Below are 57,671 nucleotides of genomic sequence, written 5' to 3'. Positions count from 1 at the left end.
GTGTATATGCTTCTTATCAAATCAACACGAAATGGCATGCCGTTGTAGAAGCCGGATTCGAAAAAAATAAATTCGATGAAATACATTGGAATGTAGATGTAGATGGAATTTTTGCAAAAGCCGGAGCAAATTGGTTTATCACACAAGATGTAGAAAATCAATCCAACGGAATTTATATTGGAGGGCGTGTTGCTTATTCAAAGTATTCGCAAACAGTCAATAGTTATCCTATCCGTGATTTGCAATCAAACGAAATTATCAACAAAGGAAGTCTACCAAAAGCAAATGTAAGCAGTTATTGGATAGAGGCTGTTATTGGTGGTCGCGTAGAGATTTTCAAGAATTTTTATGGAGAATTAGCTCTACACCCAGCGGCGTACATTGGTGGTAAAAAAGACCAGGGAATTGAACCTTTAATCGTTCCAGGTTACGGTAAATACAGTGGTCCATTCAATATGCCTGTTTTTTGGGGAATTGCTTATAAGATTAAATAAGTAAAAACTAATTAACATACCTTACAATAGAAAGTCTATTTTCTTAAAATAGAGAATTAAACAAACTAAAAATACCACTTCTACGAGAATTCATAGTCGGAAAATAAACCTTCCGACTTTTTTATTCAAACAAAAAAATAGTGATCAGAAATTATTCTGATCACTATTTTTATATTATTCATTGATAAAATATTAATTTACAATGATTTTATTTGATTGTGTTTTTGTTTTCACAATATACACTCCTTTTGGTAATTTATTCAATCTAACTTTCGAATTATTATTCACATGTTGAATAGTTTGTACTAATTCTCCATTAATATTGAATATTTGAATTGTTTCATTCGCTTCGATTCCATTGATAAAAAATTCGTGATTCTTTACTGGATTTGGATAAATAACCAATTTATTATTTTGTTTTGTCAAATCATCCGTCCCTAATTTTTCATAGCATGTCCAAGATAAATTATCAAAAGAAACTCTGTTATTCGAAGTCTCGTCAATCAATTCAATCACCACATCTCCTTCAACATTAATATTTTCAATTGTTGTTGTCTTTGCAGTTTTCGAATAAGGAATCTGTCCTTTTACAACTCCATTTATTTTTAAGGTATACACTCCTTCAGAATCAGCAAATGGTAAATATGTTTTCACAGATAAAGAACCTATTCCGCCTGATATAGTCGAAGAAGTTAATGTACCTTTTCTTATACAAATTGCTTTATTATTATCCCCATCAATATAAATCTGTCTATCTGTTCTTGCATTTGTTGCAGTCCAAACTATTCCTCTATTCGTCCAAGTTCTATCTGTATAAGATGAGGCTGGAGGTGTACTACCTGTAGAAGGAATATTTTCAAAATCTTCTGTACCACAGCTTGTTCCTTCTCCTGTACCTCCTCCGGTATTAGAATCTTTAGTTGTTACTTGAATAACTTCGCTATTATCCGATTTATTTCCGGCATTATCTTTTGCAACAACATAAAAAGAATATGAAGTAGAAGACGTTAATCCTGATACAGTTCCATTATTAGAAGAAACTGAAGAATTATAAACATTATTTACATAAATATCATATCCATTTACTCCTACATTATCTGTTGACGCTGTCCATGTTAAAGCTACACTAGAAGTTGTAACATTTGTTGAAGTTAAATTTGTTGGTGTAGAAGGTTTTTCTGTATCCGTCTCACTTCCTCCGTTTCCATCAAACGACTCAGGCCATGTATTTTGAGCTTTAGGCCCTCCCCAAATCACTGTTGCCAGATAAGGATTATCAATAAATGGATTTCGATTCCCTTGGGTATTCGATACTATATCATTTCTTTGTTTTTCGAATACAGAGACAGGATCTTCCACGTTCCATTTTAAAAGAATATCAGGAAAATCTGAAGAATATGTACTTGGTCCATACGTAATATTAAGAGGTAAAGCTCTCGAATTGTATCTTACATACATATACATTAAAATTCTTGCAACATCTCCTTTCCATTCTTCTCCCGGGTACCATCCTCCACGGCTGGTTTTTGTTGCCATTACCCCTACACCGTCATCAAAAAGTAGACTTCCTCTTGTACTGTTTAACGTGATATCTGCAGGACGCAGGTGATGTCCGTCAGCTCCCGGACCGGAAGTTCCTAAATTTGGTGTTCCTTTCGATTTTGCGTAGACATGTTCTCTATTCCATGAACCATTTTTAGATCGACTTCTTTGATGTGTTCCGGAAGCTTGAGAACCATAAATTAAAAGTAAATTTGATGAGTTATCAGGATCAATATCACTGCGCTCTAATAATGTTTTTAATTCACTATAAGAAATAGTTTTTTTATGAGTATCAGTAATCAATTTAGCGACATCACTTTTTAACTCATTTTTTGTTTTAGTAAAATTAATGCTTGAGTAATACGCCGGAGCCTTTTGAGCTTGTGCGAATAATCCTAAAGCAAATGATAAAAATGTAAATTTCAATTTCATTTTAATAACAATTATTTATTTAATATTAAAACATTCTTATTTTCATAAGAAAGTCCCATCGTGTAATTTTTAATAATCAACGGAATTTGTTCTTTAAATTCCAAAAAATAGTTTTTCCCAAATCGAAAAAATATAGCATTCATTTTATACTCTAATTGAGACGAAGTCACTTCTACTTCAATCATATTCTTCAAAATAGGCTCGTCTACCCAGTTTATATTTCTTTCGGTGAAGTATAAAACATTTGTAAAAAGTCCCGGGTGATTTTTTCCTTGTCCAACAAAAAGTCTATTTTCCAACTCATCCATCCCTATAACATACACAGGAAATTCTTTCCCGCTTACATTTATCCCCTTACGTTGTCCAATTTCAAAATTTTCAATTCCTTGGTGCTCTCCCACAATAAACCCATCAAACAAAGAATAATTCCGTTGTTCAATTTTCCAAAAAAGTTCTTCTTCTTTGGATTGAAAAGACGGTAATTCCTTTAAATAAATAGGAGATTCTCTTGGTATTTCTACAATTTGTCCAATCTTCACTTTTCTATTTTTATGGGTGATTTTATTTCAGGTTTCAAAAAAAGTAAGGATGGCAAAGATAGAATGTTAATATTAATTAAACGTTAAGTAATAAACATTTATTAATTAAATAAATATTTGAAATAAAGTAAAAAAGACATCTCATTGAGATGTCTTTTTTACTTTATTGAATACTAATGTTGATGATTCGAATGCTCTTCTTCTTTTTTCTGAGATGTTTCTGTGACATGCTCTCCTTCGGCTTCATCTCGTTCATATAAACAGCACGAATGTAAATTTTCATATACTTTATCATCTGCCCGTTTTGCATTTGTGTCATGCCCTACTGCTACAATCGCATTTTCCACTGCATCTAAATTATTTTTTGTTTCGTTCAAAACAATATGCAAATTATGCGTATCAACATCCCAAGTTGCTACTTTTACTCCTTTTACACCATAAGCTGCTTTCTCAATACGTTCTTTACATTGTTCACAATTTCCTTTCACATGTAAATCATGTTTTGCGTTTTTATTTTGTGCTTGTGCGTTAATTCCTAACGTCGCTACCAAAGCAAAGGTTAATAATTTTTTCATCTTATATAATTTTTTATGATTTTCTATTTTAAGCTAAATCTTAATCCTGCATAATACATCTGTCCAAAAATTGGCGCATACACAATCGAACTATCGAAATTAGAACCAAATGGATTATCTGCTCCTAAAATTACACGATGCTGTTGATAATTCGTTATATTTTCACCTCCTACATACACTTCAAAACGTTTCGAGAAAACACGGGTAATTTGAAAATTAACTGTTCCGAAAGGGTTCGAATATTCATTCAGTTGATTTTCCGGTAAATTATCAGCCGTATTTGGTAAGCGTTGTTTACCTATCCAATTATAAGTGACATCAAAGCGCCAGTTTTTTCCATTTCTTTCACGTGTTTCATACTCTAAATTTGTAAAGAAACGATGTTTCGCCTGCAATGGGCGTTCCAATTTTCCTTTCTCATAATCAGTTGCTATATCATAATATTTGTAAGAGGCTCTAATTTTGAAATTCGTAAATGGATTGTAATTAAAATCAAACTGAAATGAATTCGCATACGAATCGCCTTCTAAATTATAAAATCGAACTTGACGAGCCGAATAATCAATATCGGTTACAATTTGATTTTCGAAATCTGTTCGGTAAAAATCTGCTGTAATATCTGCATTTTTTCCAAATAATTTGAATTCCTGCGTTACACTAAATCCATAATTCCATGCAATTTCCGGATCTAAACCATAGATGTCTCCTCCATTTCCAATCACATTAAATTGCCTTGAAGAAGCAAATAAATTCTGATTCTCAGCAAATATATTATTGATACGTTTTCCTCTTCCGACTGAAGCTTTTATCGTCGTTCCTTTTACAGGAGTATAACGCGTATGTAAACGTGGTGTCAAGAAAAACCCCATTCTGTTATGATAATCTCCGCGAAGCCCTGCAATCATATTAAAGTTCTTCATATTATCAAATGTATATTCGAAGAACGCCCCTACCGAATTATCGATTCGATCATAATTTGCATCTGTTGGTAACGCTACAAATTCTTTAAATTTATCGTACGTAAAACTTGCTCCTGTAGAGAATTTATTTTTTGTATTGCTGATAATTGAACTAAAAATATAATTAGCATAAAAGCTCTGTTGTTCGATATCATATTGATTCAATCCGAAATAAGAATCTTGCTTATGATAACTAAATGCAGTTTGTAATCCCATACTTTGATAAGGCATTTCCGGAAAAACATACCCTATTTTAGAAGATAAATCAACACGATTTGTATTCATTTCCGATCCCCAAGAATTTGTTGTCAACTTATCCCGATTTTTATCAAATTCAACCTGACCACCTTGTTTTCTATCGTTCAAATACCTTGCAGAGAAAAATCCTACCCAACCTTTTTCTAAATTTTGGTATTGCCAACGATTCATTACATTTACCTGATGACCAAGTGGATTATCTAAAAAGCCATCATCGTTCATATCATTTTCTGCAACGCGTGCATTTCCGTGTAAGAAAAGTGAAGTGCTCCATTTATCATTCAACTTTTTGTTCAGGTGTACATTTCCTTCGAAACGAGCATCTGTAGAGCCATATAAATTGACAAACAACGGAATATCATCTGCAGGTTTAATTAATTCCGTATTAATTTGTCCCGAAATGCTTTCGTAACCATTAATTACCGTACCTGCTCCTTTTGTCACCTGAATACTCTCTACCCAAGTTCCAGGTGTAAAACTAAGCCCAAAAGCCTGCGAAGCACCACGGACGTTTGGAATATTTTCTTCTGCAATTAAAATATAAGGAGACGTTAATCCCAACATTTTGATTTGCTTATTCCCTGTAACAGCATCAGAAAAATTAACATCAATAGAAGGATTAGTCTCAAATGATTCGGCTAAATTACAACAAGCTGCTTTCAACAATTCTTTTCCTGTCATTGTGGTCATGTTGGTTGCAAACTTCGATTTTTTAAGAGAACTACTCGTATCTTTCAATACAACTTCACCTAAGGTTGTATCTCCAAAATGATCTTTTACATTGATGGTTAAATGTTGAAACTCCTCTTTCAATTCTTTAAAAGTCGTCGTTTGATTGTCATAAAAAACACCTAGAACTGCTGTTGGTTGATAATTCTCAATCTCAAAACTTCCTTTTTCATCTGTAATAGCAGAGATATCTGTATTTTGCCAGAATACTTCGGCTCCGGCAATTGGTTGTTGATTTTGATCTTTAATTTGACCTTTTAAAGTAGATTGTGCGTAAGTTAACGCAGCACTTAGTATAAATACTGAAGTGAATATTTTTTTCATTTTTACGATTTAAGGCATAATGCCTATTATTATTGTGTACTTGTTGAGTATAATTTCATCAAATACTTTAATATTCAAATAATAGCGTATTGATTTCTGATTGATTGAATCAAAAAAAATAGTTATTATCCTTCGTAAAATGTTAATTGAGAATTCAGTATATAATTTGGAGGTGCATTAGAGGCAACATAAAAAACGAGATAACTCGACTGATTGTTTACCTCATCGTTTATTAAAATATTTTGAATTTGAAGTACCTCAGTTGCAATAAAATAAATTGGTACAAGCTTTTGTATTTTTACTGTTTGTTTTTCTACAAACTTATCTGAATACGAGACATCTTTGCAACAATCGTCTTTTTGCTTCTTTGTATCTTCCGGAATTTCACAATGATTTGTTCTCTTCTGTTTTGGAGAACAACAAGACATTTGCATCTCTTTTTTATTCAAAACATTATCCAAGTGATTCAATTTTACATGCTCCACTTCATCTTGACAAAAATGCATAGAAAATGCATAACTGAGATTTGAAAAAATCAAAACCAGAGACAAAACATATTTTATGTACTGTTGCATTTTCATATAAAGACAAAAATAAACAAAAAATCGAAACAAAGATCATGGAAGATTTATATCATTTTCCTGAAAGTTTATAGAATTATCTATCTTACCGTTTTTACCGTTTCGCCTGTTTAATCTTTGGTATATTTATGATTCCGGAACCGTCTACCAAAGATTGATTATTTTCAGTCACCACTTTCAAAACAACTTCAAACTCTTGCCAATCTACTCCTTGCAATGTTACAAATCCCGATGATTGATCGATTTTTTTAATCGTAAACTGATTTGGAAAATCTTGCCCGTCAACAATTGGATCAAAACCCAATCCTAATTCAGGTTCTACTTTGTAGGCAGAATCCATTACTGTTTCATACCTTTTCTTAAAATTTTCCGTTAACAAATCATTCATCATTACAAATTCATTATCCGAAGTTTTTTTCACATAAGCATTCATAAAATCAACCGCTACCTTATAATCTACTTCTGCTTTTATTGTCTTTTCTATGGGTTGTATAGAAGAAGTCTTAGAATCACAACTTGTATAAAAACTTAAAATCAAAACGGAAAGAATTAACTTTTTCATGAGGTTTTATTTTTTAACTGTTTAAAATTAATATTTTTCAAAGAAAACGAAGCTTTAAAACAATCAAGAAAAATCAGAGCTCGACAAAGAACAAGAGAAACGAAATATTTCTGCTAATATATTTTTCAAAAACTATCTTAACAACATACAGCCTCATGATTTTATTAAATTATACCACTTTAATCATCAAAATTCACTAAAATTGCACTTTAAATAAGAACACACAATTAATTATGTCAGAAGATATTTTCAAGAAAGTAGTTTCTCATGCGAAAGAATATGGTTTCATTTTTCAATCGAGTGAGATTTATGATGGATTATCAGCCGTTTACGATTATGGTCAAAACGGAGCTGAATTAAAAAATAACATCAAACAATATTGGTGGAAAGCAATGGTACAAATGCACGAAAATATTGTCGGCATTGATTCTGCTATTTTTATGCACCCTACTACTTGGAAAGCTTCAGGCCACGTTGATGCTTTTAACGATCCTTTAATCGATAACAAAGATTCTAAAAAACGTTACCGTGCTGATGTCTTGATTGAAGATCATTGTGCTAAAATCGAAGGCAAAATCGAAAAAGAAGTAACTAAAGCTGCAAAACGTTTCGGAGAAACTTTTGATAAAGAGCAATTTGTTACTACAAATCCTCGTGTTTTAGAGTATCAAAAACAAATTGATACCATTTTACAACGTATGGGAAAATCTTTAGAAAATGAAGATTTAGACGATGTAAAAGCTTTAATCGAAGAATTAGAAATTGCTGACCCTGTAACAGGTTCTAAAAACTGGACAGAAGTTCGTCAATTCAACTTGATGTTTGGAACAAAATTAGGTGCAACTGCAGATCAAGCAATGGATTTATATTTACGTCCTGAAACGGCTCAAGGTATTTTCTTGAATTACTTGAATGTCCAAAAATCCGGACGTATGAAGCTGCCTTTCGGAATTGCTCAAATTGGGAAAGCTTTTCGTAATGAAATTGTTGCTCGTCAGTTTATTTTCCGTCAACGTGAATTTGAACAAATGGAAATGCAGTTTTTCGTAAAACCTGGAACTGAATTGGAATGGTACGAAAAATGGAAAGAAACACGCTTACGTTGGCACCAAACTTTAGGTTTAGGAAATGATAATTACCGTTTCCATGACCACGAAAAATTAGCACATTATGCAAATGCTGCTGCTGATATCGAGTTTAAATTCCCATTCGGATTCAAAGAATTAGAAGGTATTCACTCGCGTACAGATTTCGATTTGAAAGCACATGAACAACATTCAGGTAAAAAAATACAATATTTCGACAACGAAACAAACGAATCGTACACACCTTATGTTGTAGAAACTTCTGTAGGTTTGGACCGTATGTTCTTAGCTGTTTTCTCTAATTCGTTAAAAGAAGAAGTTTTAGAAGATGGTTCTGAGCGTGTTGTTTTAGCTTTACCTGCTGCATTAGCTCCAATTAAAGCCGCTATTTTACCTTTAGTTAAGAAAGATGGTTTACCGGAATTTGCAGAACAAATTGTAAAAAAACTACGTTTAGATTACAATGTCATGTACGAAGAAAAAGATTCAATCGGAAAACGTTACCGCCGTATGGATGCAATCGGAACGCCTTTCTGTATTACAGTCGACCACGATTCGCTAAATGATAATTCTGTTACATTGCGCTACCGTGATACAATGGAACAAAAACGCGTTCATATCGATGAATTACATGCAATTATCGATAAAGAAGTGAATATGAAATATCTTTTTGAACAATTATAAGAAAAAAAACATACAACAACCCTAAAGCTCAGATAGTTCTGAGCTTTTTTATTTTTTTATTAAAAAATTTAACAATTTGGCAAAGCTTTTGTATTTTATCAGAAATATTAATCTAAAAAAACACAAATTATGGGCTTTATTATTAACCTTTTGGTTTCAGCATTAGTCGTTTTTGGACTAGCAAATGTTTTACCTGGAGTTTCTGTTAAAGGATACGGTTCTGCAATTATCGTAGCACTTGTTATAGGTCTTTTAAATGCGGTTGTAAAACCAGTATTGAATTTTATTAGTTTACCTGTAACAATTTTAACATTGGGACTATTTTCATTTGTTATCACAGCAATTATCATTTTATTAGCAAGTGCGATAATGGGAGATAGCTTTCATGTTGACGGATTCTGGTACGCATTATTATTCGGTGTTGTTTTAGCAATCGTCAATTCTTTAGTTGGAGGAATGATGGGAGACTAATTTTACAAACTATCACATATAAAAAAAGCTGTCTTAAATGACAGCTTTTTTTATTTTTTAATCATCTCTTTTTTTAGACGCTACAGTCTCATTCAAAAAAGAATCATCTTTTATATTGATTCAATGCCTTATCTAACCTTGTTTTAATTCTTTTTTTCAATAGCCTTGGGGCAAGAATTTCCATTTCTTCTCCAAAACCTAAAAGTTCTCGTTCCAATTCAAAATTATGTATAACTTCTATCGAAAATAAAGTTCCTTCATCAGTGACTTCCAATACTTTTTGTGTCGCATGAATCGGTTTTGTCACAACATAAGGAGCCAATTTTTTTTTCACCCGAAAAACAACACGCTGCTCCCGTTCCTTTACACTTTTTGTCACTCCAATCACATTATTGTAATACGTATTAAAATCTATATCTTGCTCATCGACAAATGGTTCATTTGCTAACTCATAGAATTCAACCATTCTATCCAAAGCGAGTGTATACAAATTTTTATCTTTTCTCGACTTCGCCAATAAAAACCAACGATTACGGTACTCTTTCAGTAAATAAGGATAATAAACTTGTTGTTTTGGCTCTTGATTTTTTGATTTGAATGATTGATACGAAATCAACAAAGGTTGCTTCTTCACAATTGCTTGATACAACCGATTCAAATGCTCCAAACCTTTTAACAATGGATTTTCTTCAAACTGAATATAATTTGGCTGTTGATGTATTTGTTTGGATAAATTATTTTCTAGACGTGTGATAATCTCATTCATGTCGTCAAAATAGTTGAATCCGTTCAATTGCTTCATTACCGAAATCACTTCTTTCATTTTATCTAAATCAGCAGAAGAAACCGGTGAATTATGAATCGAATAGTTATGATCCTCATATTCATAAAACTTTTTTTCTCGTACAACAATTGGCGCATTATACCCCAATTTATCACTTCGCATCACCTGAATATCGCCTTGAATTGTCCGTTTCGAAACTCCTGAAGTTATTCCTTCATATTCGTATAAGGTTTCCGAAACTTTTTCAATCAAATCTTCCAACGTCCATTTTCTGAAATGATTTTGAAGACATTTATCGATGGTTTGATAACGAATTAATGCAATTTTATTGGTTGCCATGGTTGATTTATTTATTCAATACTACAAATTTCAACTTAAAGTACGCAATCTATTTGCGTAGAAATTTTTATTTTAAATTTTATTCAAAATATTTTTCATCAAAAACCCTCTATTCATCATGTTTTACAAATTATTTTGAAAAAATATTTTATTGCGCAATTCATTCGCACACTTCTATTCCAACTTTGTCAAAGGTTTAACAACCAAACGATTTTAATTGTTCCTTGACAAATGTTTCAGTATAGCATTGTAGTAGAAAATGGTTCATCACTTCTATTCTGAACAATTAAAACAAACGCGCAGAAGGTTCGACTCCTTCACTTATTTAATAAATGAGTATTGGTTTAACGCACTAGAATTCGGCTCTAGTAACAGACTTTTAATCTGTTTTTTCGCCTTCGGGTACTATTAAAAACAAAAAGCTAGAACGTTTCTTTTCGAATGGAAAATTTATTTCATAGAAATGAATTTGAAATAAGATCAAAAACTGGCTTAAAACCTGAATTTGAAACTTTAGTTGATGATTGATTTCAAAATTTTAAGACTAAAAATCAAATTGATTTGAAAAAAAAGTTATCAAAACAAGAAATCAAAATAAGCTTCTTAAACTTCAAATTCCGTTTTAAAAAAGGAAAAGGTTTTAGCTTTTTAATTAGAAAAAAGACAAGATTCTTCGACAAGCTTAGAATGACAATTAAATCATGTCATTTCGACTCAGAAGAAATCTAAAATTTAATAAAACTGAAAAAAAATCAGGTAAAAAGGTAATAACCTATAAAAAAATAATAACATGAAAAAATTAGCAATTAACAGCCAAGAAATTGGAATCTATATCAAGAATAATGAAATCGAAAAAGTTTACTCAAAAGGAAACTATTGGATTTTATTCAGTAAAAACATTGAAAAATTTAATACCAACGAGTTAGTCGATGAAAAATTTCATTCAATAATTTTAGAAAATAACGAAGTAAATCAATTGGTTGATTATATCGAAGTCTTGCATAATGAAGTATTGATTATTTACAAAAACAACCAATTTTATCAATCATATGTTAATCGAAATGTAATGATTTGGAAAAATTCAACACAACTAACAACTGTTAAATATGATTTGAATAATTCTGACGAAATAAAAAATCATACAAAACGAGAAATCGAAATTCTAAAGAAAGTTTCGGCTATCAGAACAATTTCTATTCAACCATATTTTGAAGGAATTTTGTTTAAAGACAATGAATTTGATTCGGTTTTAAAAGCTGGTGAATACCTATTTTATAACAATGAAACGAAGATTTCAATGGTGTCTTTTGATATGCGCCCATTGACAATTGAAATTTTGGGTCAAGAAATTTTGACAAAGGACAAAGCGCAATTGCGTATCAATTTCATGGTGCAATATCAAATTACTGATTTATTAAATGCTTATCAATCAAACAAAGATTTTGAAAAAATAATTTATCAAGCCATTCAATTAGGTTTGAGAGAATTTATTGGAAACATGAATTTTGATGATTTGATGTCAGATAAAAATTCGGTAACGAATTATATCATTCAAAAATATCAAACTCAATTCCAAGAAATTGGTCTAAAATTGATCGATGCAGGCATGAAAGACATTATTCTTCCAGGAGAAATAAGAGAAATTATGAACCGCGTTTTAATTGCCGAAAAAACGGCTCAAGCCAATTCGATTACGCGTCGTGAAGAAACAGCTTCGACAAGAAGTTTGTTGAACACTGCAAAATTGATGGAAGAAAACGAAACGTTATGGAAGTTGAAAGAAATGGAATACATCGAAAAAATTGCCGATAAAGTGGGAGAAATCTCAATTTCCGGTGGATCGAATGTGTTAAATGAACTAAAAACAATGTTTACGAAATGAAACCAATCATTATAAATAAATTAAAAGAAATAGAAGATAAATATAACATCAAAATTCTTTTTGCTGTAGAATCTGGGAGCCGCGCTTGGGGCTTCCCTTCTACTGACAGCGATTACGATGTTCGATTTATTTACAAACGAAAAATTGAAGATTATCTAAAAATTGATTCAATTGACGATTTTATTGAGTTGGAAATTGTGGATGAATTAGATTTTAAAGGATGGGATATTCAAAAGGTTTTGCGCCTAATGCTAAAATCAAATTCGAGTATCAACGAATATTTACAATCTCCGATTCATTATATTTCTGATGAAATTTTCGAAAAAGAATTGTTTGATTTAACCGCTTCTCAATTCAATCCACAAAAAGTGGCCAGGCATTATTTAGGAATAACAACAAAGCGAATGATTGAAATAGAACATCAAGATGAAATTAAACTCAAAAGTTTATTTTATGCGTTACGCTCTGTTCTTTCAGCGAAATGGATAGTAGAAAATAAAACAATTCCTCCAATGGAATTTGAAAAATTAAAATATTTAATCGAAGATAAAGCAATTGAAAATCGAGTGGATGAATATCTTGAAATGAAAGCAAATGTTGATGAAAGTTTTAAAATCCCGAAGAATGATCAACTTTTCAATTGGCTATTTAATTTGAAAACTGAATTAAAAACTGAAGCAGAAAAATTGCCAAAAATTGAATTTGATAAAAACGAAATCAATGCATTTTTCTTAAAAACCATAACAAAATGAAACTAACGATAGAAAATCTAAAAAGTCAAAAATTGATTCTATTTGAATGTATCAGTGGAAGCAAAGCCTATAATTTGGCAACTAAAAATTCGGATACCGATATTCGTGGCGTTTTTTATTTACCAAAAAATGAATTTTATGGTTTCGAATATCAAGCACAAATCAGCAACGAAACCCATGATATTGTGTATTACGAAATTTGTCGATTTATTGAATTATTATTAAAAAATAATCCAAGTTGTTTAGAACTCTTAGCAACTCCGGAAGAATTTATTTTGTATAAATCGCCTTTGTTAGATGAGTTGAATTACAAAGATTTTATCACTTCCGATGTTGAGAAAACATTTGTTGGATATGCCTTGAGTCAAATCAAAAAAGCAAAAGGTTTAAATAAAAAGTTTCTAAATCCGATTGACAAAACCCGAAAAAAAGTTCTTGATTTTTGTTCTATTATTATAGAAAACAAGACCATTTCGTTCACTGATTGGATCATTTCAAATTCTTACAAACAAGAGTTTTGCGGATTGAGTAAAATCAACCATTCAAAAGATTTGTTTGCGCTTTATTACAATAAAAATTTGAGTTACAAAGGAATTATAAAAGATGAAAAGAATGATGATATTCGTTTAAGTGAAATTCCGAAGAATGAAAAACTAATTGCTTACTTTATTTTCCAAAAAGATGAATATTCCACTTATTGCAAACAATACAAAGAATATTGGGACTGGATGGAATTACGAAATGAAGAGCGTTACACAACAAATACCGAACATGGTAAAAATTATGACAGTAAGAATATGATGCACACAGTTCGTTTACTAAAAGTTGCGAAAGAATTAGTAGAAACAGGAAATCTAAATGTAAAAAGAACTGAAGATCGTGACGAATTATTAGCCATCAAAAGTGGAAAATTTTCTTATGAAGAAGTCGTATTAAAAACTAAAATTTTACAACAAGAAATTGAAGAATATTCGAAACTAAAAATTCTTCCATCAAAAATAAACCAATCTAAAATCGAAGAATTTTTAATCAACCTTAGAACTAAATTATATGAAAACAACTGAACAACAAAATAAACCGATCAATGGAAATGATTTGATTGCCTTAGGTTATCCTGAAAACGAAATTTTAGGAATCGCTCTTAAAATTAACCGAAAAAGAAATGGTTATACAAAAGTAGAAATGCTGGATAAATATGCGCAAGTCTTGTCTTCTCCACAAGATTTTTTAGAAGATAAAATTTTTAAAACTTTGGCAAAAGGTTTTGTTGATGGTATTCATCTTCCTCAACAAAATGAAAATTTGATTGAATTGAATGAAGAACCGAATGAATTCAAAATCTATGGAGTTGAAAAAATCGAAGATGGTGCTTTAGAGCAAATGAAAGTGGCCATGAAACTTCCGGTTACAGTTACCGGAGCAATTATGCCAGATGCGCATCAAGGTTATGGTTTACCGATTGGCGGAGTTTTAGCAACTAAAAACACCATTATTCCTTATGGTGTTGGTGTGGATATTGGATGTAGAATGGCTTTATCGATTTATGATCTACCCGCTTCATATTATGTTGAACATCATGATTCATTAAAAGCAACCTTGATGAAGAATACGAAGTTTGGAGCAGGACATGGTTTTCATGGTCAATACAGGGCTGAACATCAAGTTTTGGATGATGCAAAATTCGAAACAAATTCATTTATTCAGCAGTTAAAAGATAAAGCATGGTCGCAATTGGGTTCTTCCGGAGGAGGAAATCATTTTGTTGAATTTGGTTTAATTGATTTTAAAGAAGATGATGAGAAACTAAACATCAAAAAAGGTTCGTATTTAGCTTTATTGACACATTCAGGTTCACGTGGATTTGGTGCTATAGTTGCCGGACATTATACAAAAATTGCAAAAGAAATCTGTAAACTTCCTTATAAAGCGCAAAATTTAGCTTATTTAGATTTAAATTCTGCGGAAGGTCAGGAATATTGGATTGCGATGAATTTAGCCGGTGAATATGCTTCGGCTTGTCACGAAATTATTCATCAAAAAATAGCACATTCAATTGGTGCTGAAGTTTTAGCAAAAGTTGAAAATCATCATAATTTTGCTTGGAAAGAAATTTACAATGGCGAAGAGGTGATTGTTCATCGAAAAGGCGCAACACCGGCTTCTAAGGATGTAATGGGAATTATTCCGGGTTCTATGACCGCTCCTGGATTTCTGGTTCGAGGAAAAGGAGATGAAAATTCTATTAATTCTGCTTCTCATGGTGCCGGTCGACAAATGAGCAGAACCCAAGCAATTAAATCATTGTCACAAAATAAGATTAATGATTATTTGAATGATTTTGGTATTACGTTAATTGGAGGAGGAAAAGATGAAGCTCCAATGGCGTATAAGGATATTCACGAAGTAATGGCTGCACAACAAGATTTAGTTGATGTTGTAGCAACTTTTACACCCAAAATGGTTCGAATGGCTGATGATGGATCAAGAGAAGATTAAAAAAATGCCTGAACAAATTGTTTAGGCATTTTACATTTATCGTTCAAATCCAATCTTTTGAATGTTTAAAACATTACTAATTTATTCTTCCAAACCTTCTTCTCTTTGATAATTATAGTGCCATTAAACATGTTTTTCTGCAATATAAGAATATAAGCTTCCAAAAATTAACTTCTAACAAATGCATATTGAAATGGAACTTTTATAGTGGTTTCTAAAAATTTTCCTTCATCATTCTTTGCTGGAATAATTTTATATTTACTTCCTCTAATTCTTTCATTTAATCTAAATAAAGACTTCTCAAGAATATCTTTTGTATCTTTACTCCCTTCAAAATCGGAAATTGAAATTATACCATTCTCATCAAAAACAAAATTAAATTTAGCTTTAAGAAAGTAATTAGTAATTAAGTTTCTTGATCTTAATTCCATACTTACCATTTTATAAAAATCTTTTCTAAAATTTTGCTTAAAACATTTATTTAATTCCTCATTTCCTTTCTGTTCTACTTTTTTACAACTTAGATATATTAAAGGAATTTTTATAGATTCTTGCGAAAACAACAATACACTATTAAAAATTAAAAACACTAGTAAATATTTCTTCATATTGTTAAAATTAATTCATATTATTCAAAATAAATATCATTAATAACTATCAATAATGAATTTTTAATATATTTTACTTATTAAATAATATTTTATTAAAATTCCAAATACAAAATTTAAACAAATAATATTCAGCATATTAAATAATTCAATTTGTTTAAATTAATTTAATTTATATCAAACCAATACTTCACTAAAAAAGTTATCAACAATATTATTCACAAGAAAAATCTTTCCTTACATTTGCATTAGAAATTTTATAAAACAAAATATAAATGTCACAAAACGGAATTCCATCAGTTAATTTAGCAGACTTTTTATCTGATGATCCAGCAAGAAAACAAAAATTTGTCAATGAAATTGGAAAAGCATACGAAGAAATTGGATTCGTCGCTTTGAAAGGACATTTTTTATCTGACGAATTAGTTGAAAATTTATATAAAAACGTTCGAGCGTTTTACGCTTTGCCTACTGAAACAAAACAAAATTATATTGTTGAAGGTATTGGAGGTCAACGTGGTTATACAGCATTTGGAAACGAACATGCAAAAGGTAGAACTGTTGGTGATTTGAAAGAATTTTGGCATTTTGGGCAGTATTTGTCTGAAGATGAAAAATCAAAATACAACTATCCGGAAAATGTAAATGTGAACGAAGTTCCTGAGTTCAATGCATACGGAGAAGAGACATACAAACAATTGGAAAAAACCGGTGTTTATGTTTTACGCGCTTTAGCTTTATTCTTAGGTTTAGATGAGTTTTATTTTGATGATAAAGTAAAAAATGGTAACTCTATTTTGAGAGCTATTCACTATCCTCCTATTACAGAAGAACCTAAAGATGCTGTTCGTGCTGGTGCTCATGGTGATATTAACTTGATTACTTTATTAATGGGAGCACAAGGTCGCGGATTACAAGTACAACGCCACGATGGAACTTGGGTAGATGCCATTGCAGCTGACGACGAATTGGTCATTAATGTTGGAGACATGTTATCTCGTCATACCAACAACAGATTAAAATCGACAATTCATCAAGTTGTGAATCCTGAAAAAGAATTATGGGGAACTTCTCGTTTTTCTATCCCTTTCTTTATGCACCCTGTTTCTGAAATGGACTTATCTGTTTTAGACAACTGTGTAACAGAAGATAATCCAAAACAATTTGAAGACATTACAGCTGGAGATTTTTTAACTCAGCGTTTAAGAGAAATTGGGTTAATAAAATAAAGCCCTATTTAATCTATTATTTTATAAAAAGAGAGTTGACAAAATCAACTCTCTTTTCTTTTACATACCTTTTACGTACATATTGTAATTAAATATATCCAAACACAATAAAGTGTATTTATAATCACTTTTATTGATATTCACTTCCAGAACAGGATCCGAATTATAGAATCTTATTTTCAAATTATCATTTCGGTCTAACAAAAGATAAATCGACGATATGGTCGGGCGAATTTCATTCATCCATTTTTTTAAGGATTCTGCAGAATCTTTAATCAATTCAAATTTTTGAAAATAATCTTGAAATAAATTCTCTAACCGCTGCACCTGTGTTAACCGATCTAATTCGCGATACAAATCAATAAAAGCACATAATTTTTCTCTTTTAGGGCAAACACATGGATAAGGATGTTCATCATTATAAAACCATTTTTGCCATTTTTTACAATTCGTTTCATTAATCGCTTTCTCAAACTCATCTTCATATTTTAAAAGCCACCAATTCATACGACAAATTCTCAAATTGCCTTTGGATAGCTGTAGAAGCTCGTCTATATAAGCAGTAACGTTTAACATCGAATTAAATAATTTTAACCCAACTAATTTACGATTTTTCTATTTGAAATTTAAGGTTTTAAGAATAATTTTTCAAACTTTAAAATCTTAAATCGTTCATCTAGCAAAAAGTTATAAAAGAACATTTGTTCTTTCATCATTCTATTTTTCATTTGAACATTTCGAACCGGAATCAGAACATTAAACTGAAACGTTTTATCTTTCTCAAAATGGTTAACAGCTGCATAATAAATCAAATTATACCATGAATCTATCGGTGCATAAATTCCATAAAAATCCGGATACAATGCTTCTTCCTCATTTTTATAAACATTAGTAATGGTATAGGTATCTATCTCAAATTTTGACACACATTTATAGCCGGATATTTTAGAACAAAAAGATAGATCCTGTACATATTTTACGGAATCTAATTTTATTCCAAATTCGTTCATTTTAAAATCATCAAACTTATTTATAGACGGATCTATAACAATGTTCTTATTCGGAAAAGCGAAGCTTTGTTTGTTGATATCCTGAAAAATTGTATCATAAATTTTAGTACGGATTAAATTAGGGTTAACATTTTGCGCATCAAGAGATAACATTAAATTAAAGGACAAAACCAAGAAAAATAGTCTCATTATAGTACTTTTGGTTTAAAATTTGATTACTTTTAAAAGTGTTTAAATATAAGAATCAAATTTAGTTTAAAGATTTTGAAGTTCAATTGTTTCTTTACGATTAAATCAACAAATTGTTAAAACAACGTTAAACTACACACTTATTTTATTTACTTTTTAGAATTATTGCATCTCTTTAACAACATGAATGTGAATTACATATCCATTTTATATTGTTTTCGATAATTTTTATCTATACTACTTATAGATAAAATCTTTTACTATTCCTCAGAATAAGACATAAAAGTTGGACATTTGCAGTGTCAAATAATTTATTCATAGATAGTAAGACAAAGAGTATCAACGAGTATAACGAAATGGAATTAATGAAGTTTGAAATTACTCGCACTCTTTTTACTTTTTAGAGTTTTTTATAGTAGTTTAGGTTGGTTAGTAATCCGTTCTCTCAGAACGGATTATTTTTTTTTATAATTTCTCTATAAAATCTCTCAATAAATTATACACTTTCTCTGAATAACTTAAATCTAAATTCTCAACTGTATCATTGGGATCATGATAGAACCCCTTTCCTCCTAATGTGTAAATAAAAAAAGAAGGAACTCCATTCAAAAAAAATGGACAATGATCCGAATTACAAGACTCTCCTCTAATTTTAACCTCTCTAAGGTAATCATTTTTTGAATTGATTTCAATTAATTTTTCAAATTCTTTTGTAAAAATCTTTCCATTGACCACTTGAATCCCCTTATCTCCAGCTCCCATAATATCTAAATTCACCAAAAATTTTATTTTTGATAAAGGAAACAGCGGATGATTGACATAATAATCTGCTCCTAAAATTCCTGCTTCTTCTGCTGCGAAAGCCATAAAAACAGTTTTATATTTTGGTTGATATTGAGAAAAATAGTTCATCAATGTCATCATCATCGCAGTTCCGCTAGCATTGTCACTTGCGCCAGGAAAAATAGTCTGACCAACTTTTCCTAAATGGTCATAATGCGCAGAAATCACAACGATACTATCATTGTTTTTCCCCTCAATATACCCTATAATATTTTTAGCTTCAAAATCTGAATGAAACTCCGACTCAACCGAAAAAGAATTTATTCTCAATTTTTTGGTGTAATATTTATCCGAAATGATAAATTCTGAAACAGGCGATTGACGCTGACTTAAACTTGCGATCAACTTATCTGATGTAAATCTGAAAATCGCTCTACTCGTATTATCATCTTTCTCATAAATATTTGCCCATTGTTTGTAATATTTTTGAATTGAATCTACAACAGTTGGCAAAGGAGGCAATATGATATTTTTTCTTTTTTGCAATTCAGCGTCTTTTACAATAAAAGCTCTCGTCTTTTCTTTGGATTGAAATGATTCTATATAATGCTGTGTATCGACTATATAAAAAGGTAATTTAGATTCAGAAACTGATTGTGAACTTGGCTTCACAATAAAATCAATGCCGTATTTTAACTCGCTTCCGTTTATTTTTAACTTCGATTCTTTGATGACATTGATTGGAAAAGTGAACGTTTGTTCATAATTCTCAGAAAAAGCTTTCACTCCATTTTTTTGAAACTCGTTCTGCAAATACATTCCCGCATTCATCATTCCATCTTCTACATAGCCTCTTCCTGCAAATGAATCTGATGTCAGCGAATCTAAAATAGTTTTAAAATATTTTTTATCAAACGATTGTGCATTTCCAACCAATATTCCAAGCCAGAAAATTAATCCGAAAAATCGTATTTTTAACGTCAACATTTTTCTCATTTTTTCTTCCAAAAAATAGTTATTCTGAGATAATTATCATTTTAATAAAAAAAACTAATTATCCATATTAATTCTTTAACAAATTTAAAAATTCTTTAAGAAGTAATTCGTATTAAGACTACTATAAATTTTATATCTTGCATTATTAAGTATCATAAGTAAAAAACAACAAATCACAATTAAATGAAAGAAGTCGTAATAGTTTCAGCTGTTCGTACAGCAATGGGATCTTTTTTAGGAAGTTTATCAAATGTTCCTGCAACAGATTTAGGAGCTACAGCTATTAAAGGAGCTTTAGATAAAATCAACTTAGATGGTTCTATGGTTGATGAAGTATACATGGGTAATGTTTTGCAAGCTGGAGAGGGACAAGCACCTGCAAAGCAAGCCATGATAAAAGCAGGTTTACCAAATACAATCCCTGCAACAACAGTGAACAAAGTATGTGCTTCAGGAATGAAAGCTGTAATGTTTGCAACACAAGCTATTCGTCTGGGAGATGCTGATATTGTAGTAGCCGGAGGTATGGAAAACATGTCAATGGTTCCTTTTTATTCTCCAAATACAAGAACCGGAAATAAATACGGAAACACAGTATTGTTAGATGGGATTGTAAACGATGGTTTACAAGATTATTATAGCAAAGAAATGATGGGAGCTTTTGGAGACACGTGTGCAACTGAATACAATATTTCTCGTGAAGAACAAGATGAATTTGCGATTAATTCTTACAAAAAGTCCGCTGCTGCATGGGCTGCCGGTAAATTTGACAACGAAGTTGTGCCAGTAGAAATTCCTCAACGCAAAGGTGAACCAGTTATTTTTAAAGAAGATGAAGAATACAAAAATGTAAACTTCGACAAAGTTCCGGGTTTACGTGCTGTTTTCTCAAAAGATGGAACTGTAACTGCGGCAAATGCATCGACAATCAACGATGGAGCCTCTGCCTTAGTTTTAATGTCTTTAGATAAAGCAAACGAATTAGGTTTAAAACCATTGGCTAAAGTTATCGCTTATGCTGATGCTTCTCAAGAACCTTCTAAATTTACTACAGCTCCGGCTAAAGCTGTTGAGAAACTACTAAAAAAAGCCAATATGACAACATCAGATGTTGATTTTTGGGAGTTTAACGAAGCCTTTTCAGTTGTAGGAATTGCAAATACAAAAATTTTAAATTTAGATGCCTCTAAAGTCAATGTAAATGGAGGAGCTGTTTCTATAGGCCATCCACTAGGGAATTCCGGTTCTAGAATTTTAGTCACATTACTAAATGTTTTAGAACAAAATGGTGGAAAAATCGGTGGAGCTGCTATCTGCAATGGTGGTGGTGGTGCTTCAGCAATGATTATTGAGAAAATGTAAAATTCAATAGATTAGAGTAAAAGCGTCTACGGGAATAGTAGACGCTTTTATCTTTTGAAATTGAATGAATTGAAAAAAAATATCAAAAACATTCGACATTTATTTATAATTGGCTAAAAAACCTTTTCTATATTTGTTGGATTGAACAAACACTTTTGTATGGAATATTTAGAATTTGAACAACCTATCAAAGATTTAGAGGAACAGTTAAAAAGCTGCCAAATCGTCGGAGAAGGAAGCGGTGTTAACATCAAACAAGCTTGTGTTGAAATTGAAATTGCAATTGAAAATAAAAAGAAGGAAATCTATGGTAATTTAACACCATGGCAACGTGTACAGTTATCTCGCCACCCTTCTCGTCCTTATACTTTAGACTATGCCTACGCAATTACAGATAATACGTTTATCGAAATTCACGGAGACAGAACTTTTGCTGACGATAAAGCAATGGTTGGTGGTATGGGAAAAATCAATGGTCAAACTTTCATGATTATTGGTCAACAAAAAGGTAAAAACACAAAAGAAAGACAATATCGTCGTTTCGGAATGTCAAATCCTGATGGTTACCGCAAAGCATTGCGTTTAATGAAATTAGCAGAAAAATTTAATATTCCTGTTATTACTTTGGTAGACACTCCTGGTGCATACCCGGGGTTAGAAGCTGAAGAGCGCGGACAAGGTGAAGCGATTGCGAAAAACATTTACGAAATGTTGAAATTAACCGTTCCTATTATCACTATAGTGATTGGTGAAGGGGCTTCTGGTGGAGCTTTAGGAATTGGTGTAGGAAACAAAGTTTTTATGTTAGAAAATACGTGGTATTCTGTCATTTCACCAGAAAACTGTTCAACAATTTTATGGAGAAGTTGGGATTACAAAGAACAAGCAGCTTCGCAAATGAAATTAACTGGTCCTGATATGTTAGAATTGGGATTAATTGAAGATATCATTCAAGAGCCTCTTGGCGGAGCTCATTACAAGCCAGAAACAGCGTACGTAAACTTGAAAAATAAAGTTTGGGAAACTTACAATGAATTGAAAAAATTATCTCCAAAAGAATTACAAACACAACGTCAAGAACGTTTTATCAAATTCGGAGAATTTTCAGGATAATACAATTTTACAACATTGCTTATTGTAGAATATACAAATTTAAAACGAGATATAAAATTAGTTATATCTCGTTTTTTTCTTTAATTTTGAACCTCTTATGGAACAAGCAAATTATAATCCCGAAATACCAGCTAATAAGCACAATGTCATCGGTTTAGAGAAAGGTAAACTTCCTCCGCAAGCCGTTGATTTAGAGCAAGCTGTACTTGGTGCGATGATGATTGATAAAAAAGGGTTGGATGAAGTCATTGACATTCTGACACCACAAGTTTTTTATCGTCCAGAGCATCAGGCGATTTATGCTGTCATTCAAAAATTATTTAATGATTCGGAACCTATTGATCTATTGACAGTTTCCAATGAATTAAAAAAAGAAGGCAAATTAGATCGTGTTGGTGGTGATTATTATTTGATTCAATTGACACAAAAAGTGTCTTCATCTGCTCACGTCGAATATTATGCTCGCGTGATTCAGGAAAAATACATTCTACGTCGATTAATTGAAATTTCGAGTCAAGTTATCGAAAAGTCATACGACGATACAGCTGATGTCTTCGATTTATTAGATTATTCTGAAAGTAAATTATTCGAAATTACGGAAGGAGGAATCAAACGTAGTTATTCTGAAGCAAAAGATTTAGTGACCGAAGCAATTGATAAAATTAAGGCACAATCTACTAAAGAAGGAATGTCCGGTTTATCTTCCGGTTTTACTGAAATTGATAAAATTACTTCTGGTTGGCAAGAATCTGATTTGATTATTTTAGCTGCACGTCCCGGTATGGGAAAAACAGCTTTTATCCTTTCAATGGCTAAAAATATGACAGTGGACCGTAATATTCCTGTTGCGGTATTTTCTTTAGAGATGTCATCTGTTCAGCTGATTACACGTATGATTTCCGGTGAAACAGGAATTTCTGGTGAAAAATTACGTAAAGCAAAACTAGCTGATCACGAATGGAAGCAATTGTTTACAAAAGTAAAAGGTCTTGAAAATGCGCCTCTTTACATTGATGACACCCCAGCTTTGTCCATCTTCGATTTGAGAGCAAAAGCTCGTCGCTTAGTTTCTCAGCATGGGGTAAAAATGATTCTGATTGATTATTTGCAGCTGATGACTGCAGGAGGAAAAGCAAATGGAAATCGTGAGCAAGAAATTTCGATGATTTCCCGTTCATTAAAAGCGATTGCAAAAGAATTAAGCATCCCTGTTATTGCACTTTCTCAGCTATCTCGTTCAGTTGAAACACGTGGTGGTAGTAAACGTCCGTTACTTTCAGATTTACGTGAATCCGGTGCAATTGAACAAGATGCCGACATCGTTTCGTTTATCTATCGTCCCGAATATTATAAATTAGAATATTGGGATGACGAAAGTGAACCATGTGCCGGCCAAGCCGAATTTATTATCGCTAAACACCGTAACGGTGCATTAGAAAATGTTCGTTTACGCTTCATTAATGAGCAAGCCAAGTTTACCGATTTAGAGACAAGTTACGGGAGTGATTTCGAAATTCAAAGTTCAATGAACGATGGAACACAAGAAATGGGAAGTTCTATGAATTTAGGAACAATTGATCCTTCTGATGCTTTTGGTGATTTCGGAAGTGAATTTACAAGTTCAATGAACAACGACGACGATAATTTGCCATTTTAAAAATAGTTTTATTAAAAGTTTTAAAATTTCTTGTTTACTTTAAAAGTAACATATTGTCAAGCTGAATCTATTTCTGCTTCTCATCTATTGTATCTCCTCTATCCAACGAAAAAAAATAGATATTCATTGAAATTATTTTCTAACTCCTATCATCAACTCCATTCATAATTATTCTCTTTACTATCAGTTTTATTTATCTTAAAAGCTTTGTTAGAATCGAGAATTACTCCAACTTTGTATTCTTAAATAAAGAGTGAAATGGCAAGTTCAATCAGAACATTAAATCCTGCTACAGGTAAAATCGAAAAAGAATTTCAAGCCTACACAAGCGAAGAAATCAACCACTATATAGACGACGCAAACGAGTTATATCAAACATGGCGATTCGAATCTTTTGAAGAACGAAAAGCTGTCATGAAACGTGTCGCAAATGAAATGCGTAAACAAAAAACTCGTTTAGCGAAACTAATCACAACTGAAATGGGAAAACCATTGCATGAAAGTGAAATCGAAATTGACTACAGCGCCAATATCATTGATTATTATGCGGATAATGCCGAAGGTTTTTTGGCAAATGCTCCATTAGAAACAGAAAAAGGAACTGCTTATGTAGTTTCTGAACCAATCGGTGTTTTATTAGGAGTTATGCCTTGGAATTTTCCTTTTTCTCAAATCGCTCGTTTTGCCGGGCCTCACATTATGGCTGGTAATACCGTAGTTTTGAAAACTGCTTCTAATATTCCGCAGTGTGGAATTGCTTTTGAAGAAATGTTTACAGCTTCCGGTGCACCGAAAGGATTATACAAAAATTTGTTAATGCCAGGAAAGGATACAGATACGATTATCAATCACCCGAAAATTGTAGGTGTCTCTTTAACGGGTTCTGAAGCCGCTGGTGCTGAAGTAGCAAGTATTGCAGGTAAAAATGTAAAACCATCCGTTTTAGAGCTTGGTGGATCTGATCCGATGATTGTATTAGATGATGCTGATATCGAAAAAGTAATGAACGGTACAATAAACGGACGTTTGCGTAATGCCGGACAAGCTTGTACTTCTTCAAAACGTATTATCGTACAAGAAGGAATTTACGATGAATATTTAAAACGAATTACAGCTCATGTAAATGGAATGAAAGTGGGTGATCCAACACAAGCTGATACCAATATGGGACCGGTTAGCTCAGAAAATGCTTTAGAGAAATTGTTAGAACAAATCAATGATTCAGCTGATAAAGGTGCCACTATTGTTTCAGGAGGAAAACGTATCGAACGAGAAGGATTCTTTTTACAACCAACAATTTTAACTGATTTAAAACCCGGAATGAAAGCTTATGACGAAGAAGTTTTCGGGCCTGTGGTTTGTATCTGGAAAGTGAAAGATGTTGATGAAGCGATTAAAATTGCAAATGATACACCTTATGGTTTAGGCGCATCTATTTATACAGAAAATGTTCCAAATGCAGAGAAAATTGCACGTAGAATAGACTCAGGAATGGTTTATGTCAACAAACAAGTTTCTTCTAGCCCGGAGTTGCCTTTTGGAGGTGTAAAACATTCCGGGTACGGACGAGAACTTTCGAAAGCAGGAATTTTAGAATTTATCAATAAAAAGTTAATTATGATTGCAAAATAATTTTGCTTCTGTTTATAATTCAATAAAAAATGCAACTTCATGAAGTTGCATTTTTTATTGAATAAATCCCTGTTTTTGTTCCATTTGGTCAATTTTGAAAAGAATTAAATCACGCATAATTTTTGCTCTATTCTTTGCTTCATTTGCGATCTCTCCTTCAAATTTTTCATCAATTATTCCATACCATAATTCAATCCAACGCTCAAAATGGTGTGGTTTCAATTTTTCTTTCTGACTCAAAACCAAATGTGTTCGCATTGGCCAACCTTCGAAAGTAGCTTTTCCTAACAAAACCGTTTCCCAAAACTGAATCATATGAGGTAAATGTTCGTCCCAATTTACCTTTGCAACTTCCGAAAAAAAGTAACCAATGACATCATCTTTTTGTACTTTATCGTAAAACGTATTTACCAGTAAAGCAACATCTTCTGAAGTTTCGATATCTTTTTTCATTGAAACAAATTTACGAAGAACTTAATTCAATTCATCAATGTTTTTAATCACAAAAAAATGCAGTAATTTTACAGACTTATAAAAACAATTAAAATTGGATAGCAATAGACAACAAAAAGTAAGTAAATTATTTCAAGAAGAATTAGCAGAAGCTTTTAGAAAATGGGCTGTAAAAGAATTCCCAGGAAATTTGATTAGTGTTACAGAGGTTAAAGTAACACCGGATTTAAGCGTTTCTAAAGTGTATGTGAGCATTTTTCCTAACACTCAGAAAGATGAAATTTTCAAGGAAATTAAAACAAATACACCTTTATTTAGAGGAATTTTATCAAAAAGTGCTTCTAAACAAATGCGTATTACACCTGAATTAATTTTCATTTTAGACAATTCATTAGATGAAATTGATAAAATAGACAAAGCTTTAAAAGGAGAAGGAAATAACCCTATCTTATAATGAGAAATATTTCACTTTACATTGCGAAGCGCTACATTTTTTCAAAAACAAATACAAACGCTGTAAACATTATTACATCTATTGCCGTTGGTGCTATTTTGGTTGCAACAGCTGCATTATTTATTATTTTGTCTGTATTCTCGGGATTAGAAAAAATGAATTTAAAGTATTACAGCAATGTAAATCCTGAAATCAAGATTTCTCCATCAAAAGGAAAAGTTTTAGATAGTTTGACTTTTGTTGTTGATCAATTGAAACAACAAAAAGACGTTAAAGCTTTTTCTAAAATTATAGAAGAAAAAGTATACATCGATTACAAAGGGAAACAAGATATTGCCTATTTAAAGGGAGTTGATGAAAACTTTACCAAAGTTACACGTTTAGATACTGTCATTTACGGTGGCCAGTATTTGGATTTTAATCGAGATGATAATTTTATTGTTTCGAACGGAATTGCCGAACGTCTGCAACTTTACATCGATCCAATAACTCCTGCCGACCTGATGATGCCAAAAGCAGGTTCAGGTTTAATCAAACAGGAAAGTGATGCCTTCACACGTAAAGATGCCTATAGTGTTGGAGTTTTTATGCTGAATGAACAATACGATAAACATATTTTCACCACTTTAAGTTTAGCACAAAAGCTTTTATTATTGAACAATGACCAATGCTATTCGATAGAAGTAAAAACAACCGATAAAAAATCGTTTAATGAGGTTAAAAATCAACTTCAAAAAGCACTGGGATCAAATTATAAAATTGAAACCAGACAAGATTTAGATTCTGCTTTTTTAAAGGTCATGAACATGGAAAACTTGATTAGTTATTTGATTTTCACCTTAGTTATTATCATTGCATGTTTTAATTTAGCCGGAACAATCATTATTTTGATTTTAGATAAAAAGAAAGAAATTCAGACGATGTACAGCTTTGGTTTATCAAGAAAAAATATTCGAAACATCTTTTTTCAAACAGGTTTTATCATCACTGCTATAGCTATGTTTACAGGTTTATTAATTGCTACAGTCATCGGATTATTGCAAATAGACTTCGGCTTGGTAATGGCTTCGCCAACAGTTCCGTTCCCATTTATCTTTTCTGTTGAAAATTTCGTAGCAGTAATTGTTACCGTTTTAGGATTAGGGAGCTTAGTTTCATGGATTGTTTCGAGACAAGTGAAATAAAAATTTAATTTAATACATACATCAAAAGCTTGAAGATCCTTTCAAGCTTTTTTTATTTTAATCCCATCTGTTCCAACGAATATAAGTTGGTTTGGAGAAATCAAAATCCATCATTTGGTAATCTCTGTTATCAATTAAATTCGTTTTGATTAGATTATCTCCCTGCCCAGGAATTGTTGGATAATATGATAATGAAAATCTAATGTTGTTAAAGACAAAATAATCATTCGTTAGCATCACACCTAAACTAAAACGCGAATAAATAGGATTATTATTTAGTATAAATTTTTTGTTGTCTCCAATTGCTGCTACCATTGCATTGAAAAATGGAGAAATACGAAATCCCAAAAATTCGTAAGGCGTATAAGATTGTAATTGATATTCGAACATTAATTTCTGTTGACCTGTTAATCCTCTGTCCGATTTAAAACCAGCCATTCCCAAATAATCATGTTCATGAAGCGAAAGTTGATCTGCAGGAGAATCCAAACGGTTATGTCCCAAGAGATAATTGGTTTTCATAAAGTTTCTGAATTTCCATCTCCCCCAGGATATTAATTTTGCCATATACTGTAATTCAACGGATAAGGTTTTTTGTTCAAATTTACCACGATTAAAAAAACCTCCGAATTCCACTCCAAATCCCCAAAATCCAGTGTTTAAAAAACCTCCGGCAGATGCTTTTCCACCCAAATAATAACGATCTGTTTTCCTGATATTTTGTATTCCTCCTATAATTCCAACCGACTTTCCAATCGCAATATCTTCTTCGATATCATAATTGAAAATATATTTTGTTTTGATATACCTTTTGGAAGAAATCCCTACTCCTACTAAATAATTTGTTTGATCAGAAAAGAAGTTAGCAGGATCATTTTCTTCTGTTGGTCTTTCCCGGTATGTCCGATCATAAAATCGCCCTGAAAGAATGAAGTTCGTGATATTTTCTGAACGACGACCATCAATACGAAATGCTCTCGCTAGCCAATAATCCTGGTAATTATATTTGAAATAATTGTCAACTAAAATTGGTTTTTCAAAATCTAACGAATCTTTAAAGTAAACTTGACCTACTGAAACTCCTCCTGCATAATGAGCTAAAGGAGAATAAAACGGACGGACAAAACTGATTGATTTTGTATAATGATTGTCTTCATTTTTAAAATAACGTACATTCCCCATTATTCGGGTTTGAGCAATATTGGGGACTGTATAGTTGAATTGATACAACGAATTTCCTGTTTTGTAATTGTGACGATAACGATTATCAAACACATGTCCTAAACCTAAAAAGTTTCGTTCACGAACTCTAATTCCCGCTTTAGAACTGGAAACAGACCCCGTGACAAACATACTCCATGAATCGATAGAATTAACATAAAGGTCAACAGAATCGCTTCCGACATCCTCCCCTTTTATTTCTACACGTCGAATAGAACGATTGGTACGTATCAAACGTTCAGATTCTGCTGCTTTTACAGAATCGTACTTATCTCCAGCTTTTAACAACATATTTTGGCGCAGTACAAATTGTTTAGATTTACCGTGTAACGTATTACCAGCTCGCTCTAGCCATTTTGTAGGCTTTTTTGTGGTATCTGCTAAAGAATATCCGAAAGGATCCTGTGTTTTATAATATATATTCCGAATTATTTTGCCTTGATACTTGCTATCTTCTGCATTGCTATTAGCTTGTACAGGAAAACTTGTTGGTTTTTTCTTGAAGAGTAATTTTTCATAAATTTTTCTGAATTTAGAATGATTTTTATTGACAATCTTAACCGTATCGATTTTAACACTATCATCCTGAGCATTAACAACTATGGATAAACTAAAAAATAGTAATCCTAAAAATGTCAATAATATATTCTTCTTTTTAACCACACCTCAAGTTATAAAAGTCTCACGGCTTTTACAAATCTCGTTTTCCAATAATTTTCATCAAGAGAAGAGATAATCACTCCTTTTGAAGTAGATGAATGCACGAAATTAATTGAACCATTGTGATTTATACTCTCTACAATCCCTACATGTGAGATTGAATTTCCTGACGTATTAAAAAATATTAAGTCCCCAATTTTAACGTTCTCGATTGTAATTTCCTTTCCATATTCTGCTTGATCACTAGAACGTCTCGGCAATTCCAGGTTCATTTCTTTAAAACTGACATAAACCAATCCTGAACAATCAAACCCGGTAGTTGTAATTCCCCCATATTTATAAGGTGTCCCTAAATAAGATTTCGCTGTTTTTAGAATTTTATTCACATGTCGAGATGCATTGTCATCTGTATTTTTAGAACGATAAACTTCAGAAGAATCAGCCTTTTTAGTAGAAGTGTATACCTTTTTAGAACCTGTTTTTTTATAAGAAGTCACTTTACTGCTCCCACAAGATGTTAAAAGTAAACTTGCGATTAAAATTGTTGTAAGGTATATCTGCTTCTTCATTTTCGGTTCTATTTTCTTCAACAAATTTTCAACGAATAAAATTACTAAATATTATTCTGCATTACTTCTGTTAATAATTGTTTGGCTCTTAAAAGACGAACTTTAACATTTGGTAAGCTTAAATTTAGCTCTTCTGCTATTTCTTTATATGTTTTATCTTCGATATAACGGAGTTCGATAATTCTTTGGTAAGGTTCTCTTAATTTAGCAATAGCTTTTATTAGTGTATCATTATCTTGCTTAAGAATCAAATGCTCTTCAGGTGAAGGGTGATCCTCTAAAATTTCAAGAAGATTTCTTCCATCATCTATCGAAATATTTAGTTTTGACGACTTTCTGATATGATCAATCATTGTATTATGAGCAATAGAAATTACCCATGTAGTAAAGTCAAAATCTTCGTTGTATAATTTTAATTTTGTAAAGACCTTTGTAAACGTTTCAATCGCAATATCTTCTGCTTCTTCTTCGTTCCTTATTTTATTATAAACATAATGATAAACTTTGTTCCACAAAACCTCTATCACAGCATTTTGAGCATTTCGTTTCCCTTTTTTAGCTTCTAAAATTATGTTTTCTAATGTCATTTATAAAATCAATTATGCTAAATATAACAAAATATATCATATAAAAAAAGCTTCAATATAATATTGAAGCTTAAAATCTGTAGACCCACAGGGATTCGAACCCCAACTAGCGGCACCAAAAACCGATGTGCTACCGTTACACCATGGGTCTGTTTAATTTTATTTCAATTTTGCAATTATTTTACTTAACTAAGTTAGATAAAAATGCCTCAACAATTGCTTATCGAGGCATAAGACTTTGTAGACCCACAGGGATTCGAACCCCAACTAGCGGCACCAAAAACCGATGTGCTACCGTTACACCATGGGTCTATGTCTTAATTGCTGTGCAAATATAGAAAGGTTTTTTTATTCTCCAAAACTAATTTTACAAGTTTTTAGCTAAAACAGACGTTTACTACGATAAGCTATTGAAAATGAATTTTAAAAAATAATTAATTTTTTTACTTTTTTTCAATTAAAGCTTCATACGAATGATTTCATTCTTAAATTTACGTTTCAAATCTTGTCCGCAATCAAAAACCATTTGCTCATTTGAAGGAAAAGGAACAGGTCTTCTGCCTACCATATTCAAATAATCTCGATCCAATGAACGGCGGTCTCCTTTGTAATTTCCATAAGAATCTCTAAAAAGATATTGGCTCACTAAATTTTTAGATTCGATGGGTTTCTCTTTTTGATTATCGATGAAGTAATATCGGGCTGTAATTGCGGCTTCTTTAATGCGTTGAATTTCCTCAAAACGACTTTTTACAATAATGTAGCGATCAACCATTACCGGTTTTCCATCTTTATCTTTCACCACTTCTCCGTTTTGAACCAACTCTTCTTTTCCATCTACAATCCTTTTTTCAAAATTATGAACTTCTATTTTTTCTCTTTCGGGTGATACATTTATCGTTTCAAAACTTAGCTGAATTACATAATCATATGAGCTGTTTAGCTTTCCTGTATAAAATTCAGTCCATCGTGTATCCAATCCATATGAATTAAAATCTAACAAATCTCTTTCCAACATTTTCGGAATAACTACTTCAGTATTATTGACCAATTGAACCAAAACTTTATACATTCCGTTGGCTCTTGCGTTATTCATTAAACTACGTGTATCCTTGAAATTCGCATAGACCGTTTCCAACAATTCAAATTTTTGATAAGCTGTTTGAGCATTCATCTTTCCTCCTTGAAGGAGAAATGATTTTCCGTCATCATATAAAAACTGTGCATATTTTTCTTGAATCGTTCTATAAGCTGAAGAATAATCTTTGATCCTGAAAGTGTAATTTTTCCCGTTAATTGTTCTTCCATTGATACCGGAAATTGTTTTCTGTCTTTCTTGTAAACGCGAGATGATTTGATAGGCTTCTTGATATTTAGAAGGACTCGCTAAAGATTCTATTTCTTTTAATCTATTTTCGTCTGTTTGCTGTCCTTTGTGATAAGCTTCAAAAATTAACGGAACATACTTCATTCCGTTTTTTTCAGACGGATTTTTAAAATATGCTTGTGTAGCCTGTTCAAATGCTTGTTGAAAGTTACCTGAAACTAAAGCGGTATTCGCTGATTTATAAGAATTGCAATTTGTAAAGAAAAGTAAAGAGAGAGTAAAAACAAGTAATTTTATTTTCATTATAGGTGAGTTTTTGTTTTTTTTAGCAAAAAGAAAGCCAAACAAATTGGCTTCTTTACTTTATATATTATTCAGCGAAAATAATCGAATTATCTCCTAAAGACTTCAATCTAACCAAAGATTCAACTCTAATATTTTCATTCAGTAAGCGCTCGCGTCCTTCCTGAAAAGATTTTTCGATAATGAATCCCATTCCCAGAAGATTTGCTCCTGCCTGCTTTATTAAATCTTCGACACCTAATGCTGCATTTCCGTTCGCTAAAAAATCATCAATAAAAATAACATTGTCATTTTCATTTAAAAATTGGCTACTTACGCAGACATCATAAGTTCTGTCCTTTGTATAGGAATAAACTTGTGAAGTATAAAAATCTGCCATTGTTTTTGGTTTTGCTTTCTTCACAAAAACAACTGGTAAGTTTAATTCTAATCCTACCATAATTGCCGGTGCAATTCCGCTGGCTTCAATTGTAATAATTTTATTTAGCTTTAAATCTGAAAATCGTTGTACAAATTCAGATGCAATTGCTTTCATTAAGATTGGATCCATTTGGTGATTGATAAAACTATCAACTTTTAAAATTCCACCATCGAAACTTTTTCCATCTTTTAGAATTCTTTCTTTTAAAAGTTCCATTAATTCGTTTTTAAAGTTTACAAAGAAAAAAGCTGCTTCAAAAAAGTGTTATGATCAATCAAGCATTCGTAAAACATAATCTTTGAAAAGATTTCTTTGCAAGCTTGAACTAACATTCATTTTTTGAAACAGCTTTTTATACTATTTTTTTCAGCTTATTCCCACTCGATAGTTGCCGGTGGTTTTGAACTGATATCGTAAGCTACACGGTTAATTCCTTTTACCTCATTGATAATTCTGTTCGAAACTAATTCTAAAAACTCGTAAGGTAATTTAGACCAAGTCGCCGTCATGAAATCAATTGTATTTGCAGAACGAACAACCGCTGTATATTCATATGTACGTTCATCCCCCATTACTCCTACTGATTTTACGGGTAATAAAACTACGAAAGCCTGAGAAACTTCATCGTATAAATTATGTGCATAAAGCTCGTCAATAAAGATTTGATCTGCTTCTTGTAAAATACGTACTTTCTCTTCATCTACTTCACCCAACACACGGATTCCTAATCCCGGTCCAGGAAATGGATGACGGTAAACCAATTCACGAGGAATACCTAATTCAACTCCTACTTTACGAACCTCATCTTTGAATAATTCACGTAAAGGCTCTAATAACTGAAGTTTCATTTCTTCCGGTAATCCTCCCACATTATGGTGTGATTTGATTGTTGCAGAAGGCCCTTTTACAGATTGAGATTCGATCACATCAGGATAAATAGTTCCTTGTGCCAAGAAAGCTGCGTCCTCAAATTTATTTGATTCTTCATCAAAAACAGCAACGAAGTCTTTCCCTATTGATTTACGTTTTGCTTCCGGTTCATCGATACCTTTCAAGTTTGCTAAGAAACGTTCTGAAGCATCTACCATCTTGATGTTCATGTTGAAGTGTTTTCCGTAATTTTCCATTACTTTTTTCCCTTCATCTTTTCTTAATAGACCCGTATCAACAAAAATACATGTCAATTGATCTCCAATTGCACGATGAATTAAAACAGCTGCTACAGAAGAGTCAACACCGCCAGAAAGCCCTAAAATCACTTTTTTATCTCCTACAACTTCTTTAATACGAGCAATTTCGGTTTCGATAAAATCTTTTAAAACCCAATTCTTTTTTGCTTCACAAATAGTAAAAACAAAATTTTCTAACATTTTAGATCCATACTCAGAATGTGTAACTTCAGGATGAAACTGAACAGCAAAAATCTTTTGTTCTTCATTTGCAATAGCCGCAATATCGATAGTGGATTTTCCTGAAACTGTAAAACCTGTTGGGGCTGTCATTACTTCATCAAAATGACTCATCCAAACTGTAGATTGTTCTGGAACACCTTCAAATAAACTGTTTTGAGCTAAAACGGTTAATTCAGATTTTCCATACTCTCCTTTTTCGCCTTTTTTCACTTCACCTCCCAATAAATGAGAAATCAATTGCATTCCGTAACAAATTCCTAAAACAGGAACTCCTAATTCGAATAATTCTTTTTCTACCAAAGCTGCTTCTTCTCCGAATACGGAAGAAGGTCCTCCTGATAAAATGATTCCTTTTGGATTGTGTTTTTTGATTTCTTCGACTGAAGTATTGTAGGGAATAATTTCTGTATAAACTCCAAATTCTCGAATTCGACGCGCAATTAACTGATTGTATTGCGAACCGAAATCTAAAATAATAATTCCTTGCGTCATTGTGTTTGTCTTTGTGCAAAATTAAGGTGAATTCGCTTTTATTCCAATTTTATTCCCTCCAAAATTTTCTTTTTTTTCATCAGTTAGCTGAACTTAATATTTTCATAACTTTAAAACAGATTAAACGAAATAATTTTACTTCGAAAAACAATTCATCATGAAAAAAATTATATTTACTGCCTTAACAACCTTTATGATTGCAACTATAGCGAATGCTCAGAAAATTATTGCTCACCGTGGATACTGGGATACAGAAAACAATGCGAAAAACTCTATTCAATCTCTAAAATCTGCTCAAGACATCAAAACTTACGGTTCTGAATTTGATGTATTAATTAGTGCTGATGATGTGTTAATGGTTAATCACGATGATCATTACCAAGGTCATACGATAGAAACGACTAACTCTTCTATATTAAAAAATTTAAAACTGGCCAATAACGAAAATATGCCAACTTTAGAAGATTATTTCATTCAAGGAAAAAAGAATAGAAATGTAAAGTTAATTTTTGAATTAAAACCTCATTCTTCAAAAGAAAATGAAGATCGTGCTGTAAAAAAAGCAATTGAACTCATCAAAAAGCATAAAATAGAGGAACAAATAGAAATTATTTCGTTCAGCAAAAACATTTGTGATCAATTTAAAAAATTAGCTCCAAAATACCATGTTTCCTACTTAAACGGTGATTTATCTCCACAAGAAGTAAAAGCAAAAGATTGGAATGGAATTGATTACCATTACAGTGTTTTTCAAAAAAATCCGACTTGGGTAAAAGAAGCGAAAAATTTAGGATTATTGGTTAACGTTTGGACAGTTAACGAACCTAAAGTTATGCAAGAAATGATTGAAATGAAAGTTGATTATATCACCACGGACAAACCTTTAGTTTTACAAGCGCTTTTGACTAAATAATTAGTATATTTAGCGGAATAAGAAACTATTTAATGTCTACACTCAACTCATTCGAAATTTATTCGTTTACCACTTTAAACCAAATTCATAAAGACTATATTTATAAAATTTGGAACAATGAGTATCCTGTAAATTTAGCTTTTAAAGATTTACAAGAAGTTGATAATTACTTGAATAATTTAATCCATGCCAAACATTTTTTTGTTGTAAATGAACACAATCAGTTGCAAGGTTGGGCGGTTATTTTTGAAAGAGATTACGAAAAGTGGTTTGCTATAATCATTGAGAGTACACTACATCATCTTGGTTTAGGACGTAAATTTCTCAACAGATTGAAAACTTTTTCTACAGAATTAAATGGTTGGGTAATTGACCATCAAAATGATATAAAAGCTAATGGAGAGCCTTATCACTCTCCTTTGGCTTTTTATTTAAAAAATGATTTTGTACAAATTTCTGAAACTCGCTTGGAATTAAATAAAATTTCAGCAGTTAAAATAAATTGGAGAGAATAAAAAAGAGAAGCTTAAACTTCTCTTTTTTTCTATTTTCCTAAAACCTTCTCTAATTCTGAACTTCCTTGTATATTTCGCATTTGTCTTTCAATATGGCTTGCCCGTCTGCTAATGAAAGATGAAGGTGGATTAACATTGTATTTTCTTGGCAGTGGTAATGCTGCTGCAATACGAGCTGCTTCATTTTTTGTCAACTCTTTTGCCGGCTTACTAAAATAATATTCAGATGCCGCTTCGACTCCGAAAACACCGATTCCCATTTCAGAAGTATTCAAATACATTTCTAAAATTCGCTGTTTTCCCCAAATTTTTTCAATCATAAATGTAAAATACACTTCTAATCCTTTTCTCAACCAAGACCTACCCTGCCACAGAAAAACATTTTTTGCAACTTGTTGAGAAATAGTTGAGCCTCCTCGAAGTTTCTTTCCTTCTTTATTTTTCTCTATTGCTTCCTGAATTCCATCTATATCGAATCCATTGTGAACAGGAAACTTTTGATCTTCAGATCCTATAACCGCTAATTTTATATTTCGTCCCATTTCATCATACGAAATATAATCACGCTTCAATTTTCCTTGTTCTATTCCCTGCTGAATTTGTGTAATAGTAAAAGGAGGATTTATCCATTTCAACGCAACTATATATAATAGATGAGCTACAAAAAGATATAGTATAATTTTACGAATAAATTTAAACATTTTGTGATCTTACATTATAAGAACAAAGTTATACGATTTATTGAATTCTGAAAATAAAAAATACAGTCTGTAATTAGATTTTTAGAATGAATAATCTTTCTTATTTTTTCTCTTTCAATCAAAAAAAGCAACCTTACTCAGGTTGCTTTTTTTGATGATTATATTTTTAAACTTGATTAATTTACTTTACTTAAAGTACGTATGCGAATTTCTTTCAAAATTTCTTCTACCGTCTTCCCTATATAAGCCCCTTCTTCGACAATAGGGTACAATTGATCATACGACATAATACGTGTATTATCGATACGTAAATTTACATGAGAACGATTAAAATCTCGGTGAGATTTTACACCCGTTGCAGAAATTAATTCTGATAAGATGTGCATTGTTTTCTTGTGGAAATTATACATACGTGTCGCTTTATCTTGTACATCCAGTCCTTTCATTAATTCACGATCTTGTGTCGCAACACCAACCGGACATGTATTTGTATTACATTGTAATGCTTGAATACAACCAACAGCCATCATCATAGCACGAGCAGAATAAACTAAATCCGCCCCAATTGCCATTGCCCGAGCAATATGGAAAGAAGAAATAATTTTACCTGAAGCGACAACACGAATATCTTTTTTAAGACCATATCCACGTAATGTATCAACTGCAAAAGCTAAACCGTCTAATAAAGGCATACCTAAAGAGTTTGAAAACTCTACAGGAGCTGCTCCTGTCCCTCCTTCTCCACCATCAATTGCAATATAATCCGGTTTAATTCCGGTTTTGATCATTGCTTCACAAATCTCAATAAACTCTCGCTTAATTCCGATACATAATTTAAAACCAACTGGTTTTCCTCCAGATAATTCTCTTAGCTGTTTGATAAAATGTAGCATTCCTTCTGCATCAGAAAACGCAGCGTGAGAAGGTGGTGAATCTACTGTTGTATAAGGTTCTACAGCACGAATAGCTGCAATTTCCGGTGTATTTTTATTTGCAGGCAAAATTCCTCCGTGACCTGGTTTTGCACCTTGAGAAATTTTCAACTCAATCATTTTTACATTTGGTAAAGTTGCGCGCTCTACATATTTATCAGGGTCAAAACCTCCGTCTTTGGCACGACATCCAAAATAACCTGTACCAATTTGCCAAATCAAATCTCCTCCCGGTTCTAAATGGTATGGCGAAATACCTCCTTCTCCAGTATTATGAGCAAAATTTCCTAATTTAGCTCCTTTGTTCATGGCTAAAACAGCATTTTCACTTAATGAACCGAAAGACATCGCAGAGATATTCAATAAACTAGCCAAATATGGTTGCTTACATTCGCTTCCTCCAACTTTTACACGAGGATCATCAGCATGTTTTATTTTTCCGGCATACATAGAATGATTCAACCACTCGTATCCAGGTTCGTAAACATCTAATTGCGTTCCGAAAGGAACTGTATCAATCACATTCTTTGCACGACGGTATACCATACTACGCATCAAACGATCAATAGGTTTTCCTTCCGTATCTGTTTCAACAAAATATTGCATGATTTCCGGACGAATACTTTCTAATAAATAACGACCATGTCCTACAATAGGGAAGTTTCTTCTAATAGCATGTTTTGTTTGTGTGATGTCAGCAATACCTAAGGCAATTAATGGAAGAATAATTATTAAAGACCATAATATTCCTGGCCAGAAATAAGAAATTACTCCAATAGCAACAAGAGTAATGATAGATCCTACTACGAAAAGTTGTCTTACTTTCATAAGTAAAAATTTAAATGATTTTGATTAAAAATTTGGTGTCAAATATATCTAAAAAAACTCGGTTTAACGCCTTAAATTCTGAAAATAATTTCTTTTAAAATATTGATTTCAAACGTTAGAGAAAAACGATTATTTGAAATAAATTAACAATTATCTAATGTCGTGAAATAAAATGAAATATTATTCAGATTTTTTTAAAAGATATTCAAACTTTTAACAAAAAGATAATAGAATCATTCTTTGTAAACCCTTGTTAAATCCAATAATTTAATTGGTCCCATCGAAAAATTCTTCACTTTTTTATTTAAAAACAACGTGGTTTGATCATAAAACAATGGCAGAATCGGTGCATTTTTCATCATCAAAGCATCCATTTTTTGATAGATTTTAGCACGTTCGTCCGGATTGTTAATTAAAAAAGCCTGCTCATACAATTGATCAAATTCTGCATTCTTGTAATGAGAATAATTTGGTCCTTCCGGCGCAAAGTTTTTTGAATAATACAATGACAAGAAGTTTTCGGCATCCGGATAATCAGCTCCCCAATTTGCACGGAATAATGTAAATTTACCTGTTGCTTTTCCATCTCGCATTGTTGGTCCGGGAACAACGTTTACTTTAATTGGTAAACCTAATTTTGCCATTTCCGCCGCAATATATTCGCATACATCCACATATTCTTGTACAGTAGTCAATTCTATTGGAACCATTTTTTTGTTCTCATTTTTATAGCTATTGACTAATTCGCGTGCTTTTTTAGGATTATAGGCATAACCACTCTCTGCTGAATAACCCGGTAAGCCTTTCGGAATGAATCCTCCATCCGCAGCAAACGCCTGTCCTTTCATCATATATTTTATAATCTTCTCTTTATCCACACCATAATTCAGTGCCTGACGAAGTTTTAAATCTATTGCATTTGGCGCATCAAGATAAAAACACAAATAAACTGTACTTAAATAAGGAACTTTCTGAATCATTAAAGTCGTTGAATATTTAGGATTCAAATCTCCTATTGGATTTAAAATTTCATCTTTATAAGATGGATCCAAATCAGCCATCATATCCAAATTCCCTTTGATTAATTCTAAGAATTCGGAATTTTTTTCAGGAAGAAAAGATAAATTTACGGCTTCCAAATAAGGCAAACGTTTGCCTTTTTCATCAAATTCGAAATACAACGGGTTTTTTCTAAAAACCATTTTTACATTATCTTCCCAAATCTTGAATTGAAACGGTCCCGTACCTATCGGATGCTTCAAAAATTCTTCATTTCCGTTTTGAAACAATTCTTTTGGGACAACCGAAGCATATTTCATTGAAATCAGTCCAAGAAATGCAGGATATGCTTCTTTTAATTTTATTTCAAAAACTGTATCGTTAATCGCTTTATATGAATCGATATTATTCATAATCCAACCTCCGGAACCACCAACTTTCGGATCTTTTAATCGATTAAAACTGTATTCAAAATCAGCAGCTGTTACAATACGGGTAGAATCTTTTCCAAAAGCTGCATGTTTATGGAAATAAACATCTTTTCTTAACTGAAATAAATAGGTTTTTCCATCTTGAGAAATTGTCCATGATTTTGCAAGATCTGGTTGAATCTCAAGTTTATTATCAATCTTTACCAAACTATTATAAATTAAGTTACACGCCCAATTGTTGGCTTGAGTACGTGCATTAATAGGATCTAAAGAAGAAATATTATCGTAACGATTTAATTTAAATACTTTGTTTTCATCGATTTCAATTTTCTTAGTACATGAAAATATTGAAACGAATAACATGATGTAGATAAAGTATTTAGTCATTTTGAATAGCTGATTTATTTATGTTTCAAAACTATGGATAATTTCTTAAATTTGCAGCTATGAATAATCAAACTAAAACAGTTGCATTTCATACATTGGGATGTAAACTTAATTTTTCTGAAACTTCGACGATCGCAAGAAACTTGAAAGACAATGGTTATCAGAAGGTTGAGTTTACAGATTCTGCGAATGTGTATATCATTAATACATGTTCGGTAACCGCAAATGCAGACAAAGAGTGCAGAACGATTGTAAAAAATGCAATGAAAGCAAATCCCGATGGATTTGTTGTTGTTGTAGGTTGTTATGCGCAATTGAAACCGCAAGAAATTGCGGAAATGGAAGGTGTTGATTTGGTTTTAGGAGCTGCAGAAAAATTTAATATTGCTGAATATTTAGACGATATCAATAAAAAAGAAGAAACAATTGTTCATTCTTGTGAAATTGAAGAAGCGGACTTTTATGTCGGTTCTTATTCAATTGGGGATCGTACGCGTGCATTTTTAAAAGTACAAGACGGTTGCGACTACAAATGTACCTATTGTACAATTCCTTTAGCTCGTGGTATTTCACGTTCTGACACAGTTGAAAATGTCATTAAAAATGCAAATGAAATTGCTCAGAAAGGAATCAAAGAAATAGTATTAACCGGGGTAAATATTGGTGACTATGGGAAAGGTGAGTTTGGAAATAAAAAACACGAACATACGTTCTTAGAATTGGTGCAAGAATTGGATCAAGTTCAATCCATAGAACGAATCAGAATTTCTTCTATTGAACCAAATTTATTGAAGAACGAAACAATTGAATTTGTTTCAAACAGCAACCGATTTGTTCCACATTTTCATATTCCGTTGCAATCGGGTAGCGATGAGATTTTGAAAAAAATGAAGCGTCGTTATTTATCAAATCTTTATTTAGATCGTGTAACGAAGATTCGCGAAGTCATGCCAAATGCTTGTATTGGTGTAGATGTGATTGTCGGTTTTCCGGGTGAAACAGAGGAGTTGTTTATGGAAACATATCATTTCTTGAATGAATTACCGATTAGTTATTTGCATGTCTTCACTTATTCTGAACGAGATAATACAGAAGCAATCGAGTTTGAAGGAGTTGTCGATCAAGGAGAGCGTAAACGCCGCAATAAAATGTTGAGAATCTTATCGGAGAAAAAACGCCAGGCATTTTATCAATCCCAATTAAAATCTACTCAAAAAGTTCTTTGGGAACATGATAATAAAGATGGAAAAATGTTTGGTTTTACTGAAAATTATGTAAAAGTTCAGACAGATTTTAATCCGGAATTAGTTAACGAAACACAATTGGTGGAGTTGACAAGAATCAATCACAACGGAATTGTTGAAGTAAAAATTCACGAACTGGAATTAGCAAAATAAAATTTGTAAATATTAGTTAAAAAGAAGCTCAAGTATTTTGAGCTTCTTTTTTTTGATTTACCTTTACATTTAGGAATAATAATTGTAGTTTTAAAATTAAAAATTAAAGTCATGAAAATTATACATTTTACTTTTATAATTTTGTTGTCTTTATTTGTAACAAGCTGTGGAACAGTTCAGGTGAGTACAGATTATGATAGGTCAACAAATTTCGCAACGTATAAAACTTATTCTTTTCATCAGAAAGGATTGGATAAGCTGAAAGTGAATGATCTAGATAAAAATAGATTAATTAAAGCAATTGACACACAAATGGCTACTAAAGGGTTTACAAAAGTAAATTCTGATGCAGATTTGGTGATTAATTTATTAACAAGCTCTAAAGAACAAATTTCTGTCAATAATAATGCATGGGGCTATGGGCCTTACGGATATTACGGAGGCTTTTATGGAGGTAACAGTGTTTCGTCTTATCAAGCCGGTACAATTGTAATTGATATTATTGATGATAAACGTAATATCTTGGTATGGCAAGGTGTCGGCTCTGATCTTAACCTAAGTAATATTAGTGCAAAAGCAGAAAGAATTCCTAAAGCAATTGCGGAAATTTTATCAAAGTTTCCTCCACAACCAAAACAATGATTCTGATTATTTATAATTATCAAGCTCTTCTAAGAAGGGCTTTTTTTATGAAATGAAAATTATATTAAAAAAAACTTTAATTTTGTTAAAAATATAACAATAACTTATGAAAAATTTAAAAACCAATCTATTAAGTTTATTCCTATTAAGTTTATCAACTTTTTCTTTTGCTCAAATTGAATTTGGTGTAAAAGGAGGTGTTGGACTTAGTAATACTACAGTAGTTCATGGAGTCTCAAAAGAGCGATTTGGGTTTTTAGGTGGAGCTGTTGCAAAATATCAATTGACAACAAAAAATGAAAACCACTACTTACAAGCAGAGGTATTATACACAAATCAAGGAGAATATTCATTATTTAAAGAAGGTGGAAAAAAATACAAAGCTTTCCTAAATTACATTAATGTCCCAATTATGTACAAATATTATTTTGATGATCAAGGGAAAGATTTCTTCTTAGAAGCTGGTCCGCAACTTGGTTTTAAAGTATCAGAAAAGTTTGATGATGGTGAACCTGAAAAAGATAATAATATTCCTAAATCATTTGATTTAGCTTTTAATATTGGAGGAGGTTATTCTATTGACAGAAAATACGAGATCAATTTACGCTATCAATATGGATTAATTGATACTTATGATTTTAATCGCTGGGATAATGGTACAAACAGAACCTCTTTCTTAACTTTAGGAATAACCTATTTTTTTAAATAAATTCAAACCGCTTTTAAGCGGTTTTTTTATACCTGAAACTTTCTAATAAAACTAGACGGGCGGAAACCTGTATGTTCCAAAAATGCGTCTGAAAATGTTTTTCTCGAATTAAAACCCGTTTCCTCAGCCAAAGCATCAATGGTATACTTTTTCAGATCAGGTTCATCCTTCAAACGTTTCAAGATATAACTAATTCTCAATGCATTGATATATTGATTAAAGTTTTTATCCCTTGAGCGATTGATATAATTTGAAACAATTGTACGATTTGCATTTAGTTCGGCCACTAAGTCATTCAACGAAATTTTTGGATTCAAAAATAATTGTCTTTGTTCAAAGGAAAGCAAGCTTTTTTCAAACTCACTATCTGTTCTCAGGTCTGTTTTAATTCCTTTTAATTTATCTATTTTTTTAGAACGAAGTTCTTTGGCCGTTAAATCATCAATTCGACTTAATAAATCAGCTTTCCTTCTTTGATAATTTTGATTCACTCTATACAAAAAAAATCCTCCCGAGATTACAAGTAAAGAGAATCCTAAAAAAGTAAAATTTCTAAAATTTATGTTCTTTTGTTTAAGCTGATTTCTCTCTGCTTTTAAAAAACTGTTTTCATATCTTTCATAATTTGACTTCAATACCGTTTTATCATTTGCATAAAACAAGCTATCAAAAGATAATAAGTTGTTGATAGAGGTTAATTTATCTTTTCTATTTCCATGTATTTCATCGTACTCAAGTGTTCGTTCATAGGAAAGTCGTAATTCTTCATCTACAATCCTATATTCTTTAGACATTGCAACAACATTTTTAAAATACCCTACTGCTTCATTTTCCTTTTTTTGCTGATATAAAATTTCGCCTAAGAATTGTTCTGTTAGTATATACCATTTCACATCATTTTGTTTCAAAAATGTTTTCTGTGTATGTTTCAATGTCGCAAATGCAGCTTTATAATCCTTTTTATAAAAGTCTATAATTCCCTTATTTTTTAATGCATATTGATAATTCAGTGTATCTCTTGTTTCTGACAATTCTATTTTATTGTAATATTCACTTTTTTCCAGTCGATTAAATTTACTATACAGATAAGTTAACTTCCCTAAAACAGCTAAGTAGATGCTGAAAGATTTTGGTTGATTCTTATGCTTTTTAAAATAAGTGAAACAATCTTCATACAATTGCATCGATTCTTTCAACTGATTCAAATTTTCTTTGGTTTTCGCTATCCCAAACAAAGAGGAATAAAAAAAGAAATCATCTTTTATTTCAGTAGAAATCTGATTGGAAATTGTAAAGTTTTTTAACGCATTGTTGTAATTACGCTGTTCCAAGAAGTAATTTCCTTTCTCCATGTAAGCTTCGCTCAAAACTGATTTATCATTCAACCGATAAGCAGCCGTTATGGTAGAATCAATTGTTCTTAAATTTTCTTCTATTAATTCATTGTTTTTGTGACGCAAAAACTCAGCTTTTTCTGTTTGTGTTTTTCCAAATAAATCTATTGAACTGATTATTAAGAAAATAACAAATAAAATCTTACATTTTTTATTTTCCGAAATATTAAAAACTAATCTATTGTATTTCTTTAATTTATATAACATCGTAATCAATTATCATTTCTCCCCAACTTTCTAAAAATCATTTGAAAATATCAATTAAAATTGTGTGTACAAAACTTTTAATCACCATAACCAAAAGTAAAACAATTTTTAATACCATTTTATTATGAAGTTTATACAACTTTTTTTAATTCTTTTTTCTTCTTATACTTTTGCTCAAGACATTTTTTCCATAAAAGGAAAAATCTCTTCACAAAACGAACAAGATACAATTCAAGCTGAAATTATTTTATATGATGAATTTCAAAATACAATACAAACAATTCATACCGAGAATTCTTACTTTTATTTTAAAGATCTAGAACCTAAAACATATTCAATTTCAGTTATTTACAAAAATAACATTCAAGATGAAGCCCCGTTTTATTTGGATAAAGATAAAATATTGAATTTAAAAATTAATGAATCCATTACGATAAACGAAGTTGTTCTTAATAACAGAAAGCAAACTTTCAAAATAGAAAATGGGAATTTAATCGTAGATGTAGCGAATTCCAATTTGAATAAAACAACCAATTCAACTGAACTTTTATCAAAATTACCTGGAATAATACTTGGGACAGATCGCGAGTCGTTAACTATTATAGGAAAAGGAGCTCCTTTGCTTTACTTAGATAACCAACAAGTTGATTTCACAACCATAAGCAATTTAGCTGTAGAAGACATAAAATCGGTTGAAATCATCAAAAATCCATCGGCAAAATATGAAGCAAACGGAAAGTCCGTGATCAAAATCAATTTAAGGGACAGCAAAAAAGAGGGTTTAAAATTCACTCTTCAAGAAACACTATCTTTTAAAAGAAAATTTAATAGTTACTTTAATTCAACATTACAGTTCCGAAAAAAAAGAAGTGAATTTAAATTTAATGCTGCTTATAATCAACTAAATCCTTGGGAAGGAAATGGATTTGATTATCAGATAAACGATCAAGATATTCAATCCGATTATTTCATTCAATCCCAAACCAAGCGTCCACATTTTATTTTTAATACACGTTATTTTCAGGAATTAAATGACAACGGCGATTATATCACTTTCAGCGTTAATTCGAGTTTCAGAAAAGATAAAGGATTGATTGATACCAATACAAATTACATAGAAAATGATCAAAATGAATCGATCTTAACGTTGAATCACAATGAAGATCATCGGGATTTTATTAATTCTTTGATTAATTATAATAAAAATTTACAAGCAATTGATGCGAATCTCTTAACAGGTTTACAATATACAGTTTATAACAAGGGAACCACTTATCATTTTTACAACAATATTAACGAAAATGGTGTAGAATATAATCAATCACGAGATCAAACGTATAAAATTGATGTATTTGCAGGGAAGTTTGATATTGAGAAGAAATTTGAATCTGATCAAAAAATAGAATTTGGAGGACGTTTTACTCATGCAAAAGCTGTAACGAATAATGAAACTTTCTTTCCTGATAATTTAACCGAAAAATTTATTTATCATTTCAAAGAATTGAATCTTGCAGGCTATTTCCAATACGTAAAAAGCTATGAAAAATGGGATTATAAAATTGGTTTAAGAACAGAAACCACAAATTCAAAAGGCTTCGATAAAATGAAAGGAGTAACTGATATTGACAAACAATTTATTGATTGGTTTCCAAATGCCGAAATGAATTATAAATTCGACAACAATCACAATCTAACATTTTTTTATAAACGTTCTATTGACCGGCCAAACTATAGCAATATTTCTTCAGGAAACCTGTACGGAAGTCCTTATATCGAATACAGCGGAAACTTTAATATTTTACCGACTTATGCCAATATATTTACAGTGAATTATTCGATCAAAAAATGGGCATTGAGCACCTCGTTTTATCAAAGTAAAAATCCGTTAGGTTATACATTAGTTTATGATGACATAAGAAATATTTCCACTTTTACAGCTGTTAATTTCGATAGAGAAATGAACTATTCAATAAGTTTAGATGTCCCATTCCAATCTAAATTTTGGTCTTCTCAATTTAGTTTTTCACTAAACTATACTGAAACACATGATAAAACAGCTTATTTAAGAAAATCGATCCCATATGTTTATTTGTATTCAAATCATTCATTTCAACTAGGAGAAAAGTTCAACTTTTTAATTGATGGGTATTGGTTGACAAAGCGAACAGAAGGAATTTATGAACGAAATTCTCAAATTATTGTCAATCTCGGTTTAACTAAATCGTACAAAAACTTCGATTTTACTCTTCGTTTTAACGATCTATTCAAGCAAATGGAATTCCGAGAAATTTTAAATTATAAAAAAATCAATTCCAAAAATGTATTTTTTGTGGATAACCAAGAACTTTCCATTGGGATAAAGTACAATTTCGGAAAGTTGAATCAATCAATCCTCAAAGAAAACAACGTAAATGATGATGAAAATAGAATTAAATAAAATTGAACCAAAAAAGCCATTCTTTCGAATGGCTTTTAATTTATGGATTTGTTAGAATAGTTTTTCTTGTATTACAATTCTAAAGCTCTTTTAGCATCACCTCCCATTAATACGTTTAATGGATCTTCAACACCTTCTTTAACTGCAACTAAGAATCCTACAGATTCGCGTCCGTCAATAATACGGTGGTCATAAGATAAAGCAACATACATCATTGGAGCAATAACAATTTGTCCGTTTTTAACAACCGGACGCTCAACGATATTGTGCATTCCTAAGATACCTGACTGAGGTGGGTTGATGATTGGCGTAGACATCATAGATCCAAATACACCACCATTTGTGATTGTAAATGTCCCTCCTGTCATTTCATCAACAGAAATTTTTCCGTCACGTACTTTGATCGCTAAATCTTTGATCGATTGCTCTACACCACGGAACGTTAAATTTTCTGCATTACGTACTACTGGTACCATTAAACCTTTTGGTCCTGATACTGCAACAGAAACATCAGCAAAATCAAATTTTACTTGGTAGTCACCATCAATCATAGAGTTTACATCCGGATATAACTCTAATGCACGAGTAACTGCTTTTGTAAAGAAAGACATAAATCCTAAACCAACACCATGTTTAGCTTTGAATTCGTCTTTGTATTGGTTACGTAAAGCAAAGATTGCAGACATATCAACTTCGTTGAATGTCGTTAACATTGCAGTTTCATTTTTAACAGAAACTAAACGTTGTGCAATTTTACGACGTAATGATGATAATTTTTTCTCTGATTGAGCACGAGTTCCTTGAGTAGAAGTTCCCATAGCCGGAGTAAAACGTACAGCGTCATCTTGAGTGATGCGTCCGTCACGTCCTGATCCTTTTACTTGAGAAGCATCAATGCCTTTCTCATCTAAAACTTTTTTAGCAGCTGGAGATGGAGTTCCCGTAGCATAAGTTGCGGCTGGAGCAGCAGGTGCTGGAGTAGCAACCGGAGCTGGAACAGCTTTTACTTCTTCTTTAACTTCAGCCTTAGGAGCTTCCGCAGCTGGTGCGCTACCTCCTTCTGGTCTTGGAGCATCCGTATCAATAAGACAAACAACTTGTCCTACTTCTACAACATCACCTTCTTCAGCTTTTAAAGTAATAATTCCACTTTCTTCTGCTGGCAATTCTAATGTCGCTTTATCTGAGTCAACCTCTGCAATTGCTTGGTCTTTTTCTACGTAATCACCGTCTTTTACTAACCACGTAGCGATCTCTACTTCTGTGATTGATTCCCCTGGTGATGGGACTTTCATTTCTAACATATCTATTAGCTTTATTTTTTAATTGAATACTTTATTAATTACCTCTTCGTAAATTGCAGCCCAACGTTTGCTTGAACCTGGTGCTGTGGCAGCACTTTCTGCTGGAGAAACGACGTCGAATGGATATTTTCTTAATTTACGTAAGATGTACATCCAAGCTCCCATATTTTCTGGTTCTTCTTGCGCCCAAACCAATTTAGCATTACCAAATTTAGAGATGATTGCATCTACTTTTTCTTCGTTCAATGGGTATAGTTGCTCTAAACGAATAATTGCAGTTTCTGTATCTCCTAACTCCTGGCGTTTTTTGTCTAAATCGTAGTAGATTTTCCCTGAACAGAATACTACTTTTTTCACTTTTTTCGCATCTACAGTTACATCTTCGATGATTTCTTGGAATCCTCCATTTGCAAAGTCTGCTAATGATGATACAGCTGATGGATGACGTAATAATGATTTTGGAGACATTACAACCAATGGTTTACGGTAATCTGTTACGACCTGTCTTCTTAAAGCATGGAAGAAGTTGGCTGGAGTTGTGATGTTAGCAACAAACATATTGTTACCGGCACACATTTGTAAGAAACGCTCTAAACGTGCTGAAGAGTGCTCTGCTCCTTGTCCTTCATATCCATGAGGCAATAACATTACTAAACCGTTTTGTAATTTCCATTTATCTTCTGCTGCAGAAATATATTGGTCGATTACAATTTGCGCTCCATTCACGAAATCTCCAAACTGAGCTTCCCAAATAGTTAACGCTTTCGGATTTGCCATTGCATAGCCATAATCGAAACCTAAAACTGCATATTCAGATAATAATGAGTTATAGATTCTTAATTGACCTTGATCATTATTGATATGGTTTAATAAGATAATTTCTTCTTCTGTGTCTTCAGTTTTTACAACCGCATGACGGTGAGAGAATGTTCCACGTTCTACATCTTCTCCAGAAACACGTACATTACGTCCGTCTGTTAAAATAGAACCGAAAGCTAAAGCTTCTCCTAATCCCCAGTCGATTTTATCTTCATCAATCATTTTTCCACGCCCTTCAATTAAACGAGAAACTTTTTTGATTAATTTTTTACCTTCTGGTACTGTAGAAACAGCTTTTGCAATTTCTCTTAATTTCGCTTCGTCGTAAGCCGTATTCGCTTGTTCAAAAACTTTAGCATCATCAGCAATTTCAAATCCTTCCCACTCTTCCGGCATGAAAGGGAAAATGTGATTACGCTCTATTTCTTTAGAAGCTTCGAAGTTTGTTTCTAATAAAGCTTTAAATTCAGCTTCCTTTTGTTTTACAATCTCTTCTCCTATTACACCTTCTTTCAATAATTTATCCTTGTAAATTTCACGAGGATTTGGGTGTTTAGAGATGATGTTATATAATTTTGGTTGAGTGAATTTTGGTTCATCACCTTCGTTATGTCCATATTTACGGTATCCTAATAAATCGATGAATACATCAGAACCGAATTGTGCACGATAATCTGCTGCAAAACGGAAAGCATGAACCACCGCTTCTACATCATCAGAATTCACATGCATTACAGGAGATAATGTTACTTTTGCAACATCTGTACAATAAGTAGACGTACGTGCATCTAAATAGTTTGTTGTAAATCCGATTTGGTTATTTACCACAACATGTACTGTACCACCTGTTTTGTATCCGTCTAATCCTGCCATTTGAACAACTTCATATACGATTCCTTGTCCAGCTACAGCAGCATCACCATGAATTAAAATTGGAATGATTTTAGAATAATCATCTTTGTAATCTTCCTCTGCTTTAGCTCGTGTAATTCCTTCCACAACTGCATCTACAGTTTCTAAATGAGAGGGGTTTGGAGCTAAATTGATTAAGATCTCTTTTCCATTCAATGCTTTGATATGATTTGACGATCCCATATGATATTTAACATCACCGGCCATTAAATCTGTATCAAAAGCTTTTCCTTCAAATTCTGAAAAGATTTGAGAGTATGATTTCCCAAAAATGTTAGCCAGAACATTCAAACGTCCACGGTGAGCCATCCCTACAATAACTTCTTGTACTCCGTGATCAGCAGAACGGTTAATCAATGTATCCAAAGCAGGTATCAAAGATTCATTTCCTTCTACTGAAAAACGTTTTTGACCGACATATTTTGTATGCATAAAGCTTTCAAAAGCAGTAGCTTCATTCAACTTTTCTAATACACGTTCTTTTTCCTCTTTTGATAATTTTGGTTGATTCAAATTTTGGTTTAACCAATTCTGAATCCAATTAATTCTTTGAGGTTCTCTTACATACATATACTCGATTCCGATAGATTCGCAGTACATGTTCTCTAAGTGTCCAATGATTTCACGTAAAGTGATTGGTCCACCAATACCTAAAATTTCTCCAGCGTTGAATGTTAAATCTAAATCAGCATCTGTCAAACCAAAGTTTTTGATGTCTAATGAAGGTTCAAAAGTTCTACGAGCTCTAACAGGGTTAGTCTTCGTAAACAAATGTCCACGAGTACGGTAAGCATCAATCAAATTGATGACTTTAAACTCTTTTTGAACATTGTCTGGAACTTGAGAAACAACAGCTGGATTAACTACTGCTTGTGTTGGTTGACTACCTTTGCTTGAAGCTGCTTTTGGTGCTGGTGCAAATAATGGTTCTCCATCATATGTTGCATTCGCAAAATCATAACCTTGGAAAAAAGCTTTCCAACTTGGTTCAATACTATCCGGATATTGGACGTATTGATCATATAAGTCGCCTATAAACTCTAAATGAGCGGCATTTAAAAACGAAAAACGATCCATAAATTTTACTCTCTATGAGATTTAGCTACAAAAATAAACTATTTAGGGCTTTAAAAAAAATTACTTTCATCATATTTATCTTATCTCGCCATAAAAATATATTATAGTCAAATAATGATTACATTTGATATAAATTTAAGAAAGATTTTACATTTAGATGAGAAATTTTCTAACAAAAAAAATAAATAAACGCTGGATTGGCTTCTTTATAATTTTCGTAATTTTTGCCATTACATTGTGGTCGAGTAACAAAATTGTACAAGAACTAAAACGTGAAGAACACAAGCGCGTAGAGAATTATGCAAAATCGTTGGAGTTGATTAGCTCATCAGAATTTTTGGACTCTAAGACGCAAGATTTTTTATTCAAATTAATTGAAGACAACAAATCTATTCCGGTGGCTCTTGTCGATGAAAAAGGAACTATTGCAGATACTAAAAATATTGACGAATCGATTGTAAAAGATTCTGCTCAATTGAAAAAGTATGTCAACAAAATGAAAACAACAGAACAGAGCATAGAAGTTGAACTGATTGGAACTAAAAATTATGTCTATTTCAAAAACTCTACATTATTAAATCAGCTGCAATATTACCCGCTTATTATTATTTTACTCATCCTTTTATTTTTCGGCTTTTCATATTGGTATTTCAAAACGATTCGCGACACAGAAAAAAGTTATTTGTGGGCAGGTATGGCAAAGGAGACTGCTCATCAAATTGGGACTCCACTCTCATCCTTAATGGGTTGGATCGAATTATTAAAATTAGAAGATATTGATCAAACTTCTGTTGTCGAAATTGAAAAAGATGTTGACCGACTGAAACATATTGCCGAACGTTTTTCTAAAATTGGCTCTACTTCCGAATTAAATCAAACAGATTTAATTGTGACATCGAGACATACTATAAATTATATTTCGCAACGAATTTCAAAAGGAATTGAAGTGAATTTTAAAGCCGATGTCGAAGAATTCAACATCAACCTCAACGCTTCCTTGTACAGTTGGGTCATCGAAAATCTCATGAAAAATGCTGCTGATGCTATGCAAAATAAAGGGGTGTTAGATATTGTCATTACAACAACGAATAAGTTTGTTGAAATCTCTATGACAGATACGGGATCCGGAATTCCAACTAAATTACAAAAAAAGATCTTCGAACCCGGATTTACAACCAAAAAACGTGGTTGGGGATTAGGTTTATCATTGGCTAAACGTATTATTGAAGAATATCACAAAGGAAAAATATTTGTTGCCAAATCATCCAAAGAAACAGGAACTGAGTTTAAGATTTTGTTGAGGAAATAGTTAATGCTAATAAATTGAAAGATAAAAATCATTTGATTTCATTGAAAGTGAAATATTGTAGTTGTTCAAATCCTCTTTCGTATTGTTTAATATTTTAGAAAAGACTAAAACAAGATCTTTATTATCAAATTCAGAATAAGAAACATTTTTAATCTGATCTTTCTTTGACAAATTAATTTTCAATACTATTTTTTCTTGAGGAATAATCCCATTTTCGAACATGAATTTATCTTGATAATAATGAATGTAAATTATTCAACTTACAGATATTTTTCATTTTAGTAAAAATATATTTTATCCCCCCTTCACTCCAATATAAATCTCAATTTCGGCATCCATAGGATTTTGTGCTTTATCGGTGTACAATTCATAATCATAATTATAGGTACGATTTAGATTTATATCATCATTCCAAATTTCTGTCCACGTCTTCCCTACTGCTTCATGTAATTCTCCTTTGGCAATGTATTTTTTGAATGTTTGCGGTTGAAATTCTCTTCCTACCATTCCTTGTGGAATTTCATCCAACGAAGCAACTTCTAAACCAATTATAGTCGTATATTTTCCTGTAAAATCACTTTCATAATCAGTGTAAACAGCATAAATATTAGAACTAATTGCATTCGGAATCTTAGCAATTAAATTCTCACCAAAAAATCGACGCCACAACTCTCCTAAATCTTTAATTGCTTGACCATTATTGTTAGATGTCTGCGTAGTAATGCCTATAATTTTTAATGTATTCATCTATATTGTTCTTTTTAAAATCCTAGAATCATTTTTGCGATTGAGAAATAAATCAACAATCCGAAGATATCATTACTTGTTGTAATAAATGGTCCTGTAGCAATTGCCGGATCGACACCATATTTATGTAACATAATGGGGATAAATGTTCCGATCAAACTAGCTAAAATCATGACAATAACCAAAGCCAAGACAATAGTTGAAGAAATCTCATAACTTGTACTCATTAAAAAATGTGTTGCCAATAACAAAACCAACGCTAATAATGTACTGTTAAGCAAAGCCAATAACATTTCCTTTCCTAATCTTTTCCAAATAGATCCTGTGATGTTACTATTTGCCAAACCTTGTACAATAATAGCAGATGATTGTACCCCAACATTACCCGCCATCGCAGCTACGAGCGGTGTAAAAAAGAATAATTGCGGATATAAATTCATTGCATCACTAAAACTTTGTGAAACATTTACCGCAACAAAACTTCCTACCAAAGCTAATAAAAGCCAAGGTAACCGAGCCCTTGTCAATTTCAAAATACTATCATCTGAATCCACATTTTGCGTAATCCCGGCAGCCAATTGGTAATTTTCTTCAGCTTCTTCTCGAATCACATCAATGACATCATCCACTGTAATCACTCCGACCAAACGCATTAATTCGTCTACTACAGGTACCTCATACAAATCATATTTTTCAATCACTTTCGCCACTTCCATATCTTTTGTATAGGTCTTGACATATTGAATTTTATCGTTGTAAACGTCCGCTACTTTAGTATTGGCTGAAGTTGTCAATAATCGTTTCAAACTCAGCGTTCCAAGCAATTTATCCTCTTCATCGACAACATAAATCGAAAAAACTTCTTCAAAATCTTCCGCTTGTTTACGCATTTGTTTAACGGCTGTAATCACGGACCAATCTTTGTTCACTTTAATCAGCTCTTTTCCCATCAAACCACCGGCCGTATCTTCATCGTAACGTAAAAGATCTACAATTTCTCTGGCATGTTCCTGATCTTCTAATTGCGCAATTACCTGGTCTTTTTTCTCGTCTGAAAGCTCATTGATGACATCTACGGCATCATCCGTGTCCATCTCGTTAATGACATCCTCCGCAATTTCCTTCGCTGTAAGTGTTTTCAGAAATTTACGACGGTCATCCTCTTCCAATTCAAGAAGAATGTCTGCTGAAATTTCATTATCAAGTAAATCAATTACAAAAGATTGCTCCCTGGTCGAAAGTTCATCAAACAATTCGGCAATATCGGCAGGGTGCAAATCTTGCAACATTTCCTTTACCTCTTTTGCATTTTGTTCGTTTATTCTTTCCGTTAAAAGTTCAATAAAATCTTTTGTAATTTTTACCTCCATAATCTACTTCATTCTTTTCGTTAGTTCAATAAAATCTTCTACAGATAACTGTTCTGCACGCATATTCAAAAACTCGTGGCCATTCAAATCTTCAGGAATTCCCAAAGCTTTCAATGAATTACGAAGTGTTTTTCTTCTTTGTCCAAAACCGGCTTTTACCACTTGAAAAAATCTTTTTTGTTCAACTCCTTCAATTTCTGTTCGGTAACGTTTCATAATAATCACCCCTGATTTTACTTTTGGTGGTGGTGTAAAAACATGTTCCGGAACTGTAAACAAATACTCACAATGATAATATGCCTGTGCTAATACAGAAAGTATACCATAGTCTTTTGTTCCTTTTTTAGAAGCAATTCGTTCGGCAACTTCTTTTTGAAACATTCCACATACTTCAGGAACATTGTAACGTTCCTCTAACGCTTTAAAAATAATCTGTGACGATATATTATACGGAAAATTCCCTAAAATAGCAATTTGCTCATCAAACTTTGAGGCAAAATCCATTTTTAAAAAATCTTCGGAGTGTATTTTAAATCCCGGGTAAAATGGTTGATAATACTCTTTCAAATATTCGACCGATTCTGTGTCAATTTCTACAACTTCTATATTTTTCTTCGCTTGTAAAATATATTTTGTCAACACGCCCATTCCCGGCCCAATCTCTAATACACGTTCATATCCTTGCCAAGTTAAACCTTCGGCAATGTCTCGTGCAATATTTTCATCATTTAAAAAATGCTGACCTAAATGTTTTTTAGCTTTTACTTTCAAAAATTCTAAATTTTAAGTTTTCTTTAACCAACTTACCGTAGAATATATATTGGAATATCTTTCTTGCGAAATAAGTTTTTTTTATCTTAGCCCCAAAATTAACCCAAATGTCAAAAACGAACGATAAATTTGAGAAAAAAAGACTGCGATCTTCAAATATCACTGTTGTGATTAGTATTTCGCTTGTTTTATTTCTATTAGGTATTTTCGGCTTAATTGTCATTAATGCACAAAGTTACGCAGAACATCTAAAAAGAGAATTAAAAATCGAGGCATATTTTAAAGATGTCGAAGATCCAAAATTAAAAGATAAGGAACTTGATTTACAAAAATCTTATATCGATTCGTTGAAAGTTAAATATCCTTTTGTTGAAGCGACACAGTATATCAGCAAAGAGGATGCCGCTAAAATTGCAAAAAAGGATTTAGGAACAGATGGAAGTGATTTCTTCGAAGAAAGCATCTTCCCTGCTTCAGTTCAAATTACCTTGAATCCTGCATTAATTCAATCAGTTGAACAGATTGATTCCATTAATAAGGTATTGGCTAAAAATCAAATTATAGATGAAGTAAAGAGTGATAAAGAAGCAATGGTAACGATTTACCACAGCATTAATAAAATTACATTCTGGATCATGATATTTGCCGTTATCTTCCTGGTTATTGTTGTGGTCTTAATCAACAACTCGATCCGATTGAAAATTTATGCAAAACGTTTCAGCATCAAAACAATGCAATTAGTTGGTGCACGCAGACGTTTTATTGTAAAACCTTTCTTGATAGAAGCCGCTATTTTAGGTTTCTTCGCGGCTTTTGTTGCAGTAATCGGCTTAGGTTTTCTATGGTATATTTTAGCAACAAAAGTAGGCTTAGTACTTTGGAATCCTAACTTTACTCCGTTAATTCTTGTTCTTATCGGAATTGGAGTTATCATTGCAGTATTCAGTACATTATTTGCTGCATGGCGTTATTTAAGATTAAAAACTGATCAACTTTACTAATGAAATCAAACACAATCGATACAACAAAAAAATCAGCATCTACAAATGATGCTGGTTTTACTTTTTTATTCGGAAAAAGAAATTACATTTTCATGGCAATTGGTGTTGCCTTAATCGGTCTTGGATTTCTATTGATGACAGGACACGATGCTAACACAAGACCGGATGGGACTTGGGACGCAAATTATTGGAATGAAGAAATTTATTCATTTCGCAGAATTCGATTAGCTCCATTTTTAGTTGTCGTTGGTTTCATCATCGAAGTTTATGCCATTTTAATCAATCCGAATAAAGAAAAATAATGAACACTTTACAAGCAATTATCATTGCTATTATAGAAGGTCTTACAGAATATTTGCCAATATCTTCCACTGCTCACATGGGATTCACAGCTGCGTTGATGGGAATGCCGGAAAGCGAGTTTTTAAAAATGTTTCAGGTTTCTATTCAATTTGGAGCCATTTTGTCAATCGTCGTTTTATATTGGAAAAAATTCTTTGACTTCAAAAATTTCAATTTCAATTTTTATATCAAATTAGCTTGTGCTGTTGTACCTGCTCTTATTTTAGGAAAATTATTTGATGATAAAATTGAAGCGGTATTAGGAAATCAAGTGGCCATTTCCGGAATGTTGGTTTTTGGTGGAATCATTTTATTATTTGTAGACAAATGGTTTAAAAACCCAAAAATTGATGACGAAAAAGAAATCACCTTAAAAA

51 protein-coding genes and 2 tRNA genes (2 of these 53 cut by a window edge) are annotated in these 57,671 nt (G+C 32.1%); 24 read left to right on the top strand and 29 right to left on the bottom strand.

Annotated elements, in window-relative coordinates; genetic code table 11:
- Positions 1-494 carry the 3' portion of a DUF6048 family protein gene (locus H277_RS0109120; protein WP_146810402.1) on the top strand. Its footprint begins 193 nt before the window's first position, so only the last 494 of its 687 coding nucleotides appear in the window; its start codon lies beyond the left edge, outside the window; the stop codon is at positions 492-494.
- 192 nt (positions 495-686) lie between these two features.
- Here H277_RS0109120 and H277_RS0109115 read toward each other — a convergent pair whose 3' ends face one another.
- From H277_RS0109115 to H277_RS0109090, 6 genes are all read right to left on the bottom strand, one after another.
- Positions 687-2,468 (bottom strand): endonuclease, encoded by a 1,782-nt coding sequence (locus H277_RS0109115; protein ID WP_019975278.1) that lies wholly within the window; start codon positions 2,466-2,468, stop codon positions 687-689.
- An 11-nt stretch (positions 2,469-2,479) separates the two neighbouring features.
- On the bottom strand, positions 2,480-3,007 hold the full coding sequence (locus H277_RS0109110) for a tRNA methyl transferase PRC-barrel domain-containing protein (RefSeq protein WP_019975277.1): 528 nt from the start codon (positions 3,005-3,007) through the stop codon (positions 2,480-2,482).
- A gap of 173 nt (positions 3,008-3,180) precedes the next feature.
- Positions 3,181-3,582 (bottom strand): heavy-metal-associated domain-containing protein, encoded by a 402-nt coding sequence (locus tag H277_RS0109105; RefSeq protein WP_019975276.1) that lies wholly within the window; start codon positions 3,580-3,582, stop codon positions 3,181-3,183.
- A gap of 23 nt (positions 3,583-3,605) precedes the next feature.
- Positions 3,606-5,852 carry a TonB-dependent receptor gene (locus H277_RS0109100; RefSeq protein ID WP_019975275.1) on the bottom strand — a complete coding sequence of 749 codons (2,247 nt, stop codon included), beginning with the start codon at positions 5,850-5,852 and terminating at the stop codon, positions 3,606-3,608.
- 125 nt (positions 5,853-5,977) lie between these two features.
- Positions 5,978-6,427 carry an HYC_CC_PP family protein gene (locus H277_RS0109095; RefSeq protein WP_146810404.1) on the bottom strand — a complete coding sequence of 150 codons (450 nt, stop codon included), beginning with the start codon at positions 6,425-6,427 and terminating at the stop codon, positions 5,978-5,980.
- A gap of 100 nt (positions 6,428-6,527) precedes the next feature.
- Positions 6,528-6,995 carry a hypothetical protein gene (locus H277_RS0109090; RefSeq protein WP_019975273.1) on the bottom strand — a complete coding sequence of 156 codons (468 nt, stop codon included), beginning with the start codon at positions 6,993-6,995 and terminating at the stop codon, positions 6,528-6,530.
- Positions 6,996-7,228: 233 nt separating this feature from the next.
- On the opposite strand from H277_RS0109090, the gene H277_RS0109085 reads away from it, so the two are divergent.
- Complete coding sequence (locus H277_RS0109085; protein ID WP_019975272.1) at positions 7,229-8,764, top strand: glycine--tRNA ligase; 1,536 nt, start codon at positions 7,229-7,231, stop codon at positions 8,762-8,764.
- A gap of 129 nt (positions 8,765-8,893) precedes the next feature.
- On the top strand, positions 8,894-9,235 hold the full coding sequence (locus H277_RS0109080; RefSeq protein ID WP_019975271.1) for a phage holin family protein: 342 nt from the start codon (positions 8,894-8,896) through the stop codon (positions 9,233-9,235).
- 103 nt (positions 9,236-9,338) lie between these two features.
- Here the strand turns inward: H277_RS0109080 and H277_RS0109075 are convergent, their stop codons facing one another.
- Complete coding sequence (locus H277_RS0109075) at positions 9,339-10,358, bottom strand: helix-turn-helix transcriptional regulator (RefSeq protein ID WP_019975270.1); 1,020 nt, start codon at positions 10,356-10,358, stop codon at positions 9,339-9,341.
- A gap of 790 nt (positions 10,359-11,148) precedes the next feature.
- Between H277_RS0109075 and H277_RS0109065 the strand changes: the two genes are divergently transcribed.
- Genes H277_RS0109065 through H277_RS0109050 form a run of 4 tightly spaced genes read left to right on the top strand, consistent with a single transcriptional unit; the run spans position 11,149 to position 15,488 of the window.
- Positions 11,149-12,240 (top strand): slipin family protein, encoded by a 1,092-nt coding sequence (locus tag H277_RS0109065; protein ID WP_019975269.1) that lies wholly within the window; start codon positions 11,149-11,151, stop codon positions 12,238-12,240.
- Positions 12,237-12,992, top strand: a complete 756-nt coding sequence (locus H277_RS0109060) for a nucleotidyltransferase domain-containing protein (RefSeq protein WP_019975268.1) — start codon at positions 12,237-12,239, stop codon at positions 12,990-12,992. Before H277_RS0109065 ends, H277_RS0109060 begins: the two co-directional genes overlap by 4 nt.
- Complete coding sequence (locus tag H277_RS0109055; protein ID WP_019975267.1) at positions 12,989-14,056, top strand: DNA polymerase beta superfamily protein; 1,068 nt, start codon at positions 12,989-12,991, stop codon at positions 14,054-14,056. The genes H277_RS0109060 and H277_RS0109055 overlap by 4 nt, the downstream gene beginning before the upstream one ends.
- Positions 14,043-15,488 carry an RtcB family protein gene (locus H277_RS0109050; RefSeq protein WP_019975266.1) on the top strand — a complete coding sequence of 482 codons (1,446 nt, stop codon included), beginning with the start codon at positions 14,043-14,045 and terminating at the stop codon, positions 15,486-15,488. The genes H277_RS0109055 and H277_RS0109050 overlap by 14 nt, the downstream gene beginning before the upstream one ends.
- Positions 15,489-15,655: 167 nt before the next feature.
- On the opposite strand, the gene H277_RS0109045 is transcribed toward H277_RS0109050, so the two are convergent.
- The gene (locus H277_RS0109045; RefSeq protein ID WP_019975265.1) at positions 15,656-16,096 is read right to left on the bottom strand and encodes a hypothetical protein; all 441 of its coding nucleotides are present in this window, start codon (positions 16,094-16,096) and stop codon (positions 15,656-15,658) included.
- Between the two features lie 275 nt (positions 16,097-16,371).
- On the opposite strand from H277_RS0109045, the gene H277_RS0109040 reads away from it, so the two are divergent.
- Positions 16,372-17,325, top strand: coding sequence for an isopenicillin N synthase family dioxygenase (locus H277_RS0109040; protein WP_019975264.1), 954 nt, complete (start codon positions 16,372-16,374; stop codon positions 17,323-17,325).
- Positions 17,326-17,385: 60 nt separating this feature from the next.
- Here the strand turns inward: H277_RS0109040 and H277_RS0109035 are convergent, their stop codons facing one another.
- The 3 genes from H277_RS0109035 to H277_RS19720 all read right to left on the bottom strand — a co-directional run bounded on the left by H277_RS0109035 (position 17,386) and on the right by H277_RS19720 (position 20,294).
- Positions 17,386-17,901 carry a hypothetical protein gene (locus H277_RS0109035; RefSeq protein WP_146810534.1) on the bottom strand — a complete coding sequence of 172 codons (516 nt, stop codon included), beginning with the start codon at positions 17,899-17,901 and terminating at the stop codon, positions 17,386-17,388.
- A 50-nt stretch (positions 17,902-17,951) separates the two neighbouring features.
- On the bottom strand, positions 17,952-18,524 hold the full coding sequence (locus tag H277_RS0109030; protein WP_146810532.1) for a hypothetical protein: 573 nt from the start codon (positions 18,522-18,524) through the stop codon (positions 17,952-17,954).
- Between the two features lie 465 nt (positions 18,525-18,989).
- Complete coding sequence (locus H277_RS19720) at positions 18,990-20,294, bottom strand: M28 family metallopeptidase (RefSeq protein ID WP_051094541.1); 1,305 nt, start codon at positions 20,292-20,294, stop codon at positions 18,990-18,992.
- Positions 20,295-20,486: 192 nt separating this feature from the next.
- Between H277_RS19720 and H277_RS0109020 the strand changes: the two genes are divergently transcribed.
- From H277_RS0109020 to H277_RS0109005, 4 genes are all read left to right on the top strand, one after another.
- Positions 20,487-21,665: a thiolase family protein gene (locus H277_RS0109020; RefSeq protein ID WP_019975260.1), complete on the top strand. Its 1,179-nt coding sequence runs from the start codon at positions 20,487-20,489 to the stop codon at positions 21,663-21,665.
- A 159-nt stretch (positions 21,666-21,824) separates the two neighbouring features.
- Positions 21,825-22,778, top strand: a complete 954-nt coding sequence (locus tag H277_RS0109015) for an acetyl-CoA carboxylase carboxyltransferase subunit alpha (RefSeq protein WP_019975259.1) — start codon at positions 21,825-21,827, stop codon at positions 22,776-22,778.
- 97 nt (positions 22,779-22,875) lie between these two features.
- The gene (dnaB, locus tag H277_RS0109010; protein ID WP_019975258.1) at positions 22,876-24,435 is read left to right on the top strand and encodes a replicative DNA helicase; all 1,560 of its coding nucleotides are present in this window, start codon (positions 22,876-22,878) and stop codon (positions 24,433-24,435) included.
- A gap of 258 nt (positions 24,436-24,693) precedes the next feature.
- On the top strand, positions 24,694-26,067 hold the full coding sequence (locus H277_RS0109005) for an NAD-dependent succinate-semialdehyde dehydrogenase (RefSeq protein WP_019975257.1): 1,374 nt from the start codon (positions 24,694-24,696) through the stop codon (positions 26,065-26,067).
- Between the two features lie 54 nt (positions 26,068-26,121).
- Here the strand turns inward: H277_RS0109005 and H277_RS0109000 are convergent, their stop codons facing one another.
- Positions 26,122-26,520 carry a group III truncated hemoglobin gene (locus H277_RS0109000; protein WP_019975256.1) on the bottom strand — a complete coding sequence of 133 codons (399 nt, stop codon included), beginning with the start codon at positions 26,518-26,520 and terminating at the stop codon, positions 26,122-26,124.
- A 94-nt stretch (positions 26,521-26,614) separates the two neighbouring features.
- On the opposite strand from H277_RS0109000, the gene rbfA reads away from it, so the two are divergent.
- Together rbfA and H277_RS0108990 are read left to right on the top strand one after the other, a co-directional pair.
- The gene (gene rbfA, locus H277_RS0108995; RefSeq protein WP_019975255.1) at positions 26,615-26,974 is read left to right on the top strand and encodes a 30S ribosome-binding factor RbfA; all 360 of its coding nucleotides are present in this window, start codon (positions 26,615-26,617) and stop codon (positions 26,972-26,974) included.
- On the top strand, positions 26,974-28,158 hold the full coding sequence (locus tag H277_RS0108990; RefSeq protein ID WP_019975254.1) for an ABC transporter permease: 1,185 nt from the start codon (positions 26,974-26,976) through the stop codon (positions 28,156-28,158). The genes rbfA and H277_RS0108990 overlap by 1 nt, the downstream gene beginning before the upstream one ends.
- 57 nt (positions 28,159-28,215) lie before the next feature.
- Here H277_RS0108990 and H277_RS0108985 read toward each other — a convergent pair whose 3' ends face one another.
- The 8 genes from H277_RS0108985 to guaA form a co-directional block, all read right to left on the bottom strand.
- Complete coding sequence (locus H277_RS0108985) at positions 28,216-30,018, bottom strand: BamA/TamA family outer membrane protein (RefSeq protein WP_146810528.1); 1,803 nt, start codon at positions 30,016-30,018, stop codon at positions 28,216-28,218.
- Positions 30,019-30,050: 32 nt separating this feature from the next.
- Positions 30,051-30,608 carry a C40 family peptidase gene (locus H277_RS0108980; RefSeq protein ID WP_019975252.1) on the bottom strand — a complete coding sequence of 186 codons (558 nt, stop codon included), beginning with the start codon at positions 30,606-30,608 and terminating at the stop codon, positions 30,051-30,053.
- Between the two features lie 44 nt (positions 30,609-30,652).
- On the bottom strand, positions 30,653-31,195 hold the full coding sequence (locus H277_RS0108975) for an RNA polymerase sigma factor (protein WP_019975251.1): 543 nt from the start codon (positions 31,193-31,195) through the stop codon (positions 30,653-30,655).
- A gap of 80 nt (positions 31,196-31,275) precedes the next feature.
- Positions 31,276-31,346 (bottom strand) — tRNA-Gln (locus H277_RS0108970).
- Between the two features lie 90 nt (positions 31,347-31,436).
- Positions 31,437-31,507: transfer RNA gene (locus H277_RS0108965), tRNA-Gln, on the bottom strand.
- Between the two features lie 145 nt (positions 31,508-31,652).
- A complete protein-coding gene (locus H277_RS0108960) occupies positions 31,653-32,825 on the bottom strand; it encodes a hypothetical protein (RefSeq protein WP_019975250.1) in 1,173 nt (390 codons plus the stop codon).
- Positions 32,826-32,892: 67 nt separating this feature from the next.
- Positions 32,893-33,462: a xanthine phosphoribosyltransferase gene (xpt, locus tag H277_RS0108955; protein WP_019975249.1), complete on the bottom strand. Its 570-nt coding sequence runs from the start codon at positions 33,460-33,462 to the stop codon at positions 32,893-32,895.
- Positions 33,463-33,617: 155 nt separating this feature from the next.
- Positions 33,618-35,150 (bottom strand): glutamine-hydrolyzing GMP synthase, encoded by a 1,533-nt coding sequence (gene guaA, locus H277_RS0108950; protein ID WP_019975248.1) that lies wholly within the window; start codon positions 35,148-35,150, stop codon positions 33,618-33,620.
- 157 nt (positions 35,151-35,307) lie between these two features.
- On the opposite strand from guaA, the gene H277_RS0108945 reads away from it, so the two are divergent.
- The gene (locus H277_RS0108945; protein ID WP_019975247.1) at positions 35,308-36,063 is read left to right on the top strand and encodes a glycerophosphodiester phosphodiesterase family protein; all 756 of its coding nucleotides are present in this window, start codon (positions 35,308-35,310) and stop codon (positions 36,061-36,063) included.
- A 32-nt stretch (positions 36,064-36,095) separates the two neighbouring features.
- Positions 36,096-36,578: a GNAT family N-acetyltransferase gene (locus H277_RS0108940; RefSeq protein ID WP_019975246.1), complete on the top strand. Its 483-nt coding sequence runs from the start codon at positions 36,096-36,098 to the stop codon at positions 36,576-36,578.
- A gap of 29 nt (positions 36,579-36,607) precedes the next feature.
- Here H277_RS0108940 and mtgA read toward each other — a convergent pair whose 3' ends face one another.
- From mtgA to H277_RS0108925, 3 genes are all read right to left on the bottom strand, one after another.
- A complete protein-coding gene (gene mtgA, locus H277_RS0108935) occupies positions 36,608-37,279 on the bottom strand; it encodes a monofunctional biosynthetic peptidoglycan transglycosylase (protein ID WP_019975245.1) in 672 nt (223 codons plus the stop codon).
- Between the two features lie 176 nt (positions 37,280-37,455).
- On the bottom strand, positions 37,456-39,039 hold the full coding sequence (locus tag H277_RS0108930) for an FMN-binding glutamate synthase family protein (protein WP_019975244.1): 1,584 nt from the start codon (positions 39,037-39,039) through the stop codon (positions 37,456-37,458).
- Positions 39,040-39,272: 233 nt separating this feature from the next.
- Positions 39,273-40,856: an ABC transporter substrate-binding protein gene (locus H277_RS0108925; protein ID WP_051094540.1), complete on the bottom strand. Its 1,584-nt coding sequence runs from the start codon at positions 40,854-40,856 to the stop codon at positions 39,273-39,275.
- A gap of 59 nt (positions 40,857-40,915) precedes the next feature.
- On the opposite strand from H277_RS0108925, the gene mtaB reads away from it, so the two are divergent.
- The 3 genes from mtaB (at position 40,916) to H277_RS0108910 (ending at position 43,604) form a co-directional block, all read left to right on the top strand.
- Complete coding sequence (gene mtaB / locus H277_RS0108920) at positions 40,916-42,253, top strand: tRNA (N(6)-L-threonylcarbamoyladenosine(37)-C(2))-methylthiotransferase MtaB (RefSeq protein WP_019975242.1); 1,338 nt, start codon at positions 40,916-40,918, stop codon at positions 42,251-42,253.
- A gap of 111 nt (positions 42,254-42,364) precedes the next feature.
- Positions 42,365-42,895 (top strand): DUF4136 domain-containing protein, encoded by a 531-nt coding sequence (locus tag H277_RS0108915; RefSeq protein ID WP_019975241.1) that lies wholly within the window; start codon positions 42,365-42,367, stop codon positions 42,893-42,895.
- 106 nt (positions 42,896-43,001) lie between these two features.
- Entirely contained in the window at positions 43,002-43,604 is a 603-nt protein-coding gene (locus H277_RS0108910; RefSeq protein ID WP_019975240.1) for a porin family protein, read from the top strand.
- A 26-nt stretch (positions 43,605-43,630) separates the two neighbouring features.
- Here H277_RS0108910 and H277_RS0108905 read toward each other — a convergent pair whose 3' ends face one another.
- Positions 43,631-45,205: a helix-turn-helix domain-containing protein gene (locus H277_RS0108905; protein WP_019975239.1), complete on the bottom strand. Its 1,575-nt coding sequence runs from the start codon at positions 45,203-45,205 to the stop codon at positions 43,631-43,633.
- A gap of 124 nt (positions 45,206-45,329) precedes the next feature.
- Between H277_RS0108905 and H277_RS0108900 the strand changes: the two genes are divergently transcribed.
- Complete coding sequence (locus H277_RS0108900; RefSeq protein WP_019975238.1) at positions 45,330-47,642, top strand: outer membrane beta-barrel family protein; 2,313 nt, start codon at positions 45,330-45,332, stop codon at positions 47,640-47,642.
- 71 nt (positions 47,643-47,713) lie between these two features.
- Here the strand turns inward: H277_RS0108900 and odhB are convergent, their stop codons facing one another.
- Positions 47,714-48,946: a 2-oxoglutarate dehydrogenase complex dihydrolipoyllysine-residue succinyltransferase gene (gene odhB, locus H277_RS0108895; protein ID WP_019975237.1), complete on the bottom strand. Its 1,233-nt coding sequence runs from the start codon at positions 48,944-48,946 to the stop codon at positions 47,714-47,716.
- Between the two features lie 18 nt (positions 48,947-48,964).
- Positions 48,965-51,754 (bottom strand): 2-oxoglutarate dehydrogenase E1 component, encoded by a 2,790-nt coding sequence (locus H277_RS0108890; RefSeq protein ID WP_019975236.1) that lies wholly within the window; start codon positions 51,752-51,754, stop codon positions 48,965-48,967.
- Between the two features lie 157 nt (positions 51,755-51,911).
- On the opposite strand from H277_RS0108890, the gene H277_RS0108885 reads away from it, so the two are divergent.
- Complete coding sequence (locus H277_RS0108885) at positions 51,912-53,063, top strand: sensor histidine kinase (protein WP_019975235.1); 1,152 nt, start codon at positions 51,912-51,914, stop codon at positions 53,061-53,063.
- A 294-nt stretch (positions 53,064-53,357) separates the two neighbouring features.
- Here H277_RS0108885 and H277_RS0108875 read toward each other — a convergent pair whose 3' ends face one another.
- Genes H277_RS0108875 through rsmA form a run of 3 tightly spaced genes read right to left on the bottom strand, consistent with a single transcriptional unit; the run spans position 53,358 to position 55,951 of the window.
- Complete coding sequence (locus H277_RS0108875) at positions 53,358-53,810, bottom strand: GyrI-like domain-containing protein (RefSeq protein ID WP_019975233.1); 453 nt, start codon at positions 53,808-53,810, stop codon at positions 53,358-53,360.
- Between the two features lie 14 nt (positions 53,811-53,824).
- Positions 53,825-55,180 (bottom strand): magnesium transporter, encoded by a 1,356-nt coding sequence (gene mgtE / locus H277_RS0108870; protein ID WP_019975232.1) that lies wholly within the window; start codon positions 55,178-55,180, stop codon positions 53,825-53,827.
- 3 nt (positions 55,181-55,183) lie between these two features.
- Positions 55,184-55,951, bottom strand: coding sequence for a 16S rRNA (adenine(1518)-N(6)/adenine(1519)-N(6))-dimethyltransferase RsmA (gene rsmA, locus H277_RS0108865; RefSeq protein WP_019975231.1), 768 nt, complete (start codon positions 55,949-55,951; stop codon positions 55,184-55,186).
- Positions 55,952-56,058: 107 nt separating this feature from the next.
- Here rsmA and H277_RS0108860 point away from each other — a divergent pair, with 107 nt between their 5' ends.
- The 3 genes in view from H277_RS0108860 to H277_RS0108850 are tightly spaced (each overlapping or abutting the next) and all read left to right on the top strand, a layout consistent with a single transcriptional unit that may run on beyond the window.
- On the top strand, positions 56,059-56,952 hold the full coding sequence (locus H277_RS0108860) for a cell division protein FtsX (RefSeq protein ID WP_019975230.1): 894 nt from the start codon (positions 56,059-56,061) through the stop codon (positions 56,950-56,952).
- Positions 56,952-57,254 (top strand): DUF3098 domain-containing protein, encoded by a 303-nt coding sequence (locus tag H277_RS0108855; protein WP_019975229.1) that lies wholly within the window; start codon positions 56,952-56,954, stop codon positions 57,252-57,254. Before H277_RS0108860 ends, H277_RS0108855 begins: the two co-directional genes overlap by 1 nt.
- Positions 57,254-57,671: the 5' end (the start) of an undecaprenyl-diphosphate phosphatase gene (locus H277_RS0108850; RefSeq protein ID WP_019975228.1), read on the top strand. The gene runs 464 nt beyond the window's last position; the window shows 418 of its 882 coding nt (coding positions 1-418); the start codon lies at positions 57,254-57,256; its stop codon lies beyond the right edge, outside the window. The genes H277_RS0108855 and H277_RS0108850 overlap by 1 nt, the downstream gene beginning before the upstream one ends.

The organism is Empedobacter brevis NBRC 14943 = ATCC 43319, from assembly GCF_000382425.1.
GTDB classification, from domain to species: domain Bacteria; phylum Bacteroidota; class Bacteroidia; order Flavobacteriales; family Weeksellaceae; genus Empedobacter; species Empedobacter brevis.
The sequence above is the reverse complement of the archived record's forward strand: the minus strand, read 5'-3'. Positions and strand labels throughout refer to the sequence as shown.

What these genes read in the sequence shown, in the direction of transcription:
- H277_RS0109115 (WP_019975278.1), bottom strand. Translation starts at nt 2,468, where the DNA reads ATGAAATTGAAATTTACATTTTTATCATTTGCTTTAGGATTATTCGCA.
- H277_RS0109105 (WP_019975276.1), bottom strand. Translation starts at nt 3,582, where the DNA reads ATGAAAAAATTATTAACCTTTGCTTTGGTAGCGACGTTAGGAATTAAC.
- H277_RS0109100 (WP_019975275.1), bottom strand. Translation starts at nt 5,852, where the DNA reads ATGAAAAAAATATTCACTTCAGTATTTATACTAAGTGCTGCGTTAACT.
- H277_RS0109095 (WP_146810404.1), bottom strand. Translation starts at nt 6,427, where the DNA reads ATGCAACAGTACATAAAATATGTTTTGTCTCTGGTTTTGATTTTTTCA.
- H277_RS0109090 (WP_019975273.1), bottom strand. Translation starts at nt 6,995, where the DNA reads ATGAAAAAGTTAATTCTTTCCGTTTTGATTTTAAGTTTTTATACAAGT.
- H277_RS0109085 (WP_019975272.1), top strand. Translation starts at nt 7,229, where the DNA reads ATGTCAGAAGATATTTTCAAGAAAGTAGTTTCTCATGCGAAAGAATAT.
- H277_RS0109080 (WP_019975271.1), top strand. Translation starts at nt 8,894, where the DNA reads ATGGGCTTTATTATTAACCTTTTGGTTTCAGCATTAGTCGTTTTTGGA.
- H277_RS0109075 (WP_019975270.1), bottom strand. Translation starts at nt 10,358, where the DNA reads ATGGCAACCAATAAAATTGCATTAATTCGTTATCAAACCATCGATAAA.
- H277_RS0109065 (WP_019975269.1), top strand. Translation starts at nt 11,149, where the DNA reads ATGAAAAAATTAGCAATTAACAGCCAAGAAATTGGAATCTATATCAAG.
- H277_RS0109060 (WP_019975268.1), top strand. Translation starts at nt 12,237, where the DNA reads ATGAAACCAATCATTATAAATAAATTAAAAGAAATAGAAGATAAATAT.
- H277_RS0109055 (WP_019975267.1), top strand. Translation starts at nt 12,989, where the DNA reads ATGAAACTAACGATAGAAAATCTAAAAAGTCAAAAATTGATTCTATTT.
- H277_RS0109050 (WP_019975266.1), top strand. Translation starts at nt 14,043, where the DNA reads ATGAAAACAACTGAACAACAAAATAAACCGATCAATGGAAATGATTTG.
- H277_RS0109045 (WP_019975265.1), bottom strand. Translation starts at nt 16,096, where the DNA reads ATGAAGAAATATTTACTAGTGTTTTTAATTTTTAATAGTGTATTGTTG.
- H277_RS0109040 (WP_019975264.1), top strand. Translation starts at nt 16,372, where the DNA reads ATGTCACAAAACGGAATTCCATCAGTTAATTTAGCAGACTTTTTATCT.
- H277_RS0109035 (WP_146810534.1), bottom strand. Translation starts at nt 17,901, where the DNA reads ATGTTAAACGTTACTGCTTATATAGACGAGCTTCTACAGCTATCCAAA.
- H277_RS0109030 (WP_146810532.1), bottom strand. Translation starts at nt 18,524, where the DNA reads ATGAGACTATTTTTCTTGGTTTTGTCCTTTAATTTAATGTTATCTCTT.
- H277_RS19720 (WP_051094541.1), bottom strand. Translation starts at nt 20,294, where the DNA reads ATGTTGACGTTAAAAATACGATTTTTCGGATTAATTTTCTGGCTTGGA.
- H277_RS0109020 (WP_019975260.1), top strand. Translation starts at nt 20,487, where the DNA reads ATGAAAGAAGTCGTAATAGTTTCAGCTGTTCGTACAGCAATGGGATCT.
- H277_RS0109015 (WP_019975259.1), top strand. Translation starts at nt 21,825, where the DNA reads ATGGAATATTTAGAATTTGAACAACCTATCAAAGATTTAGAGGAACAG.
- dnaB (WP_019975258.1), top strand. Translation starts at nt 22,876, where the DNA reads ATGGAACAAGCAAATTATAATCCCGAAATACCAGCTAATAAGCACAAT.
- H277_RS0109005 (WP_019975257.1), top strand. Translation starts at nt 24,694, where the DNA reads ATGGCAAGTTCAATCAGAACATTAAATCCTGCTACAGGTAAAATCGAA.
- H277_RS0109000 (WP_019975256.1), bottom strand. Translation starts at nt 26,520, where the DNA reads ATGAAAAAAGATATCGAAACTTCAGAAGATGTTGCTTTACTGGTAAAT.
- H277_RS0108990 (WP_019975254.1), top strand. Translation starts at nt 26,974, where the DNA reads ATGAGAAATATTTCACTTTACATTGCGAAGCGCTACATTTTTTCAAAA.
- H277_RS0108980 (WP_019975252.1), bottom strand. Translation starts at nt 30,608, where the DNA reads ATGAAGAAGCAGATATACCTTACAACAATTTTAATCGCAAGTTTACTT.
- H277_RS0108975 (WP_019975251.1), bottom strand. Translation starts at nt 31,195, where the DNA reads ATGACATTAGAAAACATAATTTTAGAAGCTAAAAAAGGGAAACGAAAT.
- H277_RS0108960 (WP_019975250.1), bottom strand. Translation starts at nt 32,825, where the DNA reads ATGAAAATAAAATTACTTGTTTTTACTCTCTCTTTACTTTTCTTTACA.
- xpt (WP_019975249.1), bottom strand. Translation starts at nt 33,462, where the DNA reads ATGGAACTTTTAAAAGAAAGAATTCTAAAAGATGGAAAAAGTTTCGAT.
- guaA (WP_019975248.1), bottom strand. Translation starts at nt 35,150, where the DNA reads ATGACGCAAGGAATTATTATTTTAGATTTCGGTTCGCAATACAATCAG.
- H277_RS0108945 (WP_019975247.1), top strand. Translation starts at nt 35,308, where the DNA reads ATGAAAAAAATTATATTTACTGCCTTAACAACCTTTATGATTGCAACT.
- H277_RS0108940 (WP_019975246.1), top strand. Translation starts at nt 36,096, where the DNA reads ATGTCTACACTCAACTCATTCGAAATTTATTCGTTTACCACTTTAAAC.
- mtgA (WP_019975245.1), bottom strand. Translation starts at nt 37,279, where the DNA reads ATGTTTAAATTTATTCGTAAAATTATACTATATCTTTTTGTAGCTCAT.
- H277_RS0108930 (WP_019975244.1), bottom strand. Translation starts at nt 39,039, where the DNA reads ATGAAAGTAAGACAACTTTTCGTAGTAGGATCTATCATTACTCTTGTT.
- H277_RS0108925 (WP_051094540.1), bottom strand. Translation starts at nt 40,856, where the DNA reads ATGACTAAATACTTTATCTACATCATGTTATTCGTTTCAATATTTTCA.
- mtaB (WP_019975242.1), top strand. Translation starts at nt 40,916, where the DNA reads ATGAATAATCAAACTAAAACAGTTGCATTTCATACATTGGGATGTAAA.
- H277_RS0108915 (WP_019975241.1), top strand. Translation starts at nt 42,365, where the DNA reads ATGAAAATTATACATTTTACTTTTATAATTTTGTTGTCTTTATTTGTA.
- H277_RS0108910 (WP_019975240.1), top strand. Translation starts at nt 43,002, where the DNA reads ATGAAAAATTTAAAAACCAATCTATTAAGTTTATTCCTATTAAGTTTA.
- H277_RS0108905 (WP_019975239.1), bottom strand. Translation starts at nt 45,205, where the DNA reads ATGTTATATAAATTAAAGAAATACAATAGATTAGTTTTTAATATTTCG.
- H277_RS0108900 (WP_019975238.1), top strand. Translation starts at nt 45,330, where the DNA reads ATGAAGTTTATACAACTTTTTTTAATTCTTTTTTCTTCTTATACTTTT.
- odhB (WP_019975237.1), bottom strand. Translation starts at nt 48,946, where the DNA reads ATGTTAGAAATGAAAGTCCCATCACCAGGGGAATCAATCACAGAAGTA.
- H277_RS0108890 (WP_019975236.1), bottom strand. Translation starts at nt 51,754, where the DNA reads ATGGATCGTTTTTCGTTTTTAAATGCCGCTCATTTAGAGTTTATAGGC.
- H277_RS0108885 (WP_019975235.1), top strand. Translation starts at nt 51,912, where the DNA reads ATGAGAAATTTTCTAACAAAAAAAATAAATAAACGCTGGATTGGCTTC.
- H277_RS0108875 (WP_019975233.1), bottom strand. Translation starts at nt 53,810, where the DNA reads ATGAATACATTAAAAATTATAGGCATTACTACGCAGACATCTAACAAT.
- mgtE (WP_019975232.1), bottom strand. Translation starts at nt 55,180, where the DNA reads ATGGAGGTAAAAATTACAAAAGATTTTATTGAACTTTTAACGGAAAGA.
- H277_RS0108860 (WP_019975230.1), top strand. Translation starts at nt 56,059, where the DNA reads ATGTCAAAAACGAACGATAAATTTGAGAAAAAAAGACTGCGATCTTCA.
- H277_RS0108855 (WP_019975229.1), top strand. Translation starts at nt 56,952, where the DNA reads ATGAAATCAAACACAATCGATACAACAAAAAAATCAGCATCTACAAAT.